Annotated in this window: 40 protein-coding genes and 1 riboswitch (1 of these 41 cut by a window edge); of the genes, 16 read left to right on the top strand and 24 right to left on the bottom strand. The window is 63.9% G+C overall.

The window, feature by feature from the left end; all coding sequences use genetic code 11:
• From IHE46_RS02925 to IHE46_RS02915, 3 genes are all read right to left on the bottom strand, one after another.
• The coding region (locus IHE46_RS02925) for a cation:proton antiporter (RefSeq protein WP_192163089.1) at positions 1–1,145 on the bottom strand (1,145 nt) is incomplete at its 3' end.
• Between the two features lie 455 nt (positions 1,146–1,600).
• On the bottom strand, positions 1,601–2,983 hold the full coding sequence (locus tag IHE46_RS02920; RefSeq protein ID WP_192163088.1) for a sigma-54 dependent transcriptional regulator: 1,383 nt from the start codon (positions 2,981–2,983) through the stop codon (positions 1,601–1,603).
• A complete protein-coding gene (locus tag IHE46_RS02915; RefSeq protein ID WP_192163087.1) occupies positions 2,980–4,683 on the bottom strand; it encodes an ATP-binding protein in 1,704 nt (567 codons plus the stop codon). The genes IHE46_RS02920 and IHE46_RS02915 overlap by 4 nt, the downstream gene beginning before the upstream one ends.
• A gap of 261 nt (positions 4,684–4,944) precedes the next feature.
• Between IHE46_RS02915 and IHE46_RS02910 the strand changes: the two genes are divergently transcribed.
• The 8 genes from IHE46_RS02910 to asnB all read left to right on the top strand — a co-directional run bounded on the left by IHE46_RS02910 (position 4,945) and on the right by asnB (position 13,534).
• The gene (locus IHE46_RS02910) at positions 4,945–6,048 is read left to right on the top strand and encodes a porin (RefSeq protein ID WP_192163086.1); all 1,104 of its coding nucleotides are present in this window, start codon (positions 4,945–4,947) and stop codon (positions 6,046–6,048) included.
• A gap of 4 nt (positions 6,049–6,052) precedes the next feature.
• Entirely contained in the window at positions 6,053–6,553 is a 501-nt protein-coding gene (locus tag IHE46_RS02905) for a hypothetical protein (protein WP_192163085.1), read from the top strand.
• 171 nt (positions 6,554–6,724) lie between these two features.
• Positions 6,725–7,813, top strand: a complete 1,089-nt coding sequence (locus tag IHE46_RS02900) for a glycosyltransferase family 9 protein (RefSeq protein WP_192163084.1) — start codon at positions 6,725–6,727, stop codon at positions 7,811–7,813.
• Between the two features lie 119 nt (positions 7,814–7,932).
• Positions 7,933–9,465 (top strand): glycosyltransferase family 39 protein, encoded by a 1,533-nt coding sequence (locus IHE46_RS02895; protein WP_225562733.1) that lies wholly within the window; start codon positions 7,933–7,935, stop codon positions 9,463–9,465.
• 20 nt (positions 9,466–9,485) lie between these two features.
• Positions 9,486–9,752, top strand: a complete 267-nt coding sequence (locus IHE46_RS02890) for a lipid-A-disaccharide synthase N-terminal domain-containing protein (RefSeq protein ID WP_225562732.1) — start codon at positions 9,486–9,488, stop codon at positions 9,750–9,752.
• A complete protein-coding gene (locus tag IHE46_RS02885) occupies positions 9,749–10,066 on the top strand; it encodes a lipid-A-disaccharide synthase N-terminal domain-containing protein (RefSeq protein ID WP_225562731.1) in 318 nt (105 codons plus the stop codon). Before IHE46_RS02890 ends, IHE46_RS02885 begins: the two co-directional genes overlap by 4 nt.
• Entirely contained in the window at positions 10,063–11,583 is a 1,521-nt protein-coding gene (locus tag IHE46_RS02880) for a glycosyltransferase family 39 protein (RefSeq protein ID WP_192163081.1), read from the top strand. Before IHE46_RS02885 ends, IHE46_RS02880 begins: the two co-directional genes overlap by 4 nt.
• 40 nt (positions 11,584–11,623) lie before the next feature.
• A complete protein-coding gene (gene asnB / locus IHE46_RS02875) occupies positions 11,624–13,534 on the top strand; it encodes an asparagine synthase (glutamine-hydrolyzing) (protein WP_225562730.1) in 1,911 nt (636 codons plus the stop codon).
• Between the two features lie 35 nt (positions 13,535–13,569).
• Here the strand turns inward: asnB and arsB are convergent, their stop codons facing one another.
• The 8 genes from arsB to IHE46_RS02835 form a co-directional block, all read right to left on the bottom strand.
• Complete coding sequence (arsB, locus tag IHE46_RS02870) at positions 13,570–14,631, bottom strand: ACR3 family arsenite efflux transporter (RefSeq protein WP_192163079.1); 1,062 nt, start codon at positions 14,629–14,631, stop codon at positions 13,570–13,572.
• A complete protein-coding gene (locus tag IHE46_RS02865; protein ID WP_192163078.1) occupies positions 14,621–15,127 on the bottom strand; it encodes an arsenate reductase ArsC in 507 nt (168 codons plus the stop codon). The genes arsB and IHE46_RS02865 overlap by 11 nt, the downstream gene beginning before the upstream one ends.
• 1 nt (position 15,128) lies before the next feature.
• On the bottom strand, positions 15,129–15,608 hold the full coding sequence (locus IHE46_RS02860) for an ArsI/CadI family heavy metal resistance metalloenzyme (RefSeq protein WP_192163077.1): 480 nt from the start codon (positions 15,606–15,608) through the stop codon (positions 15,129–15,131).
• On the bottom strand, positions 15,605–15,946 hold the full coding sequence (locus tag IHE46_RS02855; protein ID WP_192163144.1) for a metalloregulator ArsR/SmtB family transcription factor: 342 nt from the start codon (positions 15,944–15,946) through the stop codon (positions 15,605–15,607). Before IHE46_RS02855 ends, IHE46_RS02860 begins: the two co-directional genes overlap by 4 nt.
• 89 nt (positions 15,947–16,035) lie before the next feature.
• Positions 16,036–17,262 carry a chromate efflux transporter gene (gene chrA / locus IHE46_RS02850; RefSeq protein ID WP_192163076.1) on the bottom strand — a complete coding sequence of 409 codons (1,227 nt, stop codon included), beginning with the start codon at positions 17,260–17,262 and terminating at the stop codon, positions 16,036–16,038.
• The gene (locus IHE46_RS02845; RefSeq protein ID WP_225562729.1) at positions 17,259–18,737 is read right to left on the bottom strand and encodes a multicopper oxidase domain-containing protein; all 1,479 of its coding nucleotides are present in this window, start codon (positions 18,735–18,737) and stop codon (positions 17,259–17,261) included. The genes chrA and IHE46_RS02845 overlap by 4 nt, the downstream gene beginning before the upstream one ends.
• A 644-nt stretch (positions 18,738–19,381) precedes the next feature.
• Positions 19,382–21,160 carry an ATP-binding protein gene (locus IHE46_RS02840; RefSeq protein ID WP_225562728.1) on the bottom strand — a complete coding sequence of 593 codons (1,779 nt, stop codon included), beginning with the start codon at positions 21,158–21,160 and terminating at the stop codon, positions 19,382–19,384.
• A gap of 77 nt (positions 21,161–21,237) precedes the next feature.
• Entirely contained in the window at positions 21,238–22,026 is a 789-nt protein-coding gene (locus IHE46_RS02835; RefSeq protein ID WP_225562727.1) for a response regulator transcription factor, read from the bottom strand.
• Between the two features lie 300 nt (positions 22,027–22,326).
• Between IHE46_RS02835 and IHE46_RS02830 the strand changes: the two genes are divergently transcribed.
• Entirely contained in the window at positions 22,327–29,235 is a 6,909-nt protein-coding gene (locus IHE46_RS02830; protein ID WP_192163075.1) for an autotransporter outer membrane beta-barrel domain-containing protein, read from the top strand.
• A 93-nt stretch (positions 29,236–29,328) separates the two neighbouring features.
• Here the strand turns inward: IHE46_RS02830 and IHE46_RS02825 are convergent, their stop codons facing one another.
• Together IHE46_RS02825 and queF are read right to left on the bottom strand one after the other, a co-directional pair.
• Positions 29,329–29,886: a hypothetical protein gene (locus IHE46_RS02825; RefSeq protein WP_192163074.1), complete on the bottom strand. Its 558-nt coding sequence runs from the start codon at positions 29,884–29,886 to the stop codon at positions 29,329–29,331.
• 113 nt (positions 29,887–29,999) lie between these two features.
• Entirely contained in the window at positions 30,000–30,824 is an 825-nt protein-coding gene (queF, locus tag IHE46_RS02820) for an NADPH-dependent 7-cyano-7-deazaguanine reductase QueF (RefSeq protein ID WP_192163073.1), read from the bottom strand.
• A gap of 88 nt (positions 30,825–30,912) precedes the next feature.
• On the opposite strand from queF, the gene IHE46_RS02815 reads away from it, so the two are divergent.
• On the top strand, positions 30,913–32,877 hold the full coding sequence (locus tag IHE46_RS02815) for a M1 family metallopeptidase (protein ID WP_192163072.1): 1,965 nt from the start codon (positions 30,913–30,915) through the stop codon (positions 32,875–32,877).
• A gap of 49 nt (positions 32,878–32,926) precedes the next feature.
• Here IHE46_RS02815 and IHE46_RS02810 read toward each other — a convergent pair whose 3' ends face one another.
• Positions 32,927–33,919 carry an aldo/keto reductase gene (locus IHE46_RS02810; RefSeq protein ID WP_192163071.1) on the bottom strand — a complete coding sequence of 331 codons (993 nt, stop codon included), beginning with the start codon at positions 33,917–33,919 and terminating at the stop codon, positions 32,927–32,929.
• A 104-nt stretch (positions 33,920–34,023) separates the two neighbouring features.
• Here IHE46_RS02810 and IHE46_RS02805 point away from each other — a divergent pair, with 104 nt between their 5' ends.
• Positions 34,024–34,926, top strand: a complete 903-nt coding sequence (locus tag IHE46_RS02805; RefSeq protein ID WP_192163070.1) for a LysR family transcriptional regulator — start codon at positions 34,024–34,026, stop codon at positions 34,924–34,926.
• A gap of 16 nt (positions 34,927–34,942) precedes the next feature.
• On the opposite strand, the gene IHE46_RS02800 is transcribed toward IHE46_RS02805, so the two are convergent.
• Both IHE46_RS02800 and IHE46_RS02795 read right to left on the bottom strand, forming a co-directional pair.
• Entirely contained in the window at positions 34,943–35,266 is a 324-nt protein-coding gene (locus tag IHE46_RS02800; protein ID WP_225562726.1) for a hypothetical protein, read from the bottom strand.
• 326 nt (positions 35,267–35,592) lie between these two features.
• Positions 35,593–36,342 (bottom strand): glutathione S-transferase family protein, encoded by a 750-nt coding sequence (locus tag IHE46_RS02795; protein ID WP_192163068.1) that lies wholly within the window; start codon positions 36,340–36,342, stop codon positions 35,593–35,595.
• Positions 36,343–36,816: 474 nt separating this feature from the next.
• Between IHE46_RS02795 and IHE46_RS02790 the strand changes: the two genes are divergently transcribed.
• Positions 36,817–38,487: a S53 family serine peptidase gene (locus IHE46_RS02790; RefSeq protein WP_192163067.1), complete on the top strand. Its 1,671-nt coding sequence runs from the start codon at positions 36,817–36,819 to the stop codon at positions 38,485–38,487.
• Between the two features lie 82 nt (positions 38,488–38,569).
• Here the strand turns inward: IHE46_RS02790 and IHE46_RS02785 are convergent, their stop codons facing one another.
• On the bottom strand, positions 38,570–38,950 hold the full coding sequence (locus IHE46_RS02785) for an acyl-CoA thioesterase (protein WP_192163066.1): 381 nt from the start codon (positions 38,948–38,950) through the stop codon (positions 38,570–38,572).
• A 197-nt stretch (positions 38,951–39,147) separates the two neighbouring features.
• On the opposite strand from IHE46_RS02785, the gene IHE46_RS02780 reads away from it, so the two are divergent.
• A complete protein-coding gene (locus IHE46_RS02780; protein ID WP_192163065.1) occupies positions 39,148–41,490 on the top strand; it encodes a S9 family peptidase in 2,343 nt (780 codons plus the stop codon).
• Positions 41,491–41,593: 103 nt separating this feature from the next.
• Here the strand turns inward: IHE46_RS02780 and IHE46_RS02775 are convergent, their stop codons facing one another.
• From IHE46_RS02775 to IHE46_RS02750, 6 genes are all read right to left on the bottom strand, one after another.
• Positions 41,594–43,528, bottom strand: a complete 1,935-nt coding sequence (locus tag IHE46_RS02775) for a M56 family metallopeptidase (RefSeq protein WP_192163064.1) — start codon at positions 43,526–43,528, stop codon at positions 41,594–41,596.
• A gap of 1 nt (position 43,529) precedes the next feature.
• Entirely contained in the window at positions 43,530–43,916 is a 387-nt protein-coding gene (locus IHE46_RS02770) for a BlaI/MecI/CopY family transcriptional regulator (RefSeq protein ID WP_192163063.1), read from the bottom strand.
• A gap of 101 nt (positions 43,917–44,017) precedes the next feature.
• Positions 44,018–44,695, bottom strand: a complete 678-nt coding sequence (locus tag IHE46_RS02765; RefSeq protein WP_192163062.1) for a CPBP family intramembrane glutamic endopeptidase — start codon at positions 44,693–44,695, stop codon at positions 44,018–44,020.
• Between the two features lie 37 nt (positions 44,696–44,732).
• Positions 44,733–45,302 (bottom strand): TetR/AcrR family transcriptional regulator, encoded by a 570-nt coding sequence (locus IHE46_RS02760; RefSeq protein WP_192163061.1) that lies wholly within the window; start codon positions 45,300–45,302, stop codon positions 44,733–44,735.
• Positions 45,303–45,354: 52 nt separating this feature from the next.
• Entirely contained in the window at positions 45,355–46,380 is a 1,026-nt protein-coding gene (locus IHE46_RS02755) for a ribonucleotide-diphosphate reductase subunit beta (RefSeq protein ID WP_192163060.1), read from the bottom strand.
• Positions 46,381–46,524: 144 nt separating this feature from the next.
• Positions 46,525–49,002, bottom strand: coding sequence for a ribonucleoside-diphosphate reductase subunit alpha (locus IHE46_RS02750; protein WP_192163059.1), 2,478 nt, complete (start codon positions 49,000–49,002; stop codon positions 46,525–46,527).
• 147 nt (positions 49,003–49,149) lie between these two features.
• Positions 49,150–49,363, bottom strand: a riboswitch (cobalamin riboswitch).
• Positions 49,364–49,530: 167 nt separating this feature from the next.
• Between IHE46_RS02750 and IHE46_RS02745 the strand changes: the two genes are divergently transcribed.
• Positions 49,531–50,730 (top strand): glycoside hydrolase family 27 protein, encoded by a 1,200-nt coding sequence (locus tag IHE46_RS02745; RefSeq protein ID WP_192163058.1) that lies wholly within the window; start codon positions 49,531–49,533, stop codon positions 50,728–50,730.
• Between the two features lie 22 nt (positions 50,731–50,752).
• Here IHE46_RS02745 and glnK read toward each other — a convergent pair whose 3' ends face one another.
• On the bottom strand, positions 50,753–51,091 hold the full coding sequence (glnK, locus tag IHE46_RS02740; protein WP_192163057.1) for a P-II family nitrogen regulator: 339 nt from the start codon (positions 51,089–51,091) through the stop codon (positions 50,753–50,755).
• 183 nt (positions 51,092–51,274) lie between these two features.
• Between glnK and IHE46_RS02735 the strand changes: the two genes are divergently transcribed.
• Positions 51,275–51,529, top strand: coding sequence for an accessory factor UbiK family protein (locus tag IHE46_RS02735; RefSeq protein ID WP_192163056.1), 255 nt, complete (start codon positions 51,275–51,277; stop codon positions 51,527–51,529).
• Positions 51,530–51,673: 144 nt separating this feature from the next.
• Positions 51,674–51,861, top strand: partial view of a YifB family Mg chelatase-like AAA ATPase gene (locus IHE46_RS02730; RefSeq protein ID WP_192163055.1) — the 5' portion only. 1,312 nt of this gene lie beyond the right edge of the window; only the first 188 of its 1,500 coding nucleotides appear in the window; the start codon lies at positions 51,674–51,676; its stop codon lies off the right edge, out of view.

Here is a 51,861-nt window from a genome sequence, read left to right as displayed (position 1 = left end):
GCCAGCACCGGCGGCGTCACCATCGCGGTCAGCAGGGACATCGCCACGATGATCGCGTAGACGCGGTTGTTGAACACGCCGGCGGCGAGGCCGAGGCTGGCGATCACCACGCCCACTTCGCCGCGCGGCACCATGCCGAAACCCACGATGGCCGCGCTGCGCTTGCCCAATGCAAGCGCGCCCAAGCCGCCACCGAGCAGCTTGGAGAGGATGGCGATCACCGTGACGACCAGCAGCATCCACAGCGCATCGGCACTGGCCAGTTCGTGCAGGTCGATCTTGCTGCCCGTGACCACGAAGAAGAACGGCGTGAGCAGCGCCAGCAGCGGCTGGCTCTGCTGCTCCAGCATGTGCTGCTGGCGGGTTTCGGAGGCGATCATGCCGGCGAGGAAGGCGCCGATGATCGCCGCGAGGCCGAACAGGGTGGAGACATAGGCGAGGCCGAGGCAGAGCGCCAGCGCAATCAGCAGGGGCGATTGCGTGTGACGTGGCTTCTCCAGCCAGTCGGAGTTCCGGCGCATCATCCGCGCGCCGCCCCAGCCGATCACCACGATGAAACCGGCCGCCTCGCCCAGCACCACGAGCAGGTGGCCGGGATCGAAGCCATCGCCGCCCTGCATCGAAACCACCACGCCGAGCAGCAGCATGGCGAGGATGTCGTCGATCACCGCGGCGCCCAGGATCACCTTGCTCTCCATCCGCTGCAGCGCTCCCAATTCCTGCAGCACGCGGGCGGTGATGCCGGCCGAGGTGGCCACGAAGGCGGCGGCCACGAACATGGACTTGTCCCAGTCGAAGCCGCTGCCGTGCGCCCATAGCGCACCCATGCCGAAGGGCACCAGCACGCCGACTACGCCGACCAGCAGTGCGGTCCTGCCGACCTTCTTCAAATCGTCCAGCCGCGTTTCCAGGCCCACCGAGAACAGCAGCAGCACCACGCCGATTTCGGCCAGCACGTCCAGCGGCGTGCCGGTGGCGACCTGGTCCGGCGTGATCCAGCCGAGCAGGGAAGGGCCGACCACGCAGCCTGCGGCGATCTCGCCCACCACGCCGGGCAACTTCAGCCGCTGGGCGACCTCGCCGCCGATCTGCGCGGCGACGAACACGATGAACAAGGTAAGCAGGATGTCGCTGGTGTGATACATGCAATAAGTCCAGGCGAATACCGACCCGCATGCTACATATGGACATACAGGTAATGATCGGAGTGACCTTACGTCTTCACCCATGAAGTTACATAGTCACCTTGTCCCTTACGACGACCATCAACGATGGTGTCATCAGCACCTCAACAAAGGCTGCAGATAGCCCGTGAGCAATGCCCTCCTCGTATTGAAAATTTCTCGCGACGATGCAGGTACAACAAATAACAACCACAAGTAACGGCAGCTGGTACGCGGAATGGCACGTCGACCGTCAATTGTCCATAAAAATCTATGTAGATCATGGATCTAATTACTACATATGACGGAGAGGGTAGGATGCACGAGTCACTGAAAAATCCTTCAGCCACGTATAACGCATGCGAGACGGGAGAAGCCCATTCCAGCGTTCGGGCGCATCCGCTCAAGAGTCATGGGATTCTGTTCGATGACGAAATCTAGTTATCTACTCTATACGCCTTTAGCTTGTACCAAAGCGTTCTCTCGCTGATGCCAAGCAAGCGAGATGCAACTGCCTTGTTGTTAGCACTGCGCTCCAGCGCTGCTTTGATGATCTGACACTCAAGGCTTTCAACTTGAGCTTTCAGATCGAGAGAACAATCAGTGAAAGTGTTATCAGTGGTTGCGACCGACGACAAAGAGTGTCTGAGTGATTCATGGGACAATTCTACTGGCAGTTGATCCAATGTGATTTCTTCCCCACGGCAGAGAACAACGGCGCGCTCCATGATGTTCTCAAGCTCGCGCACATTGCCAGGCCACTCATAAGCTTCGAGGCGTTGCAGCACGTGTGAACCTAGACGAGGGGTAGCACGCCCCAGTCCCAGGGCATGCTTGTGCAGAAAGTGATTGGCCAGCAATGCGATGTCGCCTTGGCGATCCTGCAGCTTTGGTACATCAACACGCACGACGTTGAGGCGAAAATACAAATCCCGCCTCAAGGCACCGCTTTCCACCGCTTGGTGTAGGTCACGATTGGTGGCAGAAACGACGCGGATATCCACCGGAGTTGCCCCATTTGCGCCGACTCTTTCGATGCTTCCCTCCTGCAGCATACGCAGCAGCTTGACCTGCAGGTTCGCCGGCATTTCGGTGATTTCGTCAAGAAAGATCGTGCCCCCACTGGCCAGTTCGCATTTACCGACGCGATCGCGTACAGCACCAGTAAACGCACCTTTGACGTGCCCAAAAAGCTCGCTTTCAAGAAGCTCCGCCGGGATGGCCGCACAGTTGATCGGCACGAATAAGCCCTTGCGACCGGATGCCTCATGAATGGCGCGAGCCACCAGTTCCTTGCCTGTGCCGGTATCTCCGACAATGAAAGCATTGCTACGCGTCGGCGCCACTTGGCGGATCAACTCGTAGAGCGATTGCATCGCAGCACTCGTTCCGATGAAGGCGCCCCAACCACGCGAAACCTCCTCGCGTAGGAAGGTGTTCTCGCGTTGCACAGCCTGCATGGCCAGCGCCCGAGTGACCGCCATCTCGACGGTCTCCATTTCGAATGGACGGATGATGTAATCGATGGCCCCAAGCTTCATGGCCTGAACAGCCGTTTCGATGGTGCCATAGGCAGTCATTACGATGATAGGAACATCCATACCCCGCTCGCGTAATGCAGCGAGCAAGCCGATGCCGTCCATACGTGGCATGCGCAAATCAGTCAGCACCAGATCGATAGATTGCTTTTCGATGATGGACAGTGCCACCACCCCATCGCTGGCCTCAGAGACGATATGCCCCATAGCCTTGAGCGAAAGCTCCAGGATGCGCCGCATCTTGGCTTCGTTGTCCACTATAAGGATGCGCTTGGTGTTCATCGATCCAGTCCGTTTACTGCGAAGGTGAGGTTGAAGGAAGCCCCTCCCCATGGGCTCTCACCCACAACGACCTCGCCGCCATGCACATGCACGACCTGCTGCACGATGGTAAGGCCGAGACCGATACCGCCTTCTCGGCGACTAAAAAAGGGATCGAAGATAGCTTGCCGAAGCGCCGGCGGTACGCCAGGGCCATCGTCCATCACGGAGACATGTAATACCGAGCCATCCAGCCGTGTCGCGATCTGCACGCAACCGCGGTCTCCGACGAACGCGAGGGCATTCAACACCAAGTTGAGCAGCACCTGCATAATCTGCTCCCGGTCGCACAGAAAGATCAGCTCGGGCTCGGCAAAGCTGCACGAAAGCGAGACGCCAGACTTCTCGGCGCGTGATGCCAACAAGTTCAGTACGCTGTCGATAATCGCGTGTAAGTCGTGCGGCCTGAAATCCGGCTGCGTCGGGCGCGCGCATTCGAGGAGCAAGGTCACCAGGCGATTGAGTCGTTCAGTCTCGCTAAAGATGAAGCCGATCAGTTCATGTTCGCGCTCACCCAGTTCGGGCTGCCGCTGCAACAATTGCGCAGAATTGCGCAAGATGCCGAGTGGCGTGCGCACTTCGTGCGCCATGATCGCGGCCATTTCGCCCACGACCGCGAGTTTGCCTGCGCGCACAACCTGCTCGCGCGACTTTGCCAGGTCATCGATCATCTCCGCATAAGCGCGGTGCAGCTCCTGGACCTCCAAGATGTTGGTGGTTGGTAATGGCGCCAGGGCCACATCGCGTTGCCGGAAGCTACGCGTGAAGTCTGTCAGGGTCATGATTGGCAGCGCGATGCGGTGGGCCAGGTGCGAAGAGATCCACAGGCCGGCCATAAGGGTCAGCACGAGGACCGCCAGCATGGCCCAAAGCAGGCGCCAGATCGGTCCGAAGGACACGGTGGTAGGTTCAACCATTACGATGCGCCAACCCAGTCCCTGGAACTGCTGATAGCCTTCGGACTTCGCCACGCCAACAAGCACTGTGCCATAGCCCAATGCGTTGCCATCACGCACGTAGGACACGACACCTTGATCTGGTAAACGCCAGTTCAGTGTCAGCCGATCCACATCGATGCGTGCACGCAGTGCCGCCGACGCCGCGATCACGTGGCCATTCTGGTCCAGCAGCAACAGGCTCCGTGGCCCATGGTTGACGGCATCATCCAGCAACTGCTGAACGACATGCCGATCGAGCACGGCATAGAGATAGCCGAGACTACCTTCGCCGAAGGCATTGGGGATCGCGGTACGCAAAATGGTCGTGTCGCCATCAGCATCATGAACCCGCGCCAGGCTCACGCCGCCGAGCCGGCTGCCCGGAATGGCCTGCCAGGATTTGGCGACAGGTGCCATGGTGCCGATATACGCGGCTTGACTGGCTGCGACCACGCGGCCCCGCTCGTCCGTGCACAACAGGGCCGTGTAGGCGCTTCCCTGCCCCGCGTGCAGATCCGCAAGGAAGTGCGACAGGCGCTTATCCACGTCATTGACGCGAATGTCCTGCATGACTTCCAGCCCGCTCCACACACGCATGTTCTCGATGTGCGAGAACAGCAGGGTGTCGATACGCTGCATGATAGTGCTGGCACCAAACCGGAGGTTTGCGGCGATCTCCGTACTGAGCGCAGCACGAAATTGATAGAACGACAGCGCACCCACGACCAGTACCGTGCCTAGCAGGGTCCAAAATAACAGGCGAAAGAGGGCCGCTCGTATCGTCAAGTGAATGCCGTCGCGTGGTGGGGGTACAGAAGCGCCCATGACCACGAGGCGCCGCTTTGCGATCTCCTGCCTCAGTGTCGCAGAATTCGGGGGTGCGCCGATTCATCGTGGGGAAACGGTCACCTAGAGCTTTTGTCTACTCGCCGACATGGCCCACGCATGCCGGCCCCGCTCCATGCACTTGCCGGTAGCATCTCCATGAACAGGTACCTGTGCCGTTTTTTGCGCCACGGTGTGGCCACCCTGCTGTTTGGGCTGGCATACGCATCGACAGCCGCGGCGACTGATAGCGACGGCGCAAGCAGCGTATGGCAAACGGCTCCCTACACGCTGGGCCAAGGCCTCTACTTTCCCGGCATGGGGCTGCGGATAGGCGGCTATACCGACTTCAACTTCTATGACGTCCAGCGCACCAAGTCCAGTTACGACGTCCACGATTTCAGCTTGTTCCTGACCCAGGACATCGGCACACAATGGCAGTTGTTTACCGAAATTGATGCCGCTAATCCGGTAACCGGCAGGGGCCGAACCGACGTCGATGATGCCGAACTGGATATTGAGCGCCTGTATGTCGACTACCACGCGAATCCATACGTCAACTTCCGTTTCGGCAAGTTTCTCACTCCCGTTGGTGAATGGAATCTGGTCCATGCCGACCCGTTGACCTGGACGATATCGCGACCGCTTTCGACATCGGCAGCCTTCGCGCTCCATGCCACAGGAGCCATGATGTTCGGCACCGTTCCCGTGCATGGGAACGATCTTGATTACTGGGTATTCGCCGACGACACCAAGAACCTCCGCATTGGCGACGACCAAGACAATGCTTACACCAATTTCGGCACAACGGAAACGCTGCAGAACAATTTTCGACAGGCATTCGGCGGCAGGGTGTTGTACCACCTGTTCGGGGACTCGCTGAGCATCGGTGCATCCGCCCTCAGCTACGAGCTGGAATCCCCTCGTGACAAGTACTTCCTGAGTGGCCTCGATTTCAATTGGACCACGCACTACATCGGCTTCACCGGCGAGGCAATCTATCGCAGAAGCACGGACAATCGCCCCGACGAACGCGGCGGATTCTTGCAGACAGAGATACCGTTGTGGCGCCGCTTCTACTTCATAGAACGCTACGAACGGTATCGCTCTTCGACACCTGAGCGAACCACCACCATCCGCACCACGGCCATCAACTTCAAGCCGATCGAAGGCGTCGTCCTTAAAGTCGAATACCGCGATGGCACGCACAACCTGTTGCTAGCCCCCACCGGGTGGCTGGCTTCCGTTGCCGTCCTGTTCTGAAACCATGCGCGGACGCATCCGACAATGGTTGGTATGGCTGGCCATGGGAGGTCTGCCGGCATTCGCCTCAGTGACCTGGGCGGCGTCATCGCAGATGGCCATCATTACTGCGATCGCCACACCTCAACTCACGCTCAACCAGGACACGCTGCGCAATATCTACCTGAAGAGGATCTTCGTGGATGACCGCGGGCAGCGGCTCACACCTGTCAACCTTCCAAGCGGTGATCCGCTACGCGAAGCGTTCACACATACAGTCCTGCACATGGGCGATGGTCAGCTCCAAGATTACTGGGACAAGCAGTACTTCCAGGGTGTGAGTCCGCCCTACGTGCTTGCCTCACCTGATGCCGTAGTCCAATTCGTGGCGAAGACACCAGGCGCCATTGGCTATGTAGCCGCATGCCAAGTGAATGCATCGGTGCGCACGGTGATGACCATCACGCTTCCATCCAAGCCAGGCAATGAACTGCTGGTGTGCCCAGAGCATCGCACTTCACCCTGAAGCAGGTATTGATCTGCAAATTCTTGCAGACAAATTTTGCAGTCTGCATGCAGACAAGCTAGTGCAGAAAACTGGCTTTCCCCTACGCATCAATCAGTTGTGCTCATGGCACGGAATTCGCTCTTCGCGAAGCGACAGCATCCGTCCCATCCACTCCTGAGTTGGTGCCGCTTGAATCAGATTTCGATACCTCGCTGCGATACCCCTCTTCCGCGCAAGGGCATCTTCCGCGTCCTGATTTGTCGACCTAACCATCGCCTCGGCAACACCGTTCTTCTGACGCCACTGATCAGCGAGCTTGAGCGGCACTACAAGGGCGCAGAAATCGATGTGATTTCGGAAGGCGGCATCGCAAAAGAGATTTTTGCCAGCTTCTTCAGTGTGCAGAACGTGTATTGCCTGCCCAAGCGTGGTTTCAAGCATCCGTTTCCCTTCCTACGATTGATTCGGCGTGTGCGCGAAACACAGTACGACCTCATCATCGACCCTTGCATCGGATCGGGCTTTAGCAGGGCGCTGACACGCCTGCTACGCGGCACATACAAGCTTGGTTTCAGCGACGACCCAAAACGTAGCGGCTTGACCCATGCAGCCCCGACGATTGTCGCGGGGCAACACATGGCCAAGCGACCGGTGAATCTTTTGCGTTGGGCTTTGGCACTTGAAACCACCTATCACGACAGTATGCCGACGCTCGACATCCGGCTGACCGATTTGGAAGTTGACAGCGGACGTCGCGCCATCAACCAGTTGTTGTCCGAATCGCGGCAGACCACATCGCCTCCAGTAGTTGGCGTATTCGCCAACGCCACGGGTGACAAGCGATATCCCATGTCGTGGTGGCGGGAATTCATTGACACCTTCAAGTTGCTCAGCCCGACGGCAAGCATCGTCGAGCTGATTCCGATGCATGGTCGCTCCATGCTTGGTGCGGAATGGCCTGCTTATTATTCGTCGGACATCCGCCGCATGGGCGCGGTGATGGCAAGCGTCGATCTCATGATCACTGCCGACTGTGGCGTCATGCATCTCGCTGTGGCGTCCCGGACGGCGACCATTGGCATGTTCTGCGTTACCGATGCATCCGTTTATGCCCCTTACGGACAGGGCAACTACCCACTCCGGACCCCTGGCCTTACAGCGCGCCAAGTGGCCTGCCGGGTGGTAGAAAACTATTCCCAGTTGCTGGGACGTGAAACAGACGTCCCCATTCCCACGCGTCATGACGACTTCTCCGTACGGCAAGCGTCGACGCCATGATTCAGTTGCGCGCATCAAATCGCCGATTTTCGCGCGATTCGCTCCCGCGATTTTTTCCTTACCTTTGGTTGCCACTCTGGGGGGGCGCTGCGCTGGTTGCCATATTTCAGCACGGCCCCATGCCCATGTATTCGACACGGACTTTGTCCGTGGCGTGGGAGATGTGGCTTCACCACAGCATTCTTGTTCCGTACCTCAACGGTCTTCCTTACAGTGACAAACCGCCGCTGCTGCTATGGCTTATTCAGCTGGGTTGGGCCGTAGCGGGCGTCAATGATGTCTGGCCTCGCTTGCTGGAGGTCTTGCTAGGCGCCTTCCAGTTGCTGCTCGCATGGCGTTTGGCGCGCCACCTCTTTCCGCAAGAGATACGTATCGCGCATGCCACCGCCTGGATCCTCTCGGCTTTCACGTACGGGTTCCTGTTCGGCTTGCAGGTCATGTACGAAGTGCAGTTGGCCGACTGCGTGCTGGCAGCCATGTTGTGCCTGGCGCCGGCCGCGCACGGAAAGGCCCCGCGCTTCGGCGGATTCTCGCTCGCCCTCAGCCTTGGCCTACTGACCAAGGGCCCCGTGCTGTTGTTGCATGCGGGCGTGCCCTGGCTGCTTGGCCCGCTGTGGAGCGAATGGGCGCGACGCGAACGCCGGCATTGGTACTGCCGTGGCGGCCTTTCCTTTCTGGCGGCTTGCACCGTACTGCTCGCGTGGGCCCTATCGGCAGCGTGGGTCGGCGGCAACGCCTATCAGCGCATGCTGCTGGTGCACCAGACCGCTGGGCGCGTGGTTGATGCCTTCGCCCACGCACACCCGTTTTGGTGGTATTTGCCGCTGCTTCCCGTGCTGGCTTTTCCATTCGCGCTTTGGCCACGCATTTGGTTCGCATTGCTGCGATGGCGCCTGCCACTAGAGCCGGGCGTACGCTTTCTCCTTGCTTGGCTGGTTCCGGTGCTGCTGGGTTTTTCGCTGATCAGCGGCAAACAGCCCTACTACCTGCTGCCTGAGTTCGCCGGCCTGGCGATGTTGATGGCGGTTGCCCTCATCCGCGCCGATGCATCGGAAGCGGCAAACAGTCGCTGGCTATCGCCCTGGCCGCTGGCCGCGCTGTTTGCGGCTTCGGGACTGGTCCTGATCGGGTTGGATGCGCTCATTGCCGGCCATGCGCTGTCCGATCCGCTATATACCGTCATGGCCTCCCACAGCCTGCCATTCGGCGTGTTTTATCTGCTGCTCGCCCTGCTTTTGGTCGCATTTCGCAAGGGTGAACTTTATCGCGTGGCGGGCGCGGGACTCGCAGCGGCCGTAGCGGCGAATGGCCTCTTCAGCCTCACATTATGGCCGGCTTATGACTTCGCTCCCGTCAGCCACCTGGTGGCCAAGGCGCAAAGCGAAAACCGGCCCGTGGCCAGCTTCGAATCAAACGATGGCCAATACACCTTTCTTGGCCGCTTGACCCAACCCGTCGAGCAGTTGCACAGCGCAAGTTCATTGCGGGCATGGTCGGGCGAGCATGCCGACGGACTCGTCATCGTCTATCCGAAACGACTGAGCCAGGCGGATTACGACCAGGCGATCTACATCCATCCGTTCCGCGGCATCTCGCTGGCCATATGGCCTGCACCGGCGCTGGCAAAAGCCCTGCCGCAGGAGGATCTGTGACTAGTGCCGGCACCTTGTGGATGGTCATCGGCATGGGGAGCCAGCTGGTTTTCTCGGGGCGCTTCTTCATGCAATGGATCTACAGCGAATGGCGACGCGAGAGCAGCATCCCGATGTCGTTTTGGTATGCGAGCGCCGTGGGCAGTGTCGGGCTGCTTGCCTATGCCATCGAACGGCACGACCCGGTGTTCATCGTCGCGCAGGCCGCCGGTCTGCTCGTGTATTGCCGCAACATCCAGTTGCGTCGGCGCGAAATGCGCGCGGATATCGCGGAGGCGGCGCGATGATCCACATGGATGCGCAATCCGTCTGGCTGGGGATCGGGCTGCTGGGACAAACGCTTTTCGGAGCGCGCTTCGTCGTGCAGTGGCTGCACAGCGAGATCCTCGGCAAGAGCCGTTTCCCGCGCATGTTCTGGCAGATCAGCGTCGTCGCCGGCGTATTGATCCTTTCCTATGCCATCCACCGCCGCGATCCGGTCTTCATTTCCGGCGAGGCCATGACGCTGATGATCTTCTGCCGGAATCTGCAACTGGTCAGCCGCAAAGTGCCAGCCAAGACCGCGGGCGAAAACCGCTCTGCCCATGGAGAAGCGCCATGACCGGCAGCACGGGCACCCATGCCGCCGATCGGGGCGCCGGTTCGTTGCGAGCATCGCGGGCATGGCTGTGGATAGTGGCGCTGGGCATCCTGCTCGGCTTCGCTTTCCAGGGTTCGCGCGGATTGTGGGGGCCGGACGAAGGGCGCTATGTGGACGCCGCGCTGCAGATGATGGACTCCGGCAACTACATGGCGCCGGCCTACAGTCCGGCGGAGCTCAACTTCTCCAAGCCGCCGCTGACGTATTGGGTCATCGCCGGATCCATGCAGCTTTTCGGGCGCAATGTCTGGGCGGCCCGGTTGCCTTATGCGCTGGCCTACCTCGCCACGCTGCTGGTGCTCTTCGCGATGGGGCGCAAGGCGTGTCCCGACAGGCCGTGGCTTGCGCCGCTGGTATATGCCACCTCCGTGTTCGGCTTCCTCGCTTCCAACATCATCAGCACCGACGTGTTGCTGACCCTTGCCGAGGGCCTCGCCGTGCTCGGCTTCATGATGTACGCGTGGCCCGATTCCGCGTTGCAGGCACGCCGCGGTCACTGGCTGATGTGGCTCGGATTCGGCCTTGCCTTCCTCGTCAAGGGCCCGCCCGGCCTGCTGCCGCTGCTGGCGATCATCGCGTTCACTGCGCTGTGCGACGACTGGCGTGCCGTGGGGCGCCTGTTTGCCCCCACTGGCCTGCTTCTGTTCCTGGCAGTGGGCTTCACCTGGTATGCCCTGGCGATTTCCCGATACCCGTGGTTGCTGCATTACTTCATCCACGACGAGGTTTACGGACGCATCTTCACGCACATGTACGTGCGCCATTCGGGGGCTTTTGGCTGGTTTCTGGTCTACGCCCCCGTGCTGGTGTTCGGCAGCTTGCCGTGGTGGCGCGGCGCCATGCACGCGGTTAAAGCTGCGGCAAGCCCTTCGTCATGGAGGACATGGCGCGAGGCGCGTTCGGTCCAACTGTTCCTGCTGCTGTGGTTCGTCATTCCCTTCGTGATTTTCTGCGTGGCGAAATCCCGACTGCCGTTGTACCTGCTGCCGCTATTCCTGCCATTGGCCTTACTCGTGGCATCGTGCATGGCACCGACGTTCGACCTCTCGCTCCGCCGAAACACGCTTCTGCTGGCAGCGTGGGTAGTGGTCTTGCTCGCGATCAAGGCTTTGCCCGCTTACGGCTACGGCGCGGATATCGACGATGGCGCGGGCGCGCGACAGGTGGCGACAGCCGCTGGCACCGACTACCACGCACTCATATTCGTGGAAAAAGCCACCGACAGCTATGCCATCGAGGAGCAGACGCCATGGGGTATGCGTCTCTATCTCAGCAAGCCCGTCTACGGCGTTCGTTGGATGGACGCGGACGCCGCCGCGCAGATCTGTTCGGCCATCAAGGCGCAGGGCCGGTCGTTGCTTCTGGTCGACCACACCATCACCCGCAAAGACCTTGAAGACGCATTGGTCCATTGCCGCGCGTCCGCCACGCCCGTCGGCGCATGGCGCAAGGATTTGTTGTTCGTCGTGGGCATTTGAAGCAGCCGAACTCCTCCCCAACCCATCGGGAAAGATCAGTATGTGCGGTATTGGCGGCGTCTTAATGAACCACCAGGAAGGCTCACCGGATGCGATCGTGCACCAGGTGCAGGCCATGCTTTCGGCAATGCGCCATCGCGGACCCGATGGGCAGGCCGAATACAGCGCCGAGAACATCGCCATGGGTGCCAATCGACTCGCGATTCGTGGAGTCGATCGTGTACAGCCACCGCTGTTCGTGCATGCCTCCGGCGTAGTCGTGATCTGTAATGGCGAAATCGACAATCACCGTACCCTGCGCGCCTCGCTCGCCGTGCACGGCCATACGATCGAATCAGGCAGCGACATCGCCGTCATCGCGCCGCTCTACCTTGAGAAAGGCCTTAGCTTCCTCGAACATCTCGACGGCGTGTTCGCGCTGGCGTTGTGGGATCCCCGCCAAAGGCGCCTCATCCTTGCCCGGGATCGTACTGGGGAAAGGCATCTCTACTACGCCACGTCCACGCAAGGCCTCTGGTTCGCTTCCGAACTGGCGGCCCTGCAGATTGCCGCGCCGGCGGATACGGAAGTGGATCGGCAATCGCTGGCCTACTACCTGCGGTCGGGCTATTGCCCGTCGCCACGGACACCGTTCGTCCGGCGGTTCAAGGTATGTCCCGGCGAGATGATCGTGCAGGAGAGAAACAAGACGCGTTATATGCGTTACTGGACGTCACCCATCGGCAGGAAACCGACCGCTCTGCCCAGCGCATCCACATTCGATGCGGTTTTCCGCAACGCGATCGTGCGACAGACTGACGTCGACGTAGATTACGGCGTACTGCTCAGTGGCGGCCTGGATTCGTCCCTCATCACGGCCGTGGCGCGCCAGGTACGCCCTGCGCACCGGCTCAAGGCCTATTGCATCCGCTTCGAGGAAAGTTCCTTCGATGAAGCAAGCGGCGCGCAAACCGTCGCCGGCCGGTACGACTGCCCGCTCGCCACGGTCACGCTGGGCGCAGCGCAGGTGCCGCAGATGCTCAGGCATCTCATCCGCACCACCGGGGAGCCGCTGGCCGATCCCGCGTGGCTCCCGCTGTTCCTGGTAACCGAACGTGCGTCCTGCGACGTCAAGATGCTGCTGGCCGGTGAAGGCGCGGACGAGTTGTTCGGCGGCTACCCGACTTATCTTGGCGCATTGTGGTCGTCGCAATACGGCAGGTTGCCGGCAACCGTGCGCAAGACCATTCGGAGCCTTGTCACCGCACTTCCCGTCAGCGACAAGAAGATGGCGCTCTCCTTCCTGCTCAAGAAGTTCGTCGACGGACAGGAACACGACGGCCTGACGCGGCACCTGCTCTGGAACGCAAACCTGTCACCGGACTGGATCCGGCGACTGGGCATGGACCACCCGCTGGACCAGATCGACCACAGCGAGCTGTCGCTACTCGACCTGGTCCAGAACCACGATTTCGGTCAATCGTTGCCAGACGCCTTGATGGCCAAGGCCGATCGCGGCGGGATGTGCCATGGCGTGGAGATCCGGGCACCGTTCCTCGATCGCACGGTGATCGAATACGCCAGCACGCTGCCGGCGGACGCCAGGATCAAGCGGCTGCGCACCAAGGCTTTCCTCAAGGACTATGCGCGCCGCTATCTGCCCGCGGAAATCATCGAACGTCGGAAGCGCGGCCTCTCCGTCCCGCTCGGGCCATGGCTACGCGGGCCTCTTCGCTGCTGGGCAATGGACAAGCTGTCGAGCAAGGCTCTAAGCGACGCTGGTATACAGGTCGATGCGGCCCTGGCATTGATGGAAGAACACATACAGCGGCGAAATGATCACGCACGCGGCTTGTGGAATCTCATCGTGCTGTCCGAATGGCTGGAATGGACTGCAGAGATGCGAAACAACACTCTTTCGACGTATGACCTATTGCTGCAACCCGCACTCTTGTGTGCGTCTTCCTTTTAGCAATAACCCCTTCTGGTGAAGCCAGATCAATCAACTCACGTGTTGTGGGTTAAGTCTTGGGCAAACCATGGTGCCGTGCGCCGCACCAACTGGACAACCGATAGCATTACGGGCACTTCCACCAGCACACCGACCACAGTGGCAAGAGCAGCACCAGAGCGCAAACCGAAGATGCTGATTGCCGTTGCCACGGCCAGCTCAAAGAAGTTGCTGGCGCCGATGAGCGCAGCCGGGCCAGCCACACAATGGGGCACTCGCGCCCAACGGCTGAGACCGTAAGCAATACCCGCGTTGAGATACACCTGCACCACGATGGGCACGGCCAGCAGCAAAATCACCACGGGCTGGGCCACGATGGCCTCGCCCTGGAAACCGAACAACAACACCAACGTGGTCAGCAGTGCTCCCATTGACCAAGGGTCAATCCGGCATAGCGTAGCGTCAAAAGCACCGTGCCCTCCTTGGCGCAACAACTGTCGCCGCCAGAGCTGGGCCAACACCACCGGCACAACGATGTAGAGCAATACGGACAGCAGTAATGTGCCCCAAGGCACCATGATAGAAGCCACCCCCAACAGCAACGCCACGATGGGCGCAAAAGCCACGATCATGATCGTGTCATTGAGTGCCACCTGCGCCAGTGTGAAGTTGGGTTCTCCCCCACACAGGCGAGACCAAACGAACACCATCGCAGTGCATGGCGCCGCCGCCAGCAGAATCAAGCCGGCCATGTAGGCATCTTGCTGATCGGCGGGCAGCCATGCGGCAAACACATGCCGCACGAAGAGCCACCCCAGCACGGCCATGGAGAACGGTTTGATGGCCCAGTTCACCAGGAGCGTGATGCCAATCCCTCGGGTTTGTCGGCGGACGCCGGACAACTGGGCAAAATCCACTTTCAGGAGCATCGGCACGATCATCAACCATACCAATGCCGCCACCGGCAGGTTGATGCGTTGAACTTCCCAGGACGCCAGGACTTGAAAGGCTCCCGGAAAGGCATGGCCCAACACAATGCCGGCGACGATACATAGCGCGACCCAAAGGCTCAGGTAGCGTGCGAACAACCCCATGGGGGCGAGGGCCTCAGTGCTCATGAGTGCCCTGTTGCCCGATGGCGCGCAACTCCTTTTGGATGGCGATGCGGTCGAGCTTTTCCACTGGCAGGGCAAGCAGCAGTTCCACACGTCGGCGCAGCATCATCCACGCGGTTTGAAAAGCACGCTGCCGAACCTCCTCGGTTCCATCAGCAGCAACGGGATCTGGCACGCCCCAATGCGCGGTGACAGGTTGCCCCGGCCAAATCGGGCACACCTCACCGGCTGCGTTGTCGCAGACGGTGATGATGAAATCCATTTTCGGCGCGTCTGGCGCCGAAAACTCATCCCAACTCTTGCTGCGCAATGGCTCGTGATAGCCGAAGGCTTCGGCCAACTTGGCCGCCATGGGTTGCACCTTGCCACTCGGAAAACTGCCGGCGCTGTAAGCCTTGAAATGCCCCTGGTCCAAGACATTGAGCAGGGCTTCGGCCATCACACTGCGCGCGCTGTTGCCCGTGCATAGAAAAAGGACATTGAACGGTTGGGAGGACATATCAGCAGCACGCCCCGGCCGACGTGGGGCCATAGGTTTTCGGGGAAGAGGCAGCAGCCGCTGGGCCACAGCAGGTATTCGCGGAGGCCGTGGTATCCGTGAAAACGCTGGTGTAGGTCGTGGCATCGCCGAGGGTGTGGAACGTCTCCCACCGCACGCCTTGCGGATCCTCTGTCCAGAACTTGTCCGAGTGCGCGTAGCAACAGGTGGTGGCCTTCTCTGCCAGGGCCACGGCATCAGCCTGCAACAACCGTTCACCCATCGCGGTCAGTTCCATTTCGTCTTCCGCCTGTATCCCAAGGTGGTCAACGCCGGCGGGCCGGCCTCGCTGGGAAATGGCGAAGTTCACACGCGGATCGTCCAGCATCCACTTGGCATAGTCGGGTTTGGTCACGCTGGGCGTGGCACCAAACAACGTGGTGTAGAAGCGGATGCTGTCGGCCAGGTTGTCGACATTCACATGAGCATGGAAGCGTTTCATGGCGTCCTCCGTTTGGGTTTGCAGGTAGAAGCGGGAGAACAGGCTGCTCCAGACGAACCAGCGCAGCAGTTCTCGGTAAGGAACCCGAGCAACGCATTCATCTGGGGGTAGTTGGCTCGGCATTGGATAACTCGACCGCGACGCTCATCCGTGACCATGCCCGCACGGCGCAAGATGTTCAGGTGATTGGTCAGCGTGGCGCCAGCCATACCCGTAGCGTCCACCAACTCGCCAACGGCCATACCTTCGTCTCCCGCTTGAACCAGCAGGCGGAACAAGGTCAGACGATGCTCATGAGCCAGGGCATTGAGACATTCCAGGGCATTTTTCGATTTCATATTTCCAGAATAATAGAAATATTCACTTTGGATCAAGCCCCATGAAACGTGCCCCCTTCGCACGCGGGCATTGAGTAGCCACGCTACAACTACGTACTCGACAGGACGCAGATCAGGGACGTGACCACGCACCATGCAACCGCCAGTAGCGGCGGCCATTTGCCTACTATGAGTCCAACGAAGGCGATCAGCGCAATGGCGAAATCCTTGCCACCTTGAATAGCACTGACCCATACCGGGTTGTAGAGAGCGAAGGCCAGCAGGCCGACCACGGCGGCGTTCACGCCGGCGAGCATCCGAATAGCTTGTGTCCGAGCCGCCATGGTTCGCCAGAACGGCAAGGCACCTGAAACCATGAGCAGTCCCGGCAGGAAGATGGCGAGCAAGCTGACAATGGCACCCAATGCACCGCCTTGTCCGCCATGCAATGCCCCACCTAGGTAGGCAGACAGGGTGAACATGGGGCCTGGAACGGTTTGGGCCGCGCCGTAACCTGCAAGGAAGCGATCAGGGGTAATCCAGCCCGGATCGACCACGGCTTGCTTCAACAGGGGCAGCACCACATGGCCACCACCGAAGACCAGCGCGCCGGCACGATAGAAGGCGCTGGCAATCTGGCCCATCGGTGGCATCAGGGGCGTAGCCAAGAGCGCGATGGCCAGGAGTGCTCCATAGGCGACTAGGAAACCTGCGCCTGTGCGGGGGCCGTAATGCAGGGCGAACGTTTCTCCCACCTTCGCCTCGACCTGGCGACAGGCCCACGGGCCAAGCGCCGCGCCGCCTGCAACCACCAGCAATTGCATCCAGGCACTGGAGCTAAGGGCAATGAGCCCGACGGTAGCCGCGGCGATGAAGGCGCGAGGTCGATCTGGGCAAAGCGTGCGCGCCATACCCAGCACGCCTTGCGCTACGACGACCACGGCGACCAACTTGAGACCGTGGATGATCGCCTGGCCCCAAGGTCCAGCCATCTGACTACTTGCCTCCGCGAAGGCGAACATCAGGAGCGCCGACGGCAGCGTGAAGCAGACGAAGGCGGCCAGCGCACCCAACCAGCCTGCGCACAGCAAACCAATGGAAAATCCCAGTTGGCTGCTAGCTGGGCCGGGCAAGAACTGGCACAGGGCAAAGAGCTGACCGAAGTGTTGCTCATCCACCCAGCGACGCCGCTCCACGAACTCCCGATGGAAATAGCCGATGTGCGCGATGGGGCCGCCGAAGGACATCAGGCCCAGGCGGAGGAAAACACGTGCGACTTCGAGGGGGTGGCCGGGCGGTGTTCGGGCAGGCGCGTTGTCCGCCGTCGAAGGGGTCATATGCAATTGAAGAGCGCCATGAAGCCGAAATCCATGTGCAGCTGCATGTGGCAATGAAACAGGGAGAGACCCCGTTGGTCGGCGGTGAAGTCCACATCCATGCTTTGGTAACCGCCCAGCATCGCCACATCCTTGATGATGCCACTCGTCGGCTGGCCCGCGATGCGGGTGATCTCGAAGCTGTGACGGTGCAGATGCATTGGGTGGATGTCGTCGCTAGCGTTGTGCATCCGGAGCCGGTAGCGCCGCCCATGGTGTAACTGGAACAGGGGTTTCATCGCCTTCATGTCGAAGGCGACATCGTTGATCGTCCACCGGTTGAAGCCGCCAAGAGCGGCGTTCTGCTTGGCAAACGTCATTTCGAAGATTTCGTCGGGCTCTGCCGGATGCGCATCAGGCTTGGCGAACCGGCGGTAGTCCCAAGCAAAGGGCTTCGGCTTTTCCCAGCGCGGCTTACCGTGCTGCCCGGCATACTCGACCACGATGCCCATGCCGTGTTCGCGGTCATCGTCGGCCAGATCGCCCATCACCCAGACACCTGGGTGTTTCATCTCCACTATCGCGCTGATGCGTTCGGCGGTGCCCAGCCACAGCATGGGTACTTCGACGGGATGCGGTACGGGGTTGCCGTCCAGCGCGACCACCTTGAAGGTGTGCTGTGGCAGCGCAAGGCTCCGGATCTCGGTGGCGCTGCCGTTGACGATGTGGAACATCACTCGTTCGCCCACCTTCACGCGGATGGGGTCGCCGTGGCCCAGCACGCGCCCATTGATGGCAAACGCCTGGTAGCCCACTTCGTAGCCATGGGCGGCACCGCTGGCCAGCGACTTCTTCATGGCGGTTTCGCCACGCTCTTCCAGCAAAGGATCGCGCGCACTCGGCTGCAAGAAGTCCATGGCCATGTCGCCGCCCTTGCTGAAGAACGGGTCGAATTCCTTGAGCACCAGAAACACTTCGCGGTCGAACGCACCAGGGTCCTGTCGCGGCTCGATGTAGACGGTGCCAACCTGGCCACTGTATTGACCTGCGGTGAGGTCGCCGCCGGCTACTAGATGCGTGTGATAGAAGCGTAGCCCTGACGGCCCCGGTGTGAACGCCAAGCGTCGCATGCCGTGTGGCGGGATGAAGGGACTGCCTTCTTCCGCCGCGCCATCCACATCCGCGGAGACGGTCTGTCCATGCAAATGCAACTGTTCGGGTACATCGGTGTCGTTGTAGACATCCAGTACAGTGGGCTTGCCTTCGGTGAGCCGAAGGAGCGGCCCCGGAAATTGTCCGTTGTAGGTGGTGGTGGAAACAATGTGATCGGGAGCGAGTTCAACTAGGCTTCGATCGATCCGAAGCTTGTGATCGGGCTGAGTAGCTAACGCCCCGATGAGCGTAGATCCTGGCATGGTGAACGATCTACCCAACGACGAGATCGTGCCTCCCAAGGTCGCCATACCCGACAGCTGCAAAAAATCTCGACGTTTCATGGCTAGATTAGTTTGGTTCAAAGTGTCTACTTCGAGTGTCGATCAACCATGCAGTGCATGACTTTCTGGTAGCTCTGTTACTTCTTTTAAGTCGATGCAATCAGGGCATCCTGGTCGCGTAACACGGCCGAGAACTTAAAGTACCAAGGGAATGCCCATGAATCAGTTATCGAGAGTACGGCAGCACAATTCGAATTGAAGGGGCCTTGTAGATGTGTCAAGCGAAGACGCAGTCTTGCATTGTCCGAGATGATCCTGTGGTGTCCAAAGCCCACAATTTCAGGGATTTTCTGGATCCTAACCACTGCCAAAAGAGCGTCTGGGGGCATGGATGGGGGCATTTCGAATCTCTACTTTTACCCATCTATCTATAAATTATGGTAATTTCTTGCTCAATTTGGCTCCCTCCGGGGCGCCATCTTAAAATCCAAGAAAATCCGGAATCGTCCATAAGCTCGCGTTACGGGTACTGCTCTTGAAAGCATAATCTGGCCGTAACGGCCAAGCTTTCGGGTACGTCCTGCAGCCAGATTGACGTTCCAGCTTATGGCAAGACGCTTGACGAGCGTTCGGGAACTGATAGCGCATAGCGCCTACAGTCGTCCCTGCATTTCGTGGGAGGTTCTACCTCGTTCTCGGAAGCATCACATCTGCGGGCTGTGATACTCCAGTGCTACCGTCACGGCGGTCCCGTCTGCGCCTGAGCTCACTTTGAATGTTGCGCCCATTCGCTCCGCGCGCGCAGCCATGCTACGCATGCCGACCGACAAGCCTGCGCGCTGCACGGCTTCGACATCGAAGCCCCGACCTTCGTCGGAAATACACATCGTGAGTCTGCCAGGTTGGGTTTGCACCTCCACCTCCACCCGGGAGGTCTGACTGTGCTTGATGACGTTGGACAAGGCTTCTTCCGCCAGTCGTGTCAGGCCAAGGCATTGCAGCGCGCTAGGGTGACCTTGCCATTGAGGTGCGATGTGCCAGGCGGATGCTACGTCCATTTCATCCAGGATGTACGTGAAGCGATGGCGCAGCGGGGCAGCCCATTGCACGGGCGTATCGGGCACGATGGCGCCGGCGCTGGAGCCGTGATCAATCAACTGGCGTAGATCGTCGCGCAGAACCTTGAACAGCGACAGCACACGATCGTTGGCCAGCGGTCCTGGCGCTTGTTCCACGAGCGCCATGCTCCGCACCAGGCTGCTACCCAGCCCGTCATGCAGATCGTGGGCGATATGCATGCGCTCCTGCAGTTTGGCGTGCTCCAACATCTGCGTGTGTTCACGAGCCAAAGCCTGGGTCAGTTCGACGCGGGCGCTGGTGATGCCATGTTCCAGTTCGTGGTTGAAACGTTCCACCATGCGCATCTGCTGCACCAGTTGGCCACTCAGCAGCAGCATGACGAGGGTGATGGTCACGAGGCCATTGATCGCAGCCCAGTCGCGCGCCACGCCCCAAACGTCAGGTGCCAGGCCCAATGCGATCAACCCAGACAGCGAAAGCACCAGCCAACATAGTGCCAACAGCCGGTGTGTCGTCTGGCGTACCGACGGGCGTGGTCGCCATGCATGCCATTGGAATTGCAGGCAATTGACGAGAAACACGAACATCGACCCTCGCCATACATTGTCGAGCCAGCCGTTCAACGCGCCCGGCGGCGCGAGTAGCACGCCTCCTGTGCCAACGACAGCGAGCAACCAAAGCGCGCGTTCGGCCCAGGGCAGGCGCTGGGCGCCGAAAGAGAACGTGAACATGCAGGCGCACAGGACATAGCCCACCAACGCCACCACGCTGAAGCGTGCGCGAGAGATGGAGTCGGTCCAGGGCCAGGGCGAGGCGGCGAGATAAGTGCTCAAGTAAGCAAGCCAACACAGCGACATCAGCGCGAACCAGCCATAGGCGTGTTCCGTTGGCCGCAGTGCCCATAACAACAGGAACAACAGGCCTGCCATGCCTGCCAGCACGGCATTGATGGCGTAGACCGTGCGCTGGCGAAATTGGGCTCGATCTTGCGCGGCGGCCACGCGGGCGGCGTCACCCAGTCGCAGTCTGCCCAGGCCGGGCGACAGTGCGATCTTGCCGACGACGAGTACCCAGATAGTGTTCACGCCTGCATGCAGGCCGGATGCGGGCAGCAGCCACCAGCGCGGCACATTCCAACTGCGCGACAGCGGCTCCGCCAGTGACGCGTCGTGCCAGAGCATGTCGTCGTTTGCGAATACCTCGCCGGCGTCGGCGATGCCATCGATGCCGAGCGCAACGGATTCCTTGCCGCATCCGCCTTCCCAGTCGATTCGGTACCACGCTGTGCCGTTGTAGCCGGGCCAGCGTGTTCCCCAGTTATCGGGCAGCGTGACGTTTTGCCAGCCTCGCGTAGGGCGGGTCCCATCGGGCGATCGCGCCGCCTGTACCGATACGATGCGCAAATCGCATTGGTGTTGCGCAAGCGCGCAAGCGGGCAGCCAGCAAACCATCATCAGACACCAGACCCATAGCCGGCGTGTCACGGCAGCAGCCCCTGCGAGCGCGCCGCATGGACCGCCGCCATGCGCGATGAAACAGCCAGCTTGCGGTAGATATGCTTGATGTGGGTGTCCACCGTGCTCCGCGACACGAAGGTCTGCTCGGAGATTTCGCGATTGGTGAGACCGCTCGCCACCAGTTGCAGAATCTGGGCCTCGCGCTTGGTTAGCGCATTGTCGTTCGTGGAGGCTGCCTGCACGGGTTCGGCAGATGGCAGCAGTTCCAGGATGCGCCGTGCGATGAAAGGGTCGATGGGGGCACCGCCGCGCAGCACACTGCGGATGGATAACGACACCTCAATGTCGTCTCGTTCTTTGAGTACGTATCCCGTGGCGCCGGCGCGCAAGGCCCCCAGGATCGCGTCCTCGTTGCTCCATGCAGACACCACCAGAATGCCCAGCGCCGGATCTTGCTCGCGAAGTTCGCTGATCAACGTGCGCCCATCGCCATCGGGCAAATGCAGATCCACCAATGCCAGCGCCACTGGATGCGCGACCAGACACGTGTGCGCTTCCGCGAGCGATGCGGCGAACAGCAGCGCATCTGCCTCATAACCCAGCGACAGCAGCACGCCGCGCAAGCGCTGTTGTAGCAGCGGTTCGTCCTCCACTACCAGCACTGGGGCCGGCAACGCAGGCCGGGAGGCGGAAGGCTTTTCATCGACCATGCGCAGCATTGTAGAAGGCGCCATGAATTCCGAAATATCCCCTGAATTGGGGATATCTGGGCTTCCATGCCATCGGTACGATTCCGGCCGGTCGAGATACATCAGTCTGCAGCATGGGCCGTACGGAGTACGTTCCCGTGCGCAGAGGAATCCACAGGGGGATTACCAATGCGTCATCAGGCACAGTCGGTGAGAAGGAGCGCTGCGTACGGTTTTGCCTGCGCTGTTCCAATTCTTGTGGCGATGGCATGGGCGCCGCTTCCCGCCCAGGCCGCCGGCAATTGCACGGTTAGGCAAGAATCGGACGGTCGGTTCTACCTTGTCTGTACGACGATCGGGACCGTCGAGAACGCTCGCTTTCCGAGTACCGGCCAGAGTATCCGGGGAACCGGCCCTGTCGTCGTGACGCAGTCCGGCAGCAACGGCAGAAACGGCAACAATGGCTTTGCACCGTTCTACAACCCGACGTCGGGAGATCCGGGCAGCGCTGGACCGGGGATCACCGGTCAGTACGGCGGACCGACGGGACCGAGCGCGCAGGCGATCTACGTTCCGGCGGCACCGGCGGGCGGCCAGCCTGCCGGCGTCTACATTCTCTCGCAAGGCGGTGCCGGCGGCACCGGCGGCAATGGCCAAGTGACTTACGGCAGCGCACCCGGTGGCGTGGGCGGCAACGGTGGCAACATCGACATGTCCGTCACCCTCGCGCCGGTCTATACCTCGGCGCCCAATCTCCCCGGCGTCTGGGTCAAGAGCGTCGGTGGCAACGGCGGCAATGGCGGATCTGCCTACACAGTAGCGGGCAGCGCGGGAAATGGCGCGGTCGGCGGTAGCGGCGGCAGCGTCAATGTCTATGCCGGAGGCGGCATCTACACGAATGGCAACAGATCGGCGGCGATTCTCGCGCAGTCGATCGGCGGCAGCGGCGGCAGCGGTGGTCGAGGCGCGACGTTGTTCGGTGGCGGTGGCGGCAATGCCGCGCCGGGGCAGAACGGCGGCGCGGTGCAAGTCGCTCTGGGAGGCAACGCGCTGCTGGTCACCGCAGGCGATAACTCATCGGCGATTCTCGCGCAGTCGATCGGCGGGTTCGGCGGCGGCGGCGGTACGGCGACAGGACTCGTGACCTTCGGCGGGAGCGGCGCCAACGGCGGCGTCGGCGGAGCGGTGAAGGTGATCGGTACGATGGGCTCGTCCATCATCACGCTCGGCGACGATTCCAACGGTATCGAAGCGCAATCGATCGGTGGTGGCGGCGGCGCGGGCGGCAGTGCCGGTGGACTCTACGCGGCAGCTGCGAGCGGTGCCGCCGGCGGCGCGGGCTCGACCGTCACCGTGAACAGCAACTCCGCGATCGACACCTACGGCGTGCTTTCAAAAGGCATCTTCGCGCAGTCGATCGGCGGCGGCGGCGGCGATGGCGGTTCTGCGGGTGGACTTGTTTCGCTCGGCGGTAACGCGAGCGTGGCCAGCAACGGCGGCAACGTCACGATCACCAACGGCGGGGCGATCACGACGCATGCGGTTGGAAACGGTATCGGCGACGGCAGCTCGGTTGGCTCGCAGGCGATTCTCGCCCAGTCGATCGGCGGCGGTGGCGGCAACGGCGGTGTAGCGGCGGGTTGGGTTTCGGTCGGCGGCGGTGGCGGTGCGGGCGGCAACGGCGGCAGTGTCTCCGTGACCGATTCCGGCGCCCTCGCGACCTCCGCGAAATTTTCGCAAGCGGTGCTTGCGCAGTCGATCGGCGGCAACGGCGGCAACGGCGGTGGCGCGTTGGCCTTCGGTGCTGGCGGCTCGCTTGCCATCGGCGGCAACGGTGGCAAAGGAGGCAATGGCGGCGGCGTCAACGCAAGCCTCAATGGCGGTTCGATCGCGACCGGCGGCGATTTTTCGAGCGGACTTCAGGCGCAATCGATCGGCGGCGGCGGCGGCAATTCCGGCGCGGCGATCTCGGGAACGATCCCGGCAAACATCGGGTTCAGCGCTGCCGTTGCGATCGGCGGCAGCGGTGGTAGCGGAGGAACCGGCGGCAACGTCAATATCGCTTCTTCCGGTTCGATCGCGACCAACGGCTTTCTCTCCAGCGGCATCTTCGCGCAGTCGATCGGCGGCGGCGGCGGCAACGGCGGTTTCGCTTTTGCGGCGAGCGGCGATGCAGTTGCCATTGGCGTTGCGCTTGGCGGCAGCGGCGGCAGCGGCGGCAATGCCGGTACGGTCCTCGTGAACTCCGGCAATACCGTCACCACTAGCGGCAATGAATCGATCGGCATCGAGGCGCAGTCGATCGGCGGCGGTGGCGGCAATGGCGGCGCCAGCCTCTCTGCTGCCCTCAGCTCGACCGGATCGCTTACGTTGAGCAACGGCGGGAGTGGCGGTTCCGGTGGCAGCGGTTCCTCGGTGGAAGTCCACGCACAATCCAACGTGACGACGAGCGGTGCGAATGCGGATGCCATTGTCGCGCAATCGATCGGCGGCGGTGGCGGCAACGGCGGTTTCTCGGGAACGCTTGCGGCCTCGGCGGGTCCGGCTTCGCTCGGCGTAGCGCTCGGCGGTAAGGGTGGGAGTGGCAACAGCGGCGGCTCGGTAAAGGTCTTTGCCGGTGACAGCGCGATCGGCACGTTGCAGACGAGCGGCGACGAGTCGGCCGCGATCGTTGCGCAATCGATCGGCGGCGGCGGCGGCAATGGCGGCTTCAGCATCGGCGTGGCCGGAGCGAAGGGGGCCGTAGCGGCGTCGTTCGCGATGGGTGGTGCGGGCGGAAGCGGTGGCACGGCCTCGACCGCCGACGTGCAAAATCGCGATTCGATAAAAACCTTCGGCACCGAATCCGACGGCATACTCGCGCAATCGATCGGCGGCGGCGGCGGCAACGGCGGTTTCGCCATCTCGGGGGCCTTGAGTTTGACGGGATCTAGCGTCGGCATCTCGTACGGCGGAAGCGGCGGAAACGGGAACACGGCCGGTGCGGTGACCGTAACGAATGGCGGTACCACGGTGGCATCGAGCATTTCCACGCAAGGCGCGGGTTCCGATGCGATTCTCGCGCAGTCCATCGGCGGCGGCGGCGGCAACGGCGGATTCAGTGCGGCAGGCGCAGTCGGCAACTCGTTCGCGCTCGGTTTGGCCCTGGGTGGTGGCGGTGGCAACGGCAACAGCGCCGGAGCCGTCTCCGTGAACAACTACGGGAAACTCACGACCCTCGGCAACGATGCGCTCGGCATCGGTGCGCAATCGATCGGCGGCGGCGGCGGTTCGGGCGCGTTGAACATCGACGGGAATCTCGACCCGAAAAGCGGCGGCGGCACGCTGTCGTTCGGCAGCGGCGGCATGGCCGGCAACGGCGGCATCGTCGCCGTGATGAGCAATGGCGCCATCTCGACCGGCGGTGCGAATTCGAGTGGATTGCTCGCGCAGTCGATCGGCGGCGGTGGCGGATACGGCGGCATGAGCTATGTCACGCAATGGGCGAGTCAGGCCGGCATCAGTTTCGGCAGTACCGCTGCCGGCGGAAACGGCGATGCGGTGACGGTCAATGTCGGTTCGAATATCGCGACGTCCGGCGCGAACTCCGAAGCGATCAGCGCACAGTCGATCGGCGGCGGCGGTGGAGAGGGCGGCTATGCGGTTTCCGGCGGCCTGAATTTCTCCGGCAAACCTGCGGTACCGCCGCGCGCGTTCGGCTCTTCGGGCGGTGCGGGCGGGAACAGCGGGCTTGTCGCCGTGACGACAACGGCATCGCAGTTGACGACGAAGGGAGACAATTCCGACGGGATTCTCGCGCAATCGATCGGCGGCGGCGGCGGCGATGGCGGCTTCGCCGTCGCGGGGCAGGTTGCGACCGGCTACACCGGCAGCGTTGCGATGGGCGGGTACGGTGGCAACGGCGGCTCGGCGGGCGGCGTCAACGTGAACAACGGTTCGTCGATCGCCACGTCGGGAAGCAATGCGTCGGGCATCGTCGCGCAATCGATCGGCGGCGGCGGCGGCAACGGGGGATCCTCGTTTTCGGCGACGGCATCGCAGAACATCAGCGCGAATCTTGCGCTCGGCGGCAAAGGCGGCGCGGGTGGCGGCGCAAGCGCGGTCAACGTCTTCCTGGGCGCGAGTGCACCGGTCACTAACGCTTCGAACATCGTGACGACCGGCAGCCTCTCGAACGGCATTGTCGCGCAATCGATCGGCGGTGGCGGTGGCGACGCGGGCTTCGCGATTGCCGGTTCGATCAATGGCCAGGGCGGAGCGAACGCGGCCTACGGCATGAGTGCCGGCAACGCATCGAACGGCGGCAATGTCGGGGTGACGTACGGCCAGTCGAGCATCACGACAAGCGGCGTGCAATCCAAGGCGATTCTCGCGCAATCGATCGGCGGCGGCGGCGGCGACGGTGGCTTCAGCATTGCCGGGGCGTACCAGGGGTCGGGAGGGCTCAACCTGGCGTTTGGCGGGTCGGGTGGCAACGGAGGCAGCGGCGGTGGTGCGCAAATTCTCGTCGGTGCGTTTGCCAGCGGTATCGGTGCGTTGCCGGTGACGTTCACGACATCCGGGCTGCTCTCCGATGCGCTGGTCGCGCAATCGATCGGCGGCGGCGGCGGCGATGGTGCGATCAGCGTCGCGGCAGCCGGCGCGCAGTACGGTGCACCGAGTCTCGGGCTCGGCGGCACTGGCGGCGCCGGCGGCAACGGCGGCACGGCGTACATCATGAGTTCGGCCGGTGTCGGTACGAGCGGCAATTACTCCGAAGCGATTCTCGCGCAGTCGATCGGCGGTGGCGGTGGCGAGGGCGGGTTTGGCGTCTCCGTGATGGGCAATCAGGCGGGCGCAGCAGCAGTGGTGCTCGGTGCCTCCGGCGGCGTGGCCGGCGACGGCGGCAGCGCGAGTGTCACGACGAACAACAGCATTGAGACGAAAGGCATCGGTTCGTTCGGCGTCATCGCGCAATCGATCGGCGGCGGCGGCGGTCTCGTGCGTCTTGGTTCCGGTGGCATGGCGACACTCGGCGCCAATGGCGGCAGCGGCGCCGGCGGCAGCGTCAACGTGATGACGGGGCTTCCCGGATACTCGATCTCGACCGCCGGCAATGGTTCGTTCGGAATTTTTGCGCAATCGGTTGGCGGCGGCGGCGGTGCCGCCATCGGCGCCACCGGCTACGCACTGAAATCCGGAACCGGCAACGGCGGCACGGTCGCCGTGACGAACAAGGCCAACGTTGCGACCTCCGGCACCGGTTCGATCGGCCTATTCGCGCAATCGGTTGGCGGCGGCGGCGGTTATGCGGGGTCCGCAACGAACTTCTTCGCCGGAAGCGCCGGCGGCAAGGGCTCCGCCGGCAACGTGACGGTGACCAGCAACGGCAACATCGCGACGACGGGCGTAGATGCGACGGGCATCTTCGCGCAGAGCACGGGAGGCGGCAATGCGCGCGGTGCTGACGTCAACGTCGTCATCGGCGGAAGCGTGACGGCGACGAATGCCTCCGCGATCGTTGCGCAGAGCAGCGGTGGCGTGGCGGGCGGCAATGTCAGCGTGACGCTGAATGGCGGCGCGGTCGTGCAAGGTACGTCCGGCGTCGTCATGAGCGGTGCGAACGCGACGCTGATCAATGGCGGCAGGATCGTCGCCAACAATGTCCTCAACGGCAACGCGATTTCTTCGAGTGCGGCGACGACCGCAATCACGAACAACGATTACATGCGCGGCAGCGTCCAGCTGGCCGCAAACAACGCCAATACGTTCGTGAACAACGGCTCGTTCCAGTTCGGCAATGTCATCAATCTCGGTGGAGGCACGCTGACGAACAACGGCTCGATCGGCGTGCAGAGCACCCAGGCGACGCTCAGCGGCAATCTCGTCAATAACGGAGGAATCTACGCGAATCTTGACGTGGCGACCGGTCAGGGGACGGATCTCAGGGTCACGGGCAACGCGACGCTGAAAGGCTTGCTGGATGTCGGGATCGCGAACGCCGGTCAGCAGCTGCCGGGCGAACACACGTACAAGGTCGTCAGCGTCGGCGGAACGTTCGATGCTTCCGGGCTCACGCTCGTGCTCCCCAAATCGCTGCTCGAAACGTTCTCGCTCGTCACCCAGGCAACACCCGGCTCGGGTGGAACCGACATCCTGCTGCAAACGAAAGTCGATTACGCGAAGGTCGGCGTAAGCGGCGCGGTCCGTGGTTTTGGCAGCTATCTCAACCAGGCCGAGGCCGCTGGTGGCGATCCGGGGCTCGACGGCGCGATTGCCGATGCGGTCGAGGCGACGAATGCGAATCAAATCGCCGCGCTCTACGACGAACTCTCTCCTGGGGTATATGGCGCGGCGCAGGCCGCGACCCTGGCTAACGCACTGGATTTCTCGCGGCAGATCATGTCGTGCAAATCGCCGGGGTCGGATTTCATGGCTGCTTCAAGCGAGCGGTGCACATGGGGCTGGATCGGTGCTTCCCACGCGAGCCAGACCGGCGGCGGCGCGACGCTTGCATACACCGATAACACCATGGGTTTCTCGTCCGGGTATCAAGACGCCGTGGGTTCCGATGGCAGCACGCTCTTCGGTGCCGCAGTCGCCTATGGCCGGGACACGCTCGATGCGGATTCGACCAGGATGAGCGGTTCGCACGTTGCGCTCGGTGCGAGCATCAAACAGGAACTCGCGCACGATGTGTCGTTCGATCTCGCGCTGAGCGGCGGAATGCGTACGTTCAATTCGAACCGCAGCCTGGTCTTTTTCGACACCTCGGTCTCCAACGACCTCGGTGGCGGTCTCGCCAATGCGGGAACGTATGCAACGCCCTCTCTCACGGCGACAGGCAGGGGTGACGTCGCATTTGCCAACGCAACGCTGCGCGTCGACAAGCTCGTGAAGCTGGGCGCCAACTTCGGAATCGCCCCCTATTTGGCGATAGGCGCAACGCGCCTCGACGCCAGTCACATCGACGAATCCGGCGCGGCAGCCTACGACGCGCGAGTTGCGGCGCAGAGCGACAACTATGTCACGGTGCAGCCGGGTGTCGAATTCGGCGGCACCTTCGGCGGCGATCGTTTCCAGGTTCGGCCGCTCGTGGACATCTCGGCGACCAGTTACATCGGGAACCACTCGGTCGGCGTCAATGCGATGCTCGAAGGGCAATCGTCGAACCTCGGTTATATGCCGTTCTCCAGCGCAATCGATCGCACGGCCTGGAACATCACGCCTGCGCTCGATATCGTCGGGAAGAACGGCTTGAGCCTCCGTCTCCAGGGCACGTTCGACTTCAGCGATCACGCCCGTCGGAATGCGTTGAGCATCAACCTTACGAAGCAGTTTGGTTCGAGATGATCAAGGAGTTGCCCGCATTCCGCGCGCAGCTCGCCGGTCGTGCGGGAGTGCCGGAGTCGGCTTGCCCGTGAGGCAAGATCCGCGCTCCTGCACTCACTTCCCGTCCGTCACCTCGAACGCCTGCTGTGCCACCGGCTTGCCGTCCAGCGAGATTTCCACCACGTACTTGCCGGCGGGCCAGCGGTTGGGGTTCTGCACTTCGAACGTGGTGACGGCGGAGCCGTCGGTGACGACGTTCTGGCTGAGTTCGTTGACCAGCACGCCCTGGCCCTCTAGATAGCGCCAGCGCGCGTCGAGCTTGGCGCCAGCGGTGCGGCCGCTGGTGGCGACGCTGGCGTAGATCGTGTGGGTATCGGCGCTGAAGCGGGTGGCCGACGCGGTCACGGCGTAGCCGGTGTCGATCGCGGTGCCCAGGGCGAGGGAGGAAACGTGGAAGACGTTGGCGTCGACGGCCTTCGCTGTGCTGCTGGCCGGGGCAGGTGCGGGAGTCTTGGCCACGGAGGTGGCGGGGGGCTTGCCGGTCTGCGCTTTCGCCGGGGGGGTCTTGGGCGCAGGCGCATTCTTCGCTGCCGTGGCGTCGTCGTGCCGGTGGCAGCCACACAACAGTGCGACGACGCAGCACAGCGCGAGACCTTGGGCGAAGCGATGCATGGCAGTACCCCACATGGTTATGGCGTGTCCGCGGTCGAGGCGCTCCTGCGGCATGCCGCAGGGCTCACCGCGATGCGTGCTGCGAGGCTAGCGGGTGCGGTCTGAAGCGCCGGTTACTGTCGTGCGCCGCGCAGGTTCTCCGGCATGGCCGGCACGCTGCTGCGGAACGGATTGATGTCCAGTCCGCCACGACGCGTGTAGCGCGCATACACGCTGAGCCGCTCCGGCGCGCAGCGCGCCATCACGTCCATGTAGATGCGTTCCACGCACTGCTCGTGGAATTCGGTGTGCGTGCGGAAGGAGACCAGGTAGTGCAGCAGGCCTTCGCGGGCTATGGGCGCGCCGCGGTAGGCGATCTGCACGCTGCCCCAGTCGGGCTGGCCGGTGACCGGGCAGTTGGAGCGCAGCAGGTCGGAGACCAGGGCTTCCTCGACCACGGCGGCGTTCGCGTCGGCGCAAAGGTAGTCGGCCTTGGGCGGCCCGTAGTCGCTGATCGTCGCCGGCAGCGCGTCGATGGATTCGCCCGCGAGGTCGGCGAACGCGTGCGCGCTGGTGCGCGCGGGATGCAGGGTGACTTCCACCGCATCGCCGGCGGCGTCGCCGAGATCCTTCTGCAGCAACGCGCGCAGCGCATCCACGCTGGGCAGCGGTTCCTGCGCGAAGCCGTTCAAGTACAGCTTGAACGACTTGGATTCGATGATGTTCGGCGAGGCGGCCGGCACGCGAAATTCCGCCACCGCCAGCTGCGGCTTGCCGTGCGCGTCCAGCCACGACAGTTCGTAGGCATTCCAGATATCGCAGCCGTAAAAGGGCAGGGTTTCGCCCACGCCGATCTCGGCGCGCTTGGCGGAGCGGGGGATGGGGAACAGCAGGCTGGGATCGTAGCGGTCGATGTAGACCGTGGCCTTGCCGAGCTGGGATTGGTCGGGGGTACTCATTTGCCTAGTGTAACGGTGACTTCTGGCCTATCCCCCCACGCGCCGCGGTTTCCATAATGGGCGGGCCTCCCACGAGCCCATCCCCACGATGAAAACTTCTCTTCCGGCCTGCGCCGCCCTGTTCGTCGCCGCCGCGCTGTGCGCACCCGCGCATGCGCAGGACAAGGCGTCGGCCTTCGATCCGCAGGCGCTCTTCGCGCCGCTTTCCCTGCCGTATCCGGTCAATGCGTTCCGCGACGGCGCCGGCAGGCCCGGCCCCGAGTTCTGGCAGAACCGCGCCGACTACGACATCAAGGCCAGCATCGACCCGGCCACGCACGGCCTTGCCGGCGACGAGACCATCACCTACACCAACAACAGCCCAGACGCGCTGGACATGCTGTGGGTGCAGCTCGACCAGAACATCTACAAGCCCGATTCGCGCGGCGCGATCACCTCGCCGTGGCCGAGCAAGCATGGCGAATCTACCGACGGCTACCAGCTCGACGCAGTGGAAGTGGATGGCAAGGCGGTGCATTACCTGGTGGACGACACGCGCCTGCGCGTGGACCTGCCGGAGGCGCTCAAGGCCAAGGGCGGCCAGCTCAAGCTGCGCATCCGCTATCACTACACCGTGCCCGGCGAATGGGGCGGTCGCACCGCGGTCACGCCCAGCAAGAACGGCGACATCTACGAGATCGCGCAGTGGTTCCCGCGCATGGCGGTGTACGACGACCTGCGCGGGTGGGACACGCAGCCCTACCTGGGCCAGGAGTTCTACCTCGAATACGGTAACATCGACTATGCCGTGACGGTGCCGTGGAACTACCTCGTGGAAGGTTCCGGCCAGCTGACGAACCCCGACCAGGTGCTCACCGCCACCGAGCGCGAGCGCCTTGCGCAGGCGGCCAACAGCGACCGCACCGTGTACATCCGCAAGCCGGAGGAAGTGAACGATCCTGCTTCGCGCCCCACGCGCAGCGGCACGCAGACCTGGCGCTTCCACATGGAGCACACGCGCGACGTGGCCTTCGCCGCCTCGCCCGCCTTCGTGTGGGATGCCGCGCGCATCAACCTGCCCGACGGCAAGCACGCGATGGCGATGTCGATCTATCCGGTCGAGGGCGTGGGCGCCGACAAATGGAACCGCTCCACCGAATACGTCAAGGGCGCGGTCGAGCACTTCTCGTCGAAGTGGTACCCGTACCCGTGGCCGAATGCGATCAACCTCGGCGGCCACGGCGCCGGCATGGAGTACCCCGGCATCGTGTTCGACGGCTTTACCGACAGCGGCGCGCCGCTGTTCTGGATCAGCGCGCACGAAATCGGCCACACCTGGTTCCCGATGGTGGTGGGCTCCAACGAGCGCCGCAACGCGTTCATGGACGAGGGCTTCAACACCTTCATCGACGTGTATGCGTCGGATGCCTTCAACCATGGCGAATACGGTCCCAAGCGCGACGGCGAGTACGCACCGCAGGGCGGCAACCCGGTGGACGACATCCTGCCGCTGCTGGCCGATCCGAACGCGCCCACGCTGATGGCGCACGCCGATTCGATCAGCGAGAAGTACCGCCACCCGCTCACTTACTTCAAGGGCGCGCTGGGCCTGATCCTGCTGCGCGAGCAGATCCTCGGCCCGGATCGCTTCGATCCTGCGTTCCGTGCCTACATCCGTACCTGGGCCTACCATCACCCCACGCCTTCGGATTTCTTCCGCTTCATGGACAGCGCGGCGGGCGAGGACCTGTCGTGGTGGTGGCGCGGCTGGTACTTCCACAACTGGCAGCTGGACATGGGCGTCACGGGCGCCAGCTACGTGGGCAACGATCCGGCCAAGGGCGTCACGGTGACCCTGGTCAGCAAGCAGAAGCTGGTGATGCCGGCCACGCTGCGCGCGGACTTCACCGACGGCACGCATCTCGACGTCCACCTGCCGGTGGAGACCTGGCGCTTCAGCGCCACGCCCAAGGTGACCCTGGCTACCACCAAGGCCATCGCCAAGCTGGAGCTCGATCCCGACCACAAGCTGCCGGACGCGGATCGCTCCAACAACAGCTACACGATGCACTGACGTCCGGCCCCCTCTCCCGATGCCGGGAGAGGGGGCCCGTTTCGCCAGCTCAGCTGTTGATGTGCGTCATGCTTGCCGCCGCATAGCGCGCGCCGGCCACGGCCTCGGGCGGGAACACCGCGTCGATGGCGGCCAGGTCGTCCTTCGACAGAGTCACGTCCAGCGCCCCGAGGTTCTCGTCCAGGCGGCTGCGCTGCTTGGTGCCGGGAATCGCCAACACCTCGTCGCCCTGTGCCAGCACCCAGGCCAGCGCCAGCTGCGCGGGCGAGCAGCCCTTGTCGGCGGCGAGCGTCTTCACCTTGTCCACCAGCGCCAGGTTGCGCGTGAAGTTCTCGCCCTGGAAACGCGGGCTGGAACGGCGATAGTCGTCGGCCTCGAAATCCTCCGGCGAACGTATCGCGCCGGTGAGGAAGCCGCGGCCCAGCGGCGAGTAGGCGACGAACGAGATGCCCAGCCGGCGGCAGGCATCGAGCACGCCGTTGTTCTCGGGGTCGCGGGTCCACAACGAGAACTCGCTCTGCAATGCGGCGATGGGGTGCACCTTGCTGGCGCGTTCCAGCGTGGCGGCGGAAGCCTCGGAAAGGCCGAGGTGGCGCACCTTGCCGGCCTGCACCAGCTCGGCCATCGCGCCCACGGTTTCCTCGATCGGCACGGTCGGGTCCACGCGGTGCTGGTAGTACAGGTCGATGGCCTCGATGCCGAGCCGCTTCAGGCTGCCTTCGCAGGCAGCACGGATGTACTCGGGCCGGCCGTTGATGCCGCGCGCCTGCGGGTTGGCCGGGTCGCGCACGATGCCGAACTTGGTGGCGATGAAGGCCTGCTCGCGGCGGCCCTTGATCGCCTTGCCCACCAGTTCCTCGTTGATGTGCGGGCCGTACATGTCGGCGGTGTCGAGCAGGCTGAGGCCGCGGTCCAGCGCGTGGTGGATGGTGGCGATGGATTCGGCGTCGTCGCGGTGGCCGTAGAAATCGCTCATGCCCATGCAGCCGAGGCCGAGGGCGGAGACTTGCGGGCCGTTCTTTCCGAGCGTGCGGGTTTGCATGTGGGGTTGCTCGCGTGGGTGAAGGTGGCGCCATGCTGCGCCCTGGCCGTTGTGGAATAAATACCTAATAATCGTCATCACTATTCCATTGGTGGCAACAATCCATGGATCGCCTGGACACCATGCGGCTGTACGCGCGGATCGTCGAGCTGGGCAGCTTCACCGCCGCCGCCAACGACCTCGGCCTGCCGCGCGCCACGGTCACCCACGCCATCAAGCAATTGGAATCGCGGCTCGGCGCGCAGCTGCTGCAGCGGACCACGCGCTGCCAGCGCGTCACGCGCGACGGCCAGGCCTATTACGCGCATTGCGTACGCCTGCTGGCCGACCTGGACGAGGTGGAAGCCGATTTCCGCGAAGCGGCGCTGAAGCCGCAGGGCCGGCTGCGCATCGACCTGCCGGCCACGCTGGCGCGGCAGCTGGTGATACCGGCGTTGCCCGAGTTCTGCGCGCGCTTTCCGCAGATCGAGTTGGACATCGGCACCAGCGACCGCTTCGTGGATTTGCTGCGCGAAGGCGTGGACTGCGTGCTGCGCGTGGGCGAGCTGCCGGACTCGGGGCTGGTGGGGCGGCGCGTGGCCACCTTGGCCCAGGTCACCGTGGCCAGTGCCGCCTATCTGCGCCGTCACGGCAAGCCCGCCACGCTGGCCGATCTGCAGCAGGGGCACCTCGCGGTGAACTGGGCCTCGCCCACCACGCGCCGGGCCGAGCCTTCGCTGGAGTTCGTCGTGAACCGCCGCCGCCGCGAGGTGAGCCTGCCGGCGCGCGTCACCGTCAGCGGCGTGGACGCCTATCTCGCCTGTTGCGAGGCGGGGCTGGGCATCGCGCAGTTTCCGCGCTACCGCATCGTCGACGCGCTGGCCCGCGGGACCCTGCGCGAAATCCTGCACGGCTTGCCGCCGCCTTCGCTGCCGGTGCACGTGCTGTATGCATCGCAGCGACAGATGCCGGCGCGGCTGCGCGTGTTCGTGGACTGGCTGGTGGAGTTGATCGAGCGGCAGCCGTGATGGCCGGGCGGTTGGTTCAGTGCGATGCGATCGGCGTCTGCTGCGCAAAGTACGCATGCCATGCGCCGCGATCCCAGACGTAGTAATCGGCGAACCATTGCCGCCGGACCTGGCCGTCTGCGCCCTTCGATGTGCTGACGCCATAGGCGACGGCCGCGTCGCCATGCAGCAGCACCTGCTCGCCGGGGAAATCCGGTATCGGCAGATGCTTTCCCTGGTTGGCCCGTGCAAGGGCAAGCTCGTCGTCCAGGTGCCCCATGCGGCCGTCGCCGAAGATTTCGGTGAATGCCGGCAGCAGCAGGCACGACTCCAGTTCCGCATCGCCCGTGAGGAAGGCCACAGACCAGGTCCGTTCGAGTCGCTGTATTGTGGCTGCGTCCCGGTGCTGACCTTGCAGTTCGGGACGATGGCATGCCGCGGCAGCTTGCGCGTGGGCAGGCATGCACGCCACGGCGGCAAGACCCGCCGCCAGGGACCATGCGCGTCCGCGTCGCGGATGCGCCGACAGGTCGGAATGACGTTTCACGGGCATCCCCCGGTGGTGGCCTGTCGTCAGGTTATCGCTGCCGTGCCAGGCCGCCGCGATCCTGTGACGGCCGACGGCTTCGCAGTGACGAACGGCCGTATCTCGGCAGCGGGCGGAAGGGGAAAGGCGTGAAGTTCCGCTCAGGACGTGCGCGGCAACACCGGCCGCGGTGCGCAGGTACCCATGGTCTCGCTGGTAAGCGGTGCGCCCGCGGCGAGCAAGGCGGCGCGCTGCTCGGCCAGAGGTAGGCGCAGCGTGCAGTCTTCGTAGCGGGCAAGTTTCTGCATCACTGGCAACGCCTGCACGCGCTCCACCAGTGCAGCGGTGTGCGGCCAGCGCGCGGCGTCGATGGTGTAGCGGGAAAAGAAGGCGGTGCGGAAATAGCTGGCGATGCTGATGTCGGCGATGGAGAGCGCGCCGAAGAGGAAGCCGTCCGCCGGCATCTGGGTTTCCAGGTAGTCGAGCGCGGCGGGGATCTCCACTTCCAGCGCCTGCGTCACCACTGCCTCGTCGGCGGGTTCGTTGAACACGCGGCGGCGGATCGAGCGCTGGTAGAACACCCGCCAGATCAGGCCGTCGGCCAGCCGCGTGTCGGCGTATTCCTCCAGCCAGCGGGCACGGGCGCGGTCCGCGATGTCGCGCGGGTAGATCGACGGCGAAGGGTGCCTGTCTTCCAGGTACTGGCAGATCACGGTGGAGTCGTTCACCACCAGCCCGTCGTCGATCAGCACCGGCACGCGCTTCAGCGGGCTGAGGCGCGCGAAGGCCTCGTTGCCTATGAACGGCGGCATCGGGTCGACCTCGTAATCCAGCTCCTTCAGTTCCATGCAGGCCAGCACCTTGCGCACATAGGGCGACAGGTAGCTGCCGATGACCTTGAGACGAACCATCGCGGCACTCCATTGGGCGGGATCGGAACAGCGTGCGCGCAGGGTCGCGGCGGCGTCAATCGGTCCGGAACAGGCACGGGCGCACGGTATCGCGCGCTTCGACGGCGGCCTTGTCAACCGATTCTGTCCACCGCCGTTGGCAGTCGGTCATACCGCCGTAGTCCGGCGACCGGTCATCGAAGCTTTTTGCGGTATAGAGCGGCAAAACATACGAATAGCCGCGACAGCGCTTGACGCTGTGAACGATGGGGGACGTGGTAATGGGCGAGAGGGGAGCCGCTCCATCGTGGCGGTTTCACGCTGGTCGCATCCCGGTCCGGTACAACCCGAACGACCCCGGGCAGCGATGCGCATGCCGCTTCTCTCTCCACTTCACTGTCATCTAGCAGAGAGGAGTGGTTTTCCATGATCAGGTCAATTTCGAATGGGGAAGGCTTCAAGCGTGACGCTTCGCGCCTCGCACGGCGTGCATGCATGCTTTCGCTCGCCGTGGCCATGGCCTTGGGCGCGACGACGACGGCATGGGCCGGGGAGTTCATGACGCATCACGTGCGCGATGCGGTACGCCAGGGAGCGGCGAAGCAGGTGGGCGACCTGCCCGCCAACCAGCTGATGAGCCTCGACGTGGTGCTTCCGGTGAGCGACCAGGCCGGCCTCGACCGGTTCGTGGCCAGCGTGACCGATCCCAGCAGCATCAGTTATCGCGACTACCTCACGCCGGCGCAGTTCACCGTGGTCTACGGCCCCACCCAGCACGACTACGACGCCGTCGTGAAGTATCTGGTGAGGAACGGCTTCACGGTCACCGGCGGCAGCCGCGACGGCATGGACGTACAGATCGTCGGCCCGGTCTCCGCGGTGGAGTCGGCCTTCAACGTGAAGATGCATACCTACCAGCATCCCACCGAGAACCGCGTTTTCTACAGCCCGGATCGCGAACCCTCGACATCGCTGGCGATGCCGCTGTGGCACGTCTCCGGCCTGAACAACTACTCGATTCCCCACCCCATGCTGGTGAAGAAGAGCGACTACGCGCGGGAGCACGGCATCTCTCCCGACGCCGTGGTGTCGCATGCGACGACGGGTTCCGGCCCCTCGGGCTCGTTCCTGGGCAGCGACATGCGCGCGGCCTACTACGGCGGCACCGCGCTGACCGGCGCCGGCCAGAACCTGGGCCTGTTCGAGTTCGTAGGCACCGACCTGGCCGACCTGGCCACGTACTACAAGAACGTGGGGCAGACCAACAACGTGCCCGTCACGTTGTTGTCGACGGACGGCACCAGCACCGCGTGTGTCGATTCCAGGGCGGGCGGTAGTTGCGACGACACCGAGCAGACGCTGGACATGACGCAGGCACTCGGCATGGCGCCGGGGCTGGCCAGCCTGACGGTTTACGTCGGTTCCACCGATACCGCCATCCTCAGCTCCATGACCACGCACAGCCCGCTGCCGACCACCATCGGCTGCTCGTGGGGCTGGACGCCGGCCGACCCGAGCACGCTGAATCCCTATTGGGAAAAGATGGCCGCGCAGGGCCAGAGCTTCTTCGTCGCCTCCGGCGACAGCTCGACCTGGTCGAAGCGCAACGAGGCATGGCCGGCCGATGCCGCCTACGTCATCGGCGTCGGCGGCACCGACCTGACCACCGCTTCGGCGGGCGGGGCCTGGGCCTCCGAAACGGCATGGGTCGACAGCGGCGGCGGCATCTCGCCGGACAAGATCGCCATTCCCTCGTGGCAGGCGGCTTCCGGCGTGATCAACAGCAGCAACAAGGGGTCGACGACCTACCGCAACGGTCCGGACGTCTCGGCCAACGCCAACTTCACGTTCTACGTGTGCGCGGATCAGACCACCTGCACGGCCAACGACTACGGCGGCACCAGCTTCGCCGCACCGATGTGGGCGGCCTTCGCCGCGCTGGCCAACCAGCAGTCGACCGCGAGCGGCGGCGCCACCGTCGGCTTCTTCGATCCGGCCATCTATGCGCAGAACGAGTCGGGCGGCAAGCTGACCAGTGCGTACACCACGGACTTCCACGACATCACCAGCGGCAAGTCCGGTACCTACTCGGCCGTGACGGGTTTCGACCTGGTCACCGGCTGGGGCAGCCCGAAGCCGGCGCTGATTTCGGCGTTGATTCCGTAGTTGCGATCGGTGGCTTTCCCGGAGCGTGTCCGGGAAGCCTGGATCAAGGCCCGGGGGCGACCCCGGGCCTTTTTGCGGGCCCTCAGGCCAGTGCCGGCACGGCCGTCGGCGTGCCGTTGGAATCCAGCGCGATCATCACGAAGCGGCCGGTGGTGCAGATACGGCGATCGCCGCTGAGCGGATCCTCCGCGGTCATTTCCACTTCCACCTGCATCGAGCTGCGGCCCGTGCCCACGATGCGCGCCACCAGCTCCACCAGCTGACCAGTACGCACCGGTACGCGGAAGTTCACCTCTTCCGAGCGCGCGGTGACCACGATGCGCCGCGCGTGGCGCGACGCCACGATGAAGGCGGCCTTGTCCATCCATGCCAGCGCCTGGCCGCCGAACAGCGTGCCGAGATGGTTGGTGTGATCGGGGAATACCATTTCCAGCAGGCGGGCTTCGGGCAGGGTGGCGGACATCGAGGGTTCCGTGGCGAATGGGGAAGTCCGCCATTTTGCCGCAGTGCGGAAGCGGCAGGCGCCATGCGGGTCGACTTTTCTTGCGGGCGCAGCTCAACCTTTGGCAGGGGTGCGCCTGCGCACGAAGCATTAGCATCGGGCGTTGATGCGCTCGCGTCGCGGGCGCCGGTTTCGTTCCCTCAAGGGGTGAAAAGAAGATGAGTTCGACTATCGGCAAGACGCGCCTCGCCGGCGCGCTGGCAGCGGCGCTGCTGGTGGGCAGCACGGGCGCGATGGCGCAGACGCGCACGCTCACCGCGCAGGACTACGCGCAGGCGGAACGCTTCATGATCTACAACACCATGCCGCTGGTCGATCACGACGTGCAGCGCGTGAAATGGCTGGACGACACCCATTTCTGGTACATCGACCACGACGCCAGCGGCGACCGCGTGATGGAGATGGACACCGCCACCGGCACCGCCGCGCCGGCCTTCGACCAGGCCAAGCTCGCCGCCGCGCTGGGCAAGGCCACCGGCAAGCCGGTACCGGCCAACAAGGTGCCCCCGTACGGCTTCGACTTCAGCGTGCAGAAGGATGGCCGCTACGACATCTCGATGATGGGCAAGCACTATGTGTGCGACCTGTCCGGCGCAGGCGACTGCACCACCAAGGCGGCGGTGAAGACCGGCGACGAGCCGGGCATCGTTTCGCCCGACAAGACCAAGGAAGCCTTCGTCCGCGACTGGAACCTGTGGGTGCGCGACCTCGCCACCGGCAAGGAAACCCAGCTCACTACCGATGGCGTGAAGGACTTCGGCTACGCCACCGACAACGCGGGCTGGATCCATACCGACCGCGCCGTGGTGGACTGGTCGCCCGACTCGAAGCGGATCGCCACCTACCAGCAGGACCAGCGTGGCGTGGGCGAGATGTACACCGTGAGCACGAAGGTGGGCCACCCTGAGCTGGATGCGTGGAAATATCCGCTGCCGGGCGACAAAAAGGTGTTCATGATCGAGCCGGTGGTGGTCGACGTGGACACGCACAAAGTGGTGCGCCTGCAGCTGCCGCCGCAACAGCGCCTGTCCACCCTGGACGATGACCTCAGCTACAACAGCGACGGCCACTGGGACGACCTGCAGTGGGCGCCCGACAGCAAGACCCTCGCCATGGTCAACAGCTCGCGCGACCGCAAGCAGGCCTGGTATCGCGTGGTCAACGCCGACACCGGCGCCGTGCGCACCGCCTTCGACGAGAAGGTGGCGACTTACTACTCAAGCGGCATGGACCACGTGAACTGGCGCTACCTGCCGGATTCGCACGAGGCCATTTGGCCGTCCGAGCGCAGCGACTGGCAGAACCTCTATCTGTACGACATCAACACCGGCAAGGAGCTGCATTCCATCACCACCGGCGACGGCAACGTCATCGACGTATTGCACCTCGACCGCAAGTCGCGCGAGCTGTGGTTCATCGGTACCGGCCGCGTGGCGGGCGTGGATCCGTACTTCAAGCAGTTCTGGAAGGTGGGTGTGGATGGCGGCAAGCCCGTGCTGCTGACGCCGGAAGATGCCGACCACACCATCAGCATGTCGCCCGACGGCAAGACCTTCGTGGACAGCTATTCCACGGTCGCCACGGCGCCGGTCACCGTGCTGCGCTCCAGCGACGACGGCCACGTCATCGCCACCGTCGCCAAGGCAGATCTCTCGCGCCTGAAGGCCGCCGGTTGGGTGGCGCCGATTCCGTTCACCGTGAAGGCGCGTGACGGCAAGACGGAACTCTACGGTCAGATGTTCAAGCCGAGCCACTTCGACCCCAGCAAGAAGTACCCGATCATCGACTACGTCTACCCCGGCCCGCAGACCGGCTCGGTGCGTACCCGCAGCTTCATGCCGGCGCAGGGCGACAACCAGGCGCTGGCCGAGCTCGGCTTCATCGTGATCGCACTCGACGGCATGGGTACGCCGTGGCGTTCGGCCAGTTTCCACCACACCTGGTACGGCCAGATGGGCGACAACACGCTGCCCGACCAGGTCGCCGGCATCAAGGAACTGGCGCAGCGCTACCCGTGGATCGACATCAACCGCGTCGGCATCTGGGGCCACTCCGGCGGCGGCAACACCACCGCCGACGCGATGTTCCGCTACCCCGACTTCTTCAAGGTCGGCTGGGCCGAGAGCGGCAACCACGACAACCGCAACTACGAGAACGACTGGGGCGAGAAGTACCAGGGCCTGCTGGTGACGAACAAGGACGGCACCACCAACTACGACAACCAGGCCAACCAGGACATGGCGAAGAACCTCAAGGGCCGCCTGATGCTGGTGCACGGCTCGATCGACGACAACGTACCGTTGGGCGAAACCTTCCTGGTGGCCGATGCGCTGATCAAGGCCAACAAGGATTTCGACATGCTCATCATCCCCAACGTCCACCACGGCTACGCCGCCGCCACGCCTTATGCCACGCGCCGGCGCTGGGATTACTTCGTGCAGTACCTCGCCGGCGACACGCCGCCGAAGGAGTACGAACTGAAGAAGTTGCCGTGGTTCTGATCGCGGTCGCTTGAGCGGTACAAAGCGAAAGGCCGGGACGCGAGTCCCGGCCTTTTGTTTTGCGACACGCGGATGCGGTGCGCCCTGTTATCTGGGCAAGCCCTCAGGTGTTGCCGCCCTTGGCCAGCGTCTCGTCGATCAACTTGTCCATTTCGCCGTACGCCTTGCGGGTGATGGTCTGTTCTTGTTGGTCGAGGGCCGCTTGCTGCTTATCGATGGTGGCTTGCCGCGCATCCATGTCACGTTGATGCTGCTGCACGCTCGCCTGCATGGCGGCCTGCCTCGCTTCGATGGCGAGGCGTTGTGCCTCGATGGCTTGCTGCTGCGATTCGACCTTTTGGCGGGCGTTGTCCGCGGCAGCCTTTTGCGCGGCGGAATCCTCTGCCTGCGCGGTGGTGTCGAGGGACATACGCTCGGCGACGAGGGTGGCTTGCGAACGTGCCAATTCGGCCTGGGCACGCGCCAGCGCCGCCGAGCGCTTCGCCATTTCGGCGTCTTTCATGGCTACAGAGCGTTGTTGTGCAGCTACGCCAATCTGCTGGTGCGAAATCTCGTTGAGCGGCAGCCAGATTTGGCTTGCGCGTTCGATGGTGGCTTTGTCGTGGGTCACGTAGGTCTTGTCGCCGCGACGAAGCCACAGCAGTGGGCCACCGGTCTTGGGCAGATGCTTGATGGCCGCTGCATCGGCTTCGGTGCCGCGAATCGTGAGGCTGCTGCCGTCGAACAAGGCGAAGCCACGTTGCATGCCGGGTTCGATGTCGATGCTCACACTGTTGGCGTGGAAGCCGAAATTGGGCGCAGGGGGCGGCGGCGGTGGCGCGGGAGGAGCAGGGGGAGCAGGCGGGGGCGGGGGCGGAGGAGGCGGTGGCAGCGCTGCCGGCGGTGCGTCGGGCGCAGGCGGCGCGGGTGGTGCAGGCGGCGGCGGCGGCAGTGGCGGCGCAATGGAACTGGGCGCCGCGGGTACGGCCACGGGCGCGGCATGGTCGCCCGCCACCACGCGATACGGCAGCACGCCGATCAGGGCGACGAGCGCGACGAGCAGCCAGCCGCGCACACGCGACATGGCGGTGGTGGTCTGTTGCAGCATGGTCAGTCGCCTTTTCAGGTTGAGGAAGGTGGGGGAAGCACCGGCCAGTGCGGCATGCAGCGGATGGTGCACGCCAAGGCGCAGCAGCAGGCGGCCGTAGTCCTGCGGTGCGACGCGTTGCTGCTCCACCGCCAGCGCGTCGCAGGCGGCTTCGCGGTTGAGTGCGTATTCGCGCATCGCCCAGCGCAGCAGCGGGTGGAAGAAGAACAGGCGCGCGGCCAGTGCGGGAATCCAGCCGGACAGCAGGTCGCCGCGTTTCAGATGGGCGAGTTCGTGGGCCAGCGCCAGCGAGGCCTCGTCTGCGTCCAGCGTGCCTTGCGCCGGCCACAACACCACTGGCCGCAAGCTGCCGCTGACTTGCGGCGAGGCGATCTCGGGCGAAGCAAGCACGGCGGGCGCGCGGCGCAGACCTAGCGTATGTGCTTGCTGCGCGCAGTGCGTCAGCAGTTCGGCATCCGTCGTCGAGCGCGCGGTGCGGTGTAGGCGGCGTGTGCGGGCATGGTCCCGGATCAGTGCGGGCAGCTGTGCCAGCAGCAGCAACAGCCATGCGGCGAGCAGGGCCGAGCGCCAGTGCGTGGAGATCCAGCCGTCCTTGGCGGTGGGGGGCGCGGCAGACACCACCGCGGCCGACACGGCCATGGGACGCTGGCTGACGTGATCGAAGCCCGCGGCATCGATGATCACGTCGGCTGGCGCATGGTGTTGCGTTGCGGGGATAGGTGCTTCGACCGATACCGGCGCCAGCAGGGGCAGCCGGATCGGTGCCTGCCAGCACAGCCCCAGCAGCGACTGCAGGCCGACCAGCCACCACAATGCGCAGCGTGCGGCGGCAGGCAGGCGCGGCAGGGCGCGGACGAGCAGCGCCACGGCCGCGACCAGCAGCATTGCTTGCAGCGAAGTCCAGGCCAGTCGTTCCAGCCAGACGGAGGCCAGATGATCGAGCGTCGTCATCTCACTTCTCCTTGCGCGTGCTCTTGAGCTGTTTCACCAGCGCCTGCAGTTCAGCGAATTCGTTGTCGCTGATTTCGCCGCGTTCCGCCATCCATGCCACGAAGGGCGACACCGAGCCGCTCAGCGTGCTTTCCACGAAGCGGCCCACCGCGCTGCGCATTGCTTCGCCGGGGCCGGTGGCGGTGCTGTAGCGGTACACGCCCTGCGCCTGCCGGCGCTTGAGGTAACCCTTGGCGCGCAGGCGCTCCATCATCGTCAGCACGGTGGAGCGGGCGAGGCCCTGCGCCTCGCCGAAGCCGGAGGCCACCTCCCCCACCGAAACGGGCTCGTGAGCGGCGAGGTAATGCAGCAGGGCGAGTTCCTGGTCGCCGATGGTGGGGCGTGACATGGCGCGGCTCCGTATTGACTACACGTGTCGCCAAACTACCTCTGGCGACACGTGTAGTCAATAGGCCGCTGGGCTATTCCGCGGCAAGCCCCGGCGTTGCCTCAGGCCAGTACCGAGGCGGCGTCCACGATGAAGTGGGCGATGATGTTGACCCACAGGTTGCGCCGCCACAGGTACAGCAGCGAGAAGGCCAGGCCGCCGGTGGCGACGATCAGCTCGTGGCTCCAACCCCAGTAGGCCACATGGTCGATGGTGAACACAGTGAGGGAGAGCAGCAGTGCGACGGTGCGGCTGCCGCTCACTTCTTCGATCCGCTGCATCGCGTAGCCGCGGAACAGTACTTCCTCGGACACCGCAGCGCGCACGGTCGAAATGAAGCGCCACCAGAAGGGTGTGGCCATCAGGGCGCCGCCGTTGGCGCTCGAACCCACCGAGTCGCTCAGGTGGAGTGCCGGAAGGATGACGAAATACATCGCACCCAGCATGGCCAGCACCGCCACGCCGGCCGCCACGCCGATGAGCGTGTTGCCGACGCCGGGTGGACGGAAGCCGATGGACGACAGTGGCCGCCGTTCGACTTTGCGCACATAGAGCAGCATCGCCGCGATGTAGATCCACCAGATCGCCTCGTTGCCGAGCAGGTGCCCGATGCCTGCGAACTCGTGGTCCCAGTCGCTGAAAGGAAGGCTGACCACGCCGAGCGCGAGCAGCAGCCCGCCCAGGGTGACGAGCCAGGTGCGCCTGTCGATCGCCCTGAAGCCGGTGATGGTGGTCTGCATGGATGCCTCTGCGGGGCTGTGCATGGGGTGGGACGGGTCAGGCGCGCGCCCGGTTCGTGCGCGCGTCGCCGACGATGCGGATGAACTGGTCGATGGCCTGGGTCGTCCGCTTGCGGTCGCCGGTGCTCATCAGCTCGATGAAAAGGCCGTCGAAGACCGCAACGCACAACGTGGCGAAGGCCGGGTCGCGCTCTTGCGCAGGAAGCAGCGCGAGCACCAGTTCCGACCAGTTCGCGGTATTGCGCTGCAGGTATTGCGCGTAGACGTTCGGATTCTGGACGGCCAGGATCTGCAGTTCGTAGAGCAGCTTCAGGTACGCGAAGTTCTTCGGCGCGATCGCCCATTCCCAGAGCAGTTTCAGCGGCGGCTTGATGACGCCGCGGGTGGGCGGACGTTCCAGCAATCGCGAGAAGGATTGCCTGAGCCGCGTCTGCATGGCTTCGAGGACTTCGGCGAGCAGGCCTTCCTTCGACTCGAAGTGGTAGATCAGCAGGCGGGCGCTGGTGTGGGTGGCTGCGGCAAGCGGGCGCAGCGAAAGATCGGCCAGCCCGTGTTCGAGCAGGTAGGCGACGATGGAATCGACCAGCGCTTCTTTGCGTGTATGCATGTAACAGACGTTACGTGTAACGTCTGTTACATGTCAAGCGCTGCCTTCGGACTCAGAACGACATGTCGAAGGCGACTTCGCCCTGCACGCCCACCTGGTAGGCCGAGACGCGGCGCTCGAAGAAGTTGGTGACTTCCTGCACGTCCTGCAGATCCATGAAGTCGAACGGGTTCTTCGCGCCGTACTTCTTGGGCAGGTCGAGCTGGGTCAGGCGCTGGTCGGCGCAGTACTCGAGGTACTGGCGCATGTCCTTCACCGACAGGCCGGCCACGCCGCCGGAGAGCACGTCCTCGGCGAACTGCGTTTCGCAGGCGATGGCGTCTTCCAGCATCTCCTCGATCTGCGAGCGCATCTCGTCGTCGAACAGGTCGGGTTCTTCGGCGCGTACCTTGCGCACCACGTCGAAGGCGAACGCCATGTGGCAGCTCTCGTCGCGGAACACCCAGTTGGTGCCCGAGGCCAGGCCGTGCAGCAGCCCGCGCGAGCGCAGGAAGTACACGTAGGCGAACGCGGCGAAGAAGAACAGGCCCTCGATGCACGCGGCGAAGCAGATCAGGTTGAGCAGGAACTGGCGGCGCTGCTCGCGCGTCTCCAGCCTCTGCAGGTTCTGGATGGAATCGATCCACTTGAAGCAGAACTCGCCCTTCTGGCGGATCGACGGAATGTTCTCGATCGCCGCGAAGGCCTTGTTGCGCTCGCCCGGATCCGGAATGTAGGTGTCCAGCAGGGTGAGGTAGAACTGCACGTGCAGCGCTTCTTCGTACAGCTGGCGCGAGAGGTACATGCGCGCTTCGGGCGCGTTGATGTGCTGGTACAGGTTCAGCACCAGGTTGTTCGCCACGATGGTGTCGCCGGTGGCGAAGAACGCCACCAGGCGATGGATCAGGTGCCGGTCGGCCTCGCTCATCTTCGAGCGCAGGTCGGTGGTGTCCAGCGAGAAGTCGACCTCGTCCACCGTCCACGTGTTCTTGATCGCGTTGCGGTACATCTCGTAGAACTCGGGGTAGCGCATCGGGCGCAGGGTGAGCTCGAAGCCGGGGTCGAGAATGTGCTGGGCGCGTTCGGGTTGGGCGGACATGGGGTTTCCTTGTGTCGTAGTGCGTCCCATGTAGGCGGCGCTTCTGTTTTTTCTCGTCATTCCTGCGAAAGTAGGAATCCAGCGCTTTTCCAATCCCGCGATAGAGTCACTGGATCCCAGCTTTCGTTGGGATGACGGTGAGGTTTACTGACATGCCTCGCAGTACTCCGGGTTCTCCAGCGAGCAGAACACCGCCGCCGTCGCCTGTTCCTGGTCGGCGACAGGTGCCGGCTTGGCGGCCGGAGCGGCCGACACCGTGGTCTTGGCGATCTTGGTGGCCGGACGCGAACGCAGGTAGTAGGTGGTCTTGATGCCGGACTTCCACGCGTACATGTACATGGAGCTGAGCTGACCGATGTTCGGGTTTTCCATGAACAGGTTCAGCGACTGGCTCTGGTCGATGTACGCACCGCGGGCGGCGCCCAGGTCGATCAGCGCCTTCTGCGGCAGCTCCCACACCGTGCGGTAGATGGTGCGCAGGCGCTCGGGGATCGCGGTGATGCCCTGGATCGAACCTTCCGCCAGCTTGATGGCGTCGCGGATCTCGGACGTCCACAGCCCCAGCGTCTTCAGCTCATCGACCAGGTAGCGGTTGACGACGAGGAAGTCGCCCGACAGCGTCTCGCGCTTGAACAGGTTGCTCACCTGCGGCTCGATGCACTCGTAGCAGCCGGCGATCGACGCAATGGTTGCGGTCGGCGCGATCGCGATCAGCAGCGAGTTGCGCAGGCCCTTGGCCTTGATCGATTCGCGCAGCACATCCCAGCGCGCAGCGCCGTTTGGCGTGGCGTTGCTCCAGTAGTCGAACTGCAGCTCGCCGTTGGCGGCGCGGCTTTCCGCAAAGCCCGGGTGTGCGCCGTGTTCCATCGCCAGCTCGTTCGACTGCGACAGCGCGTTGTAATAGATCTCCTCGGCGATGCGCGTGGACAGTTCCAGCGCTTCGGCGGAGTCGAACGGCAGGCGCAGCTTGAAGAACACGTCCTGCAGGCCCATCACGCCCAGGCCCACCGGACGCCACTTGTTGTTGGCGACCTTGGCGGTGTCGATCGGGTAGAAATTGAGATCGATCACGCGATCCAGCTGGCGCACCGCGGTGCGCGCGGTGGCGGCGAGCTTGTCGAAATCGAAGCGTCCGTCGACCACGTGGCGGGACAGGTTGATCGAGCCCAGGTTGCACACCGCCGTCTCGTCGGCGTTGGTGACTTCCAGGATCTCGGTGCACAGGTTCGACAGGTGGATGACGTTTTCCGCCTTAGCCGTCTGATTGCTGGTGGCGTTGCTGCGATCCTTGAAGGTCATCCAGCCGTTGCCGGTCTGCGCCAGCGTGCGCAGCATGCGGGCGTACAGCTCGCGTGCCTTCACCTTTTTCACGGCGAGGCCGGCGGCCTCGGCTTCGCGGTAGGACTTCTCGAAGGTCTCGCCCCAGCTGTCGACGAAGTGCGGCACGACCTTGGGATCGAACAGCGACCATTCGCCGTCGGTTTCCACGCGACGCATGAATTCGTCGGGGATCCAGTTGGCCAGGTTGAGGTTGTGCGTGCGGCGGGCTTCGTCGCCGGTGTTGTCGCGCAGCTCGAGGAACTCCTCGATGTCGCCATGCCACGGCTCCAGGTACACGCAGGCCGCGCCCTTGCGCTTGCCGCCCTGGTTCACCGCCGCCACGGAGGCGTCCAGCGTCTTCAGCCACGGCACCAGACCGTTGGAATGGCCGTTGGTGCCCTTGATCAGCGAGCCGCGCGAACGCACGCGCGAGTACGCCAGGCCGATGCCGCCAGCGAACTTGCTGAGCTTGGCCACGTCGCCGTATTTCTCGTAGATCGACTCCAGCGAGTCGGCCGGCGAGTCGAGCAGGAAGCACGAGCTGAGCTGCTCGTGCGCGGTGCCCGCGTTGAACAGCGTCGGCGAGCTGGCGATGTACTCCAGCGAGGAGAGCAGGCGATAGAGTTCCAGCGTCTCGCCGATCTCGCTGCCGCCCAGCGCGCAGGCGATGCGCATGAAGAAGTGCTGCGGCGTCTCGATCACCTTGCGCAGCTGCGGGTGGCGCAGCAGGTAGCGGTCGTACACCGTGCGCAGGCCGAAATACTCGAAGCGGCGCGTAGCGAGCGGGTCGATCGCGTCGTTGAGCTTGCGCGCGTTGGTGGCGACGAAATCGCGCAGGCGGTCGTTGAGGATGCCCAGTTCGGCGCCACGCGCGATGGACTGCGAGAAGCTCTGGATTTCCTGGCCGCTCACTTCCTTGTCGATGAACGCGCCCAGCAGGCGCGCGGCGAGCTGGCCGTATTCGGGTTCTTCCGCGGTGAGCGCGGCGGCGGTGCGGATCGAGAGCTGGTCCAGCTCCTGCGTGGTGGCGCCGTCGTACAGGCCGCCGATGGTCTTCAGCGCCACGCGCAGCGGATCGACGCCGTGCAGGCCTTCGCTGCTGCGGGTCACGGCGCGCACGATCTTGTTCACGTCCACCACTTCCTGGCGACCGTTGCGCTTGGTCACGCGCATCTGGCCGGGGTTGTGCGGCGGGGTCAGGGCAAAGGCTTCGCCGGCGGAGGCCGGGGTTTCGGCGGGAAGCGGGGACGACTCCGCGCGCGCAGCGGAACGCTCGCGGGTATCGGTATCGAGAGGCTGCATGTCGGTGGCTCCAGACCGTGGCGATCAACTGCCTGCTCCCGCGCGCAGGGCTGATGCAGTGGCTGCTCGCGGACGGTCGCCCATCGGGCCAGCGGCCCGACGATCCGACGCGCCTCCCCGCGGAAGCCGCCACCACTCGGCACAGCGCTACGGCCGTGCCGCGTCGGCAGGTCTTCGGACTCGTGGACGTGGGCTTTCGCCCGCCTACTGGTCTCCGCTTCCCGATCGCTGTGGATCAGTGCGCTATCGAGACGTTCGTTTCCACTTACCGCTGCGGGGCAGTTCCGGATTCGCACCGGATTCCCTTTTGAGCCCGGCCGACGATCGCGTCTGGCAGGGCACCGACAAGCACAACATATCGTGATGATCGGGAGGGGTCAACCCAATAAATTGTGTAAAAGCCGTGGATAAGTGCCGCCGGCCGCATCCGGCTGCCAGGTGCGGCCGCCATGAAGTTGTGGTGCGTCAACACCCAGGCCGGGTTATGTTTCACCTGCTTTCGAATAATGTCGAATCGAAGGAGGGGTCATGAAGTCCTTCACTGCCTGGCTGGGCCTGGGATGGTTGCTTTGCTGCGGGCCGCTGTCGGCTGCCGTGGCGCCGGCATCTAGTGCCGCACTGGCAAGCACGCCGCCCATGGGCTGGAACAGCTGGAATCATTTCGGGGCGGATGTGACGGACGCGGACATCCGGCGCACCGCCGACGAGCTGGTGTCCAGCGGCATGGCGGCCGCCGGCTACCGCTACGTGATCATCGACGACGGCTGGCAGGGGCAGCGCGACGCCCAGGGTGTGCTGCATCCCAACGCCAAGTTCCCCGACATGAAGGCGCTGGCCGACTACGTGCACTCCAAGGGGCTGAAGTTCGGCATCTATTCCTCGCCAGGCGAGAAGACCTGCGGCGGCTACGCGGGCAGCCTGGGACACGAGGCGCAGGACGCACGCCAGTTCGCCAGCTGGGGCGTGGACTACCTGAAGTACGACCTGTGCAGCTTCCGGCGGCATATGGACGGCAAGTCCGAAGCCGAGCAGACCGCGATGATGAAGGCGGCCTACCGCCTGATGCGCCAGCAGCTGGATGCCACCGGCCGTCCCATCGTGTACGCGCTGTGCAACTACGGCTGGGGCCGCGTGTGGGAATGGGGCGCCGAGGTGGGCGGCAATCTGTGGCGCACCACCGACGACATCCGGGCCAACTACGCAAGCATGATGTTCAACGCCAATGCGCAGTTGGGCCTGCAACGCTACGCGGGTCCGGGCCACTGGAACGACGCCGACATGCTGGAGATCGGCAACAAGGGCTTGGACAAGCCGGAAACCGAACGCACGCACATGACGCTGTGGGCCATGCTTGCCGCGCCGCTGATCGCCGGCAACGACTTGTCGGCCATGAGTGCGGATACGCGCGAGGTGCTCACCAACAAGGAAGTGCTGGCGATTGACCAGGACCCGCGCGGCATGCCGGGCAACCGTGTGATGCAGGAAGGGCCGATCCAGCTATGGGTGCGTCCGCTGGCCGACGGCACGCTGGCGGTGGCCCTGGTGAATACGCTCAATCATTCCCTGGGCGCCGCGCTGGACTTCAAGGCACTGGGCCTGCACGGCACAGTGCCGGCGCGCGACCTGTGGCAGCACCGTGATCTCGGCCGTATCGACGCCACGCACAGCTTCGACGTGCCGTCCCTGGGCGTCGTGCTGCTGAAACTGGGCGAGCCGGCCGGGCATTGAGCGGGCCGGATCGGGGTGCGTGTTACAGCGCGTCCTGGTCCAGTTCGCCGGTGCGGATGCGGATCACTTGCTCCAGCGGGCTCACGAAGATCTTGCCGTCGCCGATCTTGCCGGTGCGGGCCGAGTTCTGGATCGCCTCCAGCACGCGGTCCAGCTGCTCGTCGGCCACGGCGGCTTCCAGCTTGATCTTGGGCAGGAAGTCGACCACGTATTCGGCGCCGCGGTACAGCTCCGTATGGCCCTTCTGCCGGCCGAAGCCCTTCACCTCGGTCACGGTGATGCCTTGCACGCCGACTTCGGCCAGCGCCTCGCGCACGTCGTCGAGCTTGAATGGCTTGATGATCGCCACGACCAGCTTCATGGGGATTCCTCGGGCAGGGACACCGCGACGCGATGCGGACCGACATTCTGCCTTTCCGCCCCGCCTCTGTCGCGGGGCGGATACCATGTAGGGTAACCCCTACACGAAATCGCGGAGCCGGCCGATGGCATCCCACTCGCTCGTTCACCAATATTCCTCCCCGACAAGTTCGAGGCGCCATCCATGACGGACGGGCTGGATATTGAGCAGCTGGCACGACGCCTGGCTGCGTTGGTTCCGCCAGGAGTGGCGCAGGCGCAGCAGGATCTGCGGGCCAACTTCCACGATGTCCTGGCACAGGGATTGCGCCGCCTCGATCTGGTCACCCGCGAGGAGTTCGACGTCCAGAGCCAGGTGCTTACGCGCACCCGCGCCAAGGTCGAGGAACTGGAGCGGCGCGTGGCCGAACTTGAGGCCGCCGCCCAGCGCGGGGACTGAAGCCTCCCGGGATCGTTCGATCCGTTGCCGCGCCGCGTGCCGGCGTTTGTCGGGTGGTTTGACCATGACCTGACGTCGCGCACGGAGTGGCTCGATGCGGATGCACGACAGTGGTTCCCATGCGGACCGTCAGTGGATGGCCGCATGAGCCTCGCGGTTACCCTCAGCCGCGCCCAGGAAGGCATCGCCGCACCGCAGGTGATGGTCGAAGTGCATCTTTCCGGCGGCCTGCCGGCCACCAGTATCGTGGGCCTGCCCGAAGCCGCCGTACGCGAGGCGCGTGACCGCGTGCGCGTGGCGATCCAGAACACCGCCTTCGAATACCCCGGCCG

Source organism: Rhodanobacter sp. DHG33 (assembly GCF_014843005.1).
Taxonomy (GTDB): domain Bacteria; phylum Pseudomonadota; class Gammaproteobacteria; order Xanthomonadales; family Rhodanobacteraceae; genus Rhodanobacter_A.
This window is presented reverse-complemented; position numbering and strand designations above follow the sequence as displayed.

Coding starts and splice junctions, on each gene's coding strand:
- IHE46_RS02895 (WP_225562733.1), top strand. CDS start 7,933: ATGCCCATGTATTCGACACGGACTTTGTCCGTGGCGTGGGAGATGTGG.
- IHE46_RS02765 (WP_192163062.1), bottom strand. CDS start 44,695: ATGCAGACCACCATCACCGGCTTCAGGGCGATCGACAGGCGCACCTGG.
- IHE46_RS02790 (WP_192163067.1), top strand. CDS start 36,817: ATGCTTTCGCTCGCCGTGGCCATGGCCTTGGGCGCGACGACGACGGCA.
- IHE46_RS02890 (WP_225562732.1), top strand. CDS start 9,486: ATGGTCATCGGCATGGGGAGCCAGCTGGTTTTCTCGGGGCGCTTCTTC.
- IHE46_RS02735 (WP_192163056.1), top strand. CDS start 51,275: ATGACGGACGGGCTGGATATTGAGCAGCTGGCACGACGCCTGGCTGCG.
- IHE46_RS02845 (WP_225562729.1), bottom strand. CDS start 18,737: ATGAAACGTCGAGATTTTTTGCAGCTGTCGGGTATGGCGACCTTGGGA.
- IHE46_RS02835 (WP_225562727.1), bottom strand. CDS start 22,026: ATGTATCTCGACCGGCCGGAATCGTACCGATGGCATGGAAGCCCAGAT.
- arsB (WP_192163079.1), bottom strand. CDS start 14,631: ATGAGCACTGAGGCCCTCGCCCCCATGGGGTTGTTCGCACGCTACCTG.
- asnB (WP_225562730.1), top strand. CDS start 11,624: ATGTGCGGTATTGGCGGCGTCTTAATGAACCACCAGGAAGGCTCACCG.
- IHE46_RS02745 (WP_192163058.1), top strand. CDS start 49,531: ATGAAGTCCTTCACTGCCTGGCTGGGCCTGGGATGGTTGCTTTGCTGC.
- IHE46_RS02760 (WP_192163061.1), bottom strand. CDS start 45,302: ATGCATACACGCAAAGAAGCGCTGGTCGATTCCATCGTCGCCTACCTG.
- IHE46_RS02775 (WP_192163064.1), bottom strand. CDS start 43,528: ATGACGACGCTCGATCATCTGGCCTCCGTCTGGCTGGAACGACTGGCC.
- IHE46_RS02860 (WP_192163077.1), bottom strand. CDS start 15,608: ATGAAACGCTTCCATGCTCATGTGAATGTCGACAACCTGGCCGACAGC.
- chrA (WP_192163076.1), bottom strand. CDS start 17,262: ATGACCCCTTCGACGGCGGACAACGCGCCTGCCCGAACACCGCCCGGC.
- IHE46_RS02785 (WP_192163066.1), bottom strand. CDS start 38,950: ATGTCCGCCACCCTGCCCGAAGCCCGCCTGCTGGAAATGGTATTCCCC.
- IHE46_RS02780 (WP_192163065.1), top strand. CDS start 39,148: ATGAGTTCGACTATCGGCAAGACGCGCCTCGCCGGCGCGCTGGCAGCG.
- IHE46_RS02810 (WP_192163071.1), bottom strand. CDS start 33,919: ATGCAAACCCGCACGCTCGGAAAGAACGGCCCGCAAGTCTCCGCCCTC.
- IHE46_RS02880 (WP_192163081.1), top strand. CDS start 10,063: ATGACCGGCAGCACGGGCACCCATGCCGCCGATCGGGGCGCCGGTTCG.
- IHE46_RS02905 (WP_192163085.1), top strand. CDS start 6,053: ATGCGCGGACGCATCCGACAATGGTTGGTATGGCTGGCCATGGGAGGT.
- IHE46_RS02865 (WP_192163078.1), bottom strand. CDS start 15,127: ATGTCCTCCCAACCGTTCAATGTCCTTTTTCTATGCACGGGCAACAGC.
- queF (WP_192163073.1), bottom strand. CDS start 30,824: ATGAGTACCCCCGACCAATCCCAGCTCGGCAAGGCCACGGTCTACATC.
- glnK (WP_192163057.1), bottom strand. CDS start 51,091: ATGAAGCTGGTCGTGGCGATCATCAAGCCATTCAAGCTCGACGACGTG.
- IHE46_RS02920 (WP_192163088.1), bottom strand. CDS start 2,983: ATGAACACCAAGCGCATCCTTATAGTGGACAACGAAGCCAAGATGCGG.
- IHE46_RS02825 (WP_192163074.1), bottom strand. CDS start 29,886: ATGCATCGCTTCGCCCAAGGTCTCGCGCTGTGCTGCGTCGTCGCACTG.
- IHE46_RS02855 (WP_192163144.1), bottom strand. CDS start 15,946: ATGAAATCGAAAAATGCCCTGGAATGTCTCAATGCCCTGGCTCATGAG.
- IHE46_RS02815 (WP_192163072.1), top strand. CDS start 30,913: ATGAAAACTTCTCTTCCGGCCTGCGCCGCCCTGTTCGTCGCCGCCGCG.
- IHE46_RS02795 (WP_192163068.1), bottom strand. CDS start 36,342: ATGGTTCGTCTCAAGGTCATCGGCAGCTACCTGTCGCCCTATGTGCGC.
- IHE46_RS02805 (WP_192163070.1), top strand. CDS start 34,024: ATGGATCGCCTGGACACCATGCGGCTGTACGCGCGGATCGTCGAGCTG.
- IHE46_RS02770 (WP_192163063.1), bottom strand. CDS start 43,916: ATGTCACGCCCCACCATCGGCGACCAGGAACTCGCCCTGCTGCATTAC.
- IHE46_RS02885 (WP_225562731.1), top strand. CDS start 9,749: ATGATCCACATGGATGCGCAATCCGTCTGGCTGGGGATCGGGCTGCTG.
- IHE46_RS02750 (WP_192163059.1), bottom strand. CDS start 49,002: ATGCAGCCTCTCGATACCGATACCCGCGAGCGTTCCGCTGCGCGCGCG.
- IHE46_RS02910 (WP_192163086.1), top strand. CDS start 4,945: ATGAACAGGTACCTGTGCCGTTTTTTGCGCCACGGTGTGGCCACCCTG.
- IHE46_RS02755 (WP_192163060.1), bottom strand. CDS start 46,380: ATGTCCGCCCAACCCGAACGCGCCCAGCACATTCTCGACCCCGGCTTC.